Origin of the sequence: Kitasatospora sp. NPDC008050 (assembly GCF_042957465.1) — a bacterium.
GTDB lineage: Bacteria > Actinomycetota > Actinomycetes > Streptomycetales > Streptomycetaceae > Kitasatospora.
Genome location: NZ_JBIBIJ010000003.1, coordinates 203,236 through 259,351 on the forward strand (window position 1 = coordinate 203,236; position 56,116 = coordinate 259,351).

Below are 56,116 nucleotides of genomic sequence, written 5' to 3' on the forward strand. Positions count from 1 at the left end.
CCTGCTGCGCGCCCTGGACGAGGCGCTGGCGGCCTGCCGCACCCCCGACCCCGAGGGTGCCCGCCTGCTCCTGCTGGCCGCCATCCGCGGCGGCCTCACCCTCGCCGCCGAGGACCCGGCCTTCCCGCTGCGCGCCCTTGAGGCAGCCCTGCTCGACCACGTCCTCCCGAACTGACCGACCGACCGCCTCCTTGCCCCACAGAGCGACGAAAGGCCCCGTCTTGACGACCGCAGCCACTGTCCGGCCCTACCGCGTCGCGATCCCGCAGCACCAGCTCGACGACCTGCGCGACCGCCTCGCCCGCACCCGCTGGCCCGACTCGCCGCCCGGCACCGACTGGGACTACGGCGTCCCGCTCGACTACCTCCAGGAGCTGGCCGAGTACTGGCGCACCGGCTACGACTGGCGCGAACACGAGGCCAGGCTCAACACCTTCGCACAGTTCACCACGTCCATAGACGGCACCAACGTGCACTTCCTGCACGTGCGTTCACCCGAACCCGAGGCCACCCCGCTGATCATCACGCACGGCTGGCCCGGTTCGGTGGTGGAGTTCCTGGACATCCTGGGCCCGCTGACGGACCCCCGCGCGCACGGCGGCGACCCGCGCGACGCGTTCCACGTGGTCGCACCCTCCATCCCGGGCTACGGCTTCTCCGGGCCGACCAGCCAACTCCACTGGGACTACCGGCGGGTGGCACGCGCCTGGGCCGAGCTGATGGACCGCCTCGGCTACCCGCGCTACGGCGCGCAGGGCGGCGACTGGGGCTCGGGCATCTCCCGCGAACTCGGCCTGGCCGCCCCCGCACGGGTGATCGGCGTCCACGTCAACACCTCCCCCACCTTCCCCATCGGCGACCCGGCCACTCTCGGCCCCCTCGACCGCGAACGGCTGGACAGCTGGGCCCGTCACCAGGCCGAGACCTCCGGCTACACCGCCGTCCAGGCGACCCGCCCGCAGACCCTCGGCTACGCCCTGACCGACTCGCCGGTTGGCCAACTCGCCTGGATCGTCGAGAAGTTCCGCGAGTGGACGGACTGCGACGGCACCCCCGAAAGCGCGGTGCGCCGGGATCACATCCTCAGCAACGTGATGCTGTACTGGCTCACCGCCACCGCCGGCTCCTCGGCGCGGCTGTACAAGGAGTCGGCCCGCAACGGCTGGGGCGAGGTCACACCCTCCACCGTCCCCACCGGCATGGCCGTCTTCCCCCACGACATCACCCTGCCGGTCCGCGCGTTCGCCGAACGCCTCGACAACATCGTGCACTGGTCGGAGTTCGACCGCGGCGGCCATTTCGCCGCCCTGGAACAACCGGATCTGCTGGTAGCCGATATCCGCGCCTTCTTCCGCTCGCTGAAAGAACGTCACTGACCGGCCCGTTCTTCCGAGGGCTCGGCGGGACGAGCCGGCTAACGCACCACGCGGTGGCGGAGGTAGACGACTCTCGAACTGAAGGTGCGGGTCTCGACGAGTTCGAGGTCCACCCGGCGCTCGCGCCGGGGAAAGAACGGAATGCCACCGCCAACCAGCACCGGGTGGACCATGGCCCGGTACTCGTCGATCAGATCCGACGCGGCCGCCTCGGCGGCGAGAGTCGCGCCGCCGATCGCGATGTCGCCCTCCCCCGGCTCGGCTCGCAACCGCTCGATCTCCTCCGCCAGGCCGCCGGAGGCCAGGCGGGCATGGCCCTGCACCGCCGACAGCGTGGTCGAGAACACCACCTTCGGGAGCGGCTTCCAGAGCGAGGCCCACTCGCGCATGGAGTCGTCGAGCGACGGATCCTGGTCGGCGGTCTCCCAGTACAGCATCGTCTCGTACAGCCGTCGTCCCAACAGGTGGACGCCGACCTCGCGAATCTCGTCGATCCAGAAGCGAAAGACCTCCTCGGGCGCCGTCCAGTCGAAGTCGCCGTCCGGCCCGACGATGTAGCCGTCAAGTGAGACGTTCATCGAATAGGTCACGCTGCGCATCACAAGTCCTCCTCGGTAGCGGGTTCGACTGTACGACCGCCGGACGCCGCAGACTCGTCGCGGCTCGCGGGGCCTCCCTGGACCGAGTCACCTCACGAGATCATTTCGTTGAGAAAACCTCACTGCCCTCCGCGGCAACTCGGGCCGATTTCAGGTTCGATGGTCAGTATTCGTACATACCTTTCAGTGGCGGGCGAGCGCGCGCCGACTCCACGCGACATCACCCGTTCGTGAAAGCCCTCGGCCGAGATGGTTCCCCTACGATTGAGGCCACATCAGCCCGAGGGGCAGGAGTTTGGTTCCGTGACCGATCGCACCACAGAGGATGATCAGTCGAAGCCGAGTATCGCCCGCGTGTACGACTATCTGCTCGGCGGTCAGGACAATTACGCCGTCGACCGCGAGATCGGTGACATCTTCATCAAGGATCTGCCCGGTTCGCCGGCGATCGCGCGGGCCAATCGTCAGGCCTTGATCCGCGCCGTGGGCGCCATGGCCAGTGACGGCATCTCCCAGTTCCTCGACATGGGCAGTGGCCTGCCCACCGCCGACAACGTGCATCAGGTCGCCCGGCGGCACACTGCCGAAGCGCGCGTCGTCTACGTCGACCACGATCCGAGCGCGGTTGCCCGCAGCCGTGCCCTGTTGGCCGACGACGAACGCACCACGGTGGTCCAGGCGGACCTGCGCGAGCCGGAAGGGATCCACAACGACCCCCGCGTGCAGAAGTTGATCGACTTCGACGAACCGGTGGGCGTCATCTTCAGCGGCGTCCTGCACCATCTCAACGATGCCGAGCGGCCCGCCGATCCCGTTCGCTGGTGGGCGGACCGGGTGCCCTCGGGCAGTCGGTTCTACATCTCCCACTTCCGGTCCGGCGAGAACGGCGAGACCCGGGTCGTGGAACAGAAACTGCAGAGCAGTCTCGGCCGCGGCCGCTGGCGCACCGACGAGGAGATCATCGCCCTCTTCGGTGACCTCGAACTGCTCGAACCGGGGCTGGTCCACTGCTCGTTGTGGCGGCCGGACCCCGCGCCGGGCGACCGCGGCAGCGGCAGCGGCAGCGGCAGCGGGGTGGACAGTGGCGTGGACAGGCGTGAGCTGACGGTGTGGGAGCAGCTGATTTCCTGCGCACTGGCCCGCAAGCCGTAACCCGGCCGTCACCTCGTACGCCGATCCCACGCCATCCCGCGCCGCGCGGCGGCGGCCGCCGCGTGATGCGGTCGAACAGCTCCGGCGGGGTCCGCCGGGTCGTCCTGCTCTCCTCACAGGGCTATGCCTGCCGCACACCGACCTTGCGGCCCATGATCCGGGTGACGGTCAGGCACATCCAGCTCTCCCCCGCCCCCGATTCCACCGCCATGCGGGTCCGCAGGTCAGGGGTCAGGTCCGCCTCGGCGAGGTCGGTGGTGGGGCCCGCCGCCAGGACGTTCCAGCAGTGCCGCAGGTCGGGGCTGGTCCCCTCGCTCTCCAGCACCGCCGAGGCACCCGCCGCCGCGGCGAGCGGGCCGGCCGGGGAGGCGCGGTAGACCAGGCGCCGCCCGTCGACCAGGTAGTCCATCGGCACCGCCCACGCGTCGAGGCGGTCCAGGTACCCGAGGTAGCCGACGTTGCGCGCCCCGAGGACCTCCCAGCACTCCTGCTCGGTCAAGCGGGTGATCATCAGCCGCGCGTCCGCGGGCGCTGCCTCCTCCACGCACCCGGGCTCCCCGCGCACGGACTCACCGCGCCCTGAATCCGCATGCCCTGACTCCGCGTGCCCTGAATCCGCGCGCCCGCTCATGAGTTGCTCGTAACTCATGTCGAGTACCGCCGCGATGCGACGCAACGCGGCCGGGTGGAAGTCGAGATCCAGTCGCTGGAGCAGGTGGGTGTACTCCAGCGACATGCCGGCACGGTGCGCGACCTCCTCGCGGCTCATTCCCAGTTCCTCGCGGCGACGTCTGATCCGCTCGACCACCTGATCGTGAGCGGACTCACCCGTGCTGGAACCTGCCGCTGCGTCGGCGTCGGTCACGTACCCCCCGTTCTGGGTCGACATGGGCTTTCGGGCAGGTCACACACGGTAGTTGACGCCGTGTTGCCGCGGGATCAGCGCCGGGAGGCGCCACGCGATCGGGCACCGTACTTCATCCGGCTGGCGCAGTCGGCCGTTCCGCAAGGGCCTCGCGCCGGGTCCGGGCGCGCGACCGCTGCCGCCCGCGGCCCGACCGTCCGGCCCCTGACCAGCGCCGCAGTGGTGAACCGGCTTCGGGTGCTGTCCCGTCATTCGGATTTGACTCCGTTGGTGATCATCACACATAGTGCCCGCATGGCTGGATATCTGGTGTCGCGCAGGCACATCGACCTGCGCCGCGTGACGGCAATGAGCTGTCACGGCGGCTGCTGACCCCATGTCCCGCGCCGTCCGCCGGCCCCGTTCCCGTTTCCGTCAGCTGACGGGCGTTCCCGTCAGCTGACGCCGGACGCCGGGCGCGGTCCGTTTCCCACCGTGGCCTGCCGCTGCTGAGCGGTTCCCCGTGGTTCTGCGGCTGTGCGCCGTTCCCCGCACGACCCGATCCGTTTCTCCGGTCCGTACCCGGCTGTCCGCCGCCGTCCGGCCCGTGGTCCGACGACCGCGGGCAGCCTCGGCGCGCGTCCGTCGGCCGGAACCCACCTCCCCAGGAGTCCCCATGCGTCCGCGCCTCGTCCTTGCCGCCACCGTCAGCACCGTCGCCGCCCTGCTCTCGCTCACCGCCTGCGGCAGCGGCTCCGGCAAGAGCTCCGCCGCCGACAACCCGTACCAGCTGGCCGTGCCCGGCACGATCCGGGTCGGCACGCTCTCCGACGCCCCGCCGAACGTGTTCCTCAAGGACGGCAAGTTCACGGGCTTCGACAACGACCTGTTCACCGCCGTCGCGGCCAAGGCCGGCCTCAAGGTGCAGTTCGCCGCGACCGACTTCTCCGCCCTGCTCGCCGAGGTGGCCAACCACAAGTTCGACGCGGGCAGTTCGTCCATCACGATCACCGACGCCCGCAAGAAGACGGTGGACTTCACCAACGGCTACGACTTCGGCTACTTCGGGCTCGACGTGCCGGCCGGCTCGTCGGTCACCAGCTTCGACCAGCTGTCCGGCAAGCGTGTCGTGGTGGTGCAAGGGACGGTCCAGGACGACTACGCGACCAAGAACGGGCTGAACCCGGTCCGCGTCCCCGACTACAACAGCGCGCTCAACCAGCTCAAGGCCGGGACCGTGCAGGGCTGGATCTCGCCCGCGGAGATCGGCGAGCAGAGCGCCAAGGACAGCGGCGGCAAGGTGGTGCTCGCCCAGACCAAGCTGAGCTCGGCGCCCACCGCCTTCGCCGTCGCACACGACCGGCCCAAGCTGCTCGCCGCGCTCAACAAGGGCCTCGACGAGGTGATCGCGGACGGCACCTGGACCCGGTTCGAGGAGCAGTACTACCCGGGCCGGTCCGTGCCGGGCGACTTCAAGCCCGGCAGCGGCACCGTCGACTACCCGAAGGTGACGGCGACGAGCACCTCGCCGTCGCCCGGTGCCTCGCCGTCGCCCGGTGCCTCGCCGTCGCCCAGCGCCTCGGCGACCTCCTGATCGCGCCGAACCGTCTTTCGCGACCGACCGAATGAGGAGAGTGCTGTGGACCAACTCGGCACACTGGCAGATACGTTCTTCGACTGGGGATCGATGCGTTCGGCGATCTCCGACCTGCTCACCACCGGCGTGCCCAACACGCTGATCCTCTCGGTGTCCTCGGCCGCCATCGGCACCCTGGTCGGGCTGCCGCTGGCGGTGGCGGGCACCGCCAGGACACGGTGGCTGCGCTGGCCGGCCCGGGTCTACACCGACCTGTTCCGCGGGCTGCCGTCCGCGGTCACCATCCTGCTGATCGGTGTGGGCCTGGCTCCCGAGGGACTCCAGATCTGGGGACCGAACCCCTACCCGCTCGGGATCCTCGCGCTCTCGCTGATCGCGGCCGCCTACTTCGGCGAGATCTTCCGTTCCGGCATCCAGAGTGTCGAGACCGGCCAGCTCGAAGCCGCGCGCGCACTCGGTTTCTCGCACGCGTCGGCGATGCGGCTGGTGATCATCCCGTTGGGGATCAGGCGGGTGCTGCCGGCCTGGGTCAACCAGCTCATCGGGCTGATCAAGGACTCCAGCCTGATCTACTTCCTCGGGCTGACCGCCGATCAGCGCGACCTGTTCCGGATCGGCCAGGACGCCGCGGCCACCTCCGGCAACGAGTCGGCGCTGGTCGTCGCCGGCCTCTTCTACCTGCTGCTGACCGTGCCACTGACCCACCTGGTCAACGTGATCGACCGGCGACTGCGGGACGGACGCCGCACCACCGGGCCAACGGACGCCGACGGCCCTGCCGACAGCGGCACCACCAGTGTCACCAACGGCCTCACCAACGGCGGCACCGACGGCGGCACCGACACCGCCGCCCGACCGGAACCCGTGTCCGACACCGCGCCCGAGGGAGCGTCGCATGCCTGACGAACCGATCGCCACCGGCTCCGGCGACTCGCGGTTCGCCGCCGTCAGCCTGGCCACCCGCGGTCTGCGGCTCTCCCTGGGCGGCACACCGGTCCTGCGCGGCGTGGACATCGACGTCCCACGCGGCCGGACGCTGTGCGTCATCGGCCCCTCCGGCTCGGGGAAGTCCACGCTGCTGCGGGCGATCAACCGGCTGGTGGAGCCCGAGGAGGGCGACGTGCTGCTCGACGGCGAGAGCGTCCGGCACCGCCACCCGGACCAGCTGCGCCGCCAAGTCGGCATGGTGTTCCAGCAGTTCAACCTCTTCCCGCACATGACCGTGCGGCAGAACCTGACCCTGCCGCTGCGCAGGCTGCGCGGTCTGTCCCGCGAGGAGGCGCACGCGACGGCCCTTCGCCAGCTCGACCTGGTCGGTCTGCGTCACAAGGCCGACGCCCGACCGGGCCGGCTCTCCGGGGGCCAGCAGCAGCGGGTGGCGATCGCCCGGGCGCTGGTGATGGAACCCAAGGTGATGCTCTTCGACGAGGCGACCTCTGCCCTGGACCCCGAGCTGGTCAAGGAGGTGCTGGCGCTGATGGCCGACCTGGGCCGCGCCGGGATGACGATGGTCGTCGTCACCCACGAGATGGGGTTCGCGCGCGAGGCCGCCGACGGTGTCGCCTTCATGGACGCCGGAACGGTGGTCGAGTCCGGACCGCCCGAGGCGCTCTTCGAGGCGCCCAGCAGTCCCCGGCTGCGAAAGTTCCTGTCCAACCTCCTCTGACCGGCTCGATCCGGCCCGGGGTCCGGCCCGGGGTCCGACTCGGGTCCAGCCCGCGGGTCCAGCCCGGGGCTGCCGGAGGCGGCGGCCCCGGGGGCGGTTGTTCAGCGGGCGTCGGACTCGTCGATCAGGTAGTGGAGTTCGTCGAACACCTGGAGCAGCACGATCAGGAGGAGCTGGTCGGCCACCACGAACTCCACGACGACGCCGGGCGCCGCGTAGGCCTTGCGCGCGTGCTGCTCGACGCCGAGCGGCGCGGTCGCGGTCTTGTGGTAGGGGTCGCGGGCCAGAACGGTGAGGGCGCGTTCCAGTAGGGCCCGCCGCTCCGGCGGCAGGGCGTCGATCGTTGCCCTGGCCTCTACCGTGTACTGCACCCTGTAACTCATGCCGACCACGATAGGCGACCGGCCACGCCAGACGGTAGCGCCGGCGTTGCCCGCCCGAGGTCAGGCCGCCGATGACCCTACCGAACTGGGCCGCGCAAGCGCGGGGTTGAGGCCGAGCCGCCCGCGTCCGGTCCACGTCCGCGGGCTGGCCAACACCCAGGCCCAGGTCCTGCTCGGCCAGGCCGACGGGCTTCGCCAGGCGCTGCACCACTGGGCCCAGCCGATCAGTGGGTCGTCGCGGTCACGCCGACGGCCGCCCCTCACCGACGGTGCCGGCCGCCCCTTCGGCCGACCGCCGGGGTCACCCGCGGCACCGGAAGGAACAGGCGGGCCACCTCCCGGCCCAGGCTCACGCCGATGGCCAGGGCCATCGCCATCGCGGCGGCGTGCCCGACCCGGCTCAGCCCGGCCTCCGACTCGCCCCGGACGAAGGCGAGCATCCCGAAGTAGAGCGCCGAGCCGGGCAGCAAGGGCCCCAGGGCGGCGGTGATGTGCGGCACCGCGGAGTTGCCCCGGTACCGGGCCATGAGCTGCCCGAAGAGTCCCACGAGTCCTGCGGCCACCCCGGTGGCCACGATCGACTCCCCGCCGGCGTTGACCAGCACGCCGTACGTCGTCCATCCGACCGCGCTGTTGAGCAGCACCAGCGGCAGCGTGCCCGGCTCGGTGTTCAGCAGCACCGCGAAGGCCAGGGTGAGCACCATCGCCGCCGCCAGTTGCAGGGGCGGGTCCATCTCCCCCGCCGGGGCCTCCCGGGCCGCCAGCGCGGCACCGTTGCTGACACCCACGTAGAGCACGGTCATCACGCCGATCACCACGCCCGCCATGAGGAACATCGCCTCCAGCAGACGGGCGGCAGCGGTGAGGTAGAAGCCCGCCAGGCCGTCCTGGACCGCCGCCACCATGGGCCACCCCGGCAGCAGCGCATACAGCCCGCCGGTGATGACCACCGATCCGCGCAGCTGCAGCCCGTTGAACGACAACAGGATCCCGATCGCCGCGGCCGGCGTCGCGGCGAGGACGAACTGGTAGAACTCCGGCAGGTCGTGGCGCGCCACCAGCGCCGCCAGCCGGCCACCCGCCAGGGCCGTCACGAAGGCGCTGGCGAACACCAGCCAGGCCCGGGCGTCGGCCCGGCCGCCGACCAGGAGCGTCGCGGAGCCGGCCAGCAGCCCGGAGGCGAGCACCAGGAGCCAGCCGGGGAACCGGTGGTGACGGCCGCTCACGGCCGCGAGCCGCCGGTGGGCCTCCACGACATCGACCGTGCCCGCCGTGACCTCCGTCACCAACCGGAAGACGGCGGCCAGCCGCGCGTAGTCGCCGGCGGGGCGGCGCACGGAGCCCTCGGCCGTCAGCGGCGGGTCCGAGGGGCCCGGCTGATAGGAGATCGTCACCCGGGTGAAGGTCACCTGGGGATCACACGGGCGCAGCCGGTAGGAGCGTGCGACGGCGAGCATCGCGGCCTCGACGTCCTCTGCGGCCTCGCCGCTGGCGAGCAGCAGTTCGCCGACCGACAGTGCGAGGTCCAGGACGGCAGCCGCCTCGGCCGGGTCGGGTCTGTCCCCCTCGGCGAGGTCCGGCGCGAGCGGCCGGTCGCTCGTCGGGGTGCGCAGCAGCGGCAGCATCCGGTCCGGCCAGGGCGCGGCGCCCGCGCTGTGGCGGGCTCGGGGGTCGGCGTCTGCATCCGCGGCCACGCCCGGGGCGGCGGTGGTCTCCTCCGGGGCTCGCCGGATCACGGCGGCGGGCCGCGGGCCGGGTGCCTGCGGCGGCACCCTTCCGGGCGGCACCGGCTGCCCGTTCGACTCGGCGTGCGCGCCGAGCTGGCCTTGTTCCGACACCGCCGCTCCTCGTCGTCCGCCGGGCGCGGGCGAGATCCCTCTGATTACTCTTTGCATTTGATGGGCTACCCATTGTCATGGCGAGTGAACGTTCCCTCGCCGTCACACCCCACCCGGAGCGATGCGGGGCACATCGAAAGCGCCCGACAGCTCCGCGCGCGCCGGGGCGGATGGCGATGACTAGATGAAAACGAAAACCATTACGGTATAGTGGGGTCCACACCGGAACGACAAGCACCGGGAAGGACCCCGATGGCCCGCAACGAACTGCGCCCGATCATCAAGCTCCGCTCCACCGCCGGCACCGGCTACACGTACGTGACCCGCAAAAACCGCCGCAACGACCCCGACCGCCTGGTGCTGCGCAAGTACGACCCCGTCGCCCGACAGCACGTCGACTTCCGCGAAGAGCGCTGACCGCCCGCCCCACTGCCACCCGGAGAACCTCATGCAGCCCGACATCCACCCCACGTACCGCCCCGTCGTCTTCCGCGACAAGGTCGGCGGCCTCAGCTTCCTGACCCGCTCCACCGCCACCAGCCCCAAGACGATCGAGTGGGAGGACGGCAACAGCTACCCCGTCATCGACGTCGAGATCTCCTCCGCCAGCCACCCCTTCTACACCGGCAACGCCCGCGTCATGGACACCGCCGGCCGCGTCGAGCGCTTCCAGCGTCGCTACGGCCTCACCGGCTCGACGCCCGGCTCCGCGGGCTGACAGTGCGTCAACTCACCTGATCCACCGGGGAGGAATGAGCTGACCCCCGCAGGGCGAGCCCCACCTGCGGCTACCTGCTCGCCGCTGGTGCAGCAGGCGTCACCTGCGGCGACGGCGCCCTTGCCGCAGGCGGTTCTCCCCGATCCGATCCTCCCCGCTGGGCCGCCGGACGGCCGTCGAGTTCGTCGGGACCGGCGCGCTGCTCACCGTCGTGGTCGGCTCCGCCATCCAGGCCTCCGAGCTCTCCTCCGACGTCGGCGTGCAATTGCTGGCCAACTCCTCGGCCTGGCCGCCGGACTGGCGCTGGTCACGGTGCTGTTCGGCCGACCGGCACCCACCACCGAGGACATCGTCGTGCCGCGTGACGACCAGCATGCCGCCGCCGGCCACTGAACCACCGACGAGCTGCGCGACAACCTCGTCCGCAACGCCCACCTGCCGACCTGGCCGGCCGACCACGTGACGGAGATCCAGCAACTCGCCATCACCCGACCCGAAACCCCCACGCCCACCGTCCTCGACATCCTCGGCCGCCCACCCCGCACCCTCGACGCCTTCCTGCACGAACACCAGGCCTGCTTCCGCCGATAGGACACCGCCTCAGGCCGCTCATGAAAGAAGGGCGCGCAGCCGGTGCGTGATCCGCACCGGCTGCGCGCCCGGTTCCCGTCGGCGGTCTCAGACCATCAGGTGCTCGTAGCCCTGGACGAGGAACTCCCCGTACTCGAACCGACGCCCGAGTTCGACATACCGCTCGTACTGCTTCCGGGTGATCTGCGGGCCGTAGGTGAGCGCGCGCAGGAGGTAGCGGAAGGCCAGGTCGGGGCAGACGTGGCGGGCGGTGTGGTCGAGCGCGGGCAGCACACCGGGGACGGTCTTCCAGGACGAGTCCTGCGCCAGCTCCAGGAGACCGGGAGTGACGATCATGATCTCGTCCAGGACAGCCCCCGTCAGGTGTCCGTACGGGCTGGGCGGGACCTCCTCATGACGATCGAGGCCCTCCCCCGCCAGCCGCTCCCGGCACAGCCGGATGATCCTCAGGAGCCAGTCGCGCGGGTCGATCCCCTCGGTCCGAAGCTCCAGACGGCGCTCGGTTCCCAGCGACCAGAGGGTTTCGAACACCCAGGTCGGTACGGCCGGGTCGGCCATCCGGAGCGCGTCGACGAGGACCGCCTCGATCAGGTACGGCGCCGTGCCGTCGACGTAGCGCGCCAGCGCCGCGTCCTCGGTGGACCACTCGTCCCGCCAGCTGTGGTGGAACACCTGCCCGAAGTGGGGCAGCCCGAACTCGTCTCCGCCATACCGATCAGTCATCACATATCACCGGCCGGCCAGGGGGTAGATGGAACTGACGGTCCAGTTCTTGCCGTTGTGCTTGTCCAGTGCCTTCACCAGCCGGACCTTGACCTTGGTGCCGGAATCGATGGCGTTGAGACTGCCACCCGGAGGGTACACCTTGCCCAGCGTGGTCAGGCGTTGGCCGTCCCTGATGACATCGACGTCGACGGTGATCTCCTTGAAGTCCGAGCCACCCTGCCCGAGCCAGGTGGAGATGACCGAGAGCTTCTGGTTGATCGCCGAACGCAGCGCGTCGTTGGCGATGCTGAGGTCGCCGAACACCCCGTTCGCGTCGGTGGCCGTGGTCAGCGCGGCCGCCTGGGCCGGGGTGACCCCGGCGGTCTGACCGTTCGGGCCGTAGGCGCCCTGTGCCACGTGCTTCTGGATGGTGTGGGCGCGGGGGTCCTGGTTCTTGCCCAGTTCGTCGCCCCACAGGTCGAAGCAGTTGTGGACGAGGATGCCGGCGCCCGCGCTCTGCGACCCGCGCACGTAGAAGGTGTGCGAGCCGTCGACGGTGAGGTCGTACACCGCCTGGGTGGCACCGGTCTGTTCGTGCAGGCCCGCCACCGGGTTGCGCACCCCGTCGCTGCCGACCAGGACGTCGCCGACGTGCAGGTCGGAGACCTCGCGCCAGCCGGCCCCGTCGACGTAGAAGCGGTGTCCGACGGTGCTGGTGATCCGGCCCGCCCGCTCGGTGTCGATGTCGACCAGGCGGGTGGTGGAGTGTCCGAAGGTGTCGGTCACCGGCTGGGGACCGGTGGCACCCGTGGCGGGGTCGGTGGCCAGCACGCGATCGCCGACCCGCAGGGTCTCGATGGCCCGGTCGCTGCCGTCGGCCATGATCACGTTCGTGCCCGCCGGGAAACTGTTGACCGGGCAGGCCGTGCGGGCACCCTGCGCGAGGTCGGCCTCGTTCTGGAGTTCGTTGATCAGGGCCCGGTCGACCGTGGGGTCGTTGCGCAGGGCCGCGAGCGCCGCGTCGGAGCCGGCGCCGTCCTTCAGGGTCAGCCGGAACTTGGCGACGTTGTCGGCCACAACGCCGAAGCTGTTGATCACGGCCTGGTTGTAGCCGTTGAGCGTCGCCTGGACGGCGCGCTTGGCGTCCTCGATGCCGATGCCGGTCTCCAGGGCGAAGCGCAGCGCGACGACGCCCTTGGCGGCCTCGGCCAGCTTGCCGACCGGGATGAGGGTCGACGCCGCCCACGCGCAGGAGGAGTTCAGACCCGGGTTGTTGAAGCACTTGATGAAGTCGCCGGCGACCATCTGCCACAGCATCCGGCCCGCGACCACGTTCGGGTCGTACTTGGTCTTGTAGTCCTGGTAGCTCAGGTCGACCGTGTTCTCGTACGGGGCGCCGTCCAGGTGCTGGGTGCTCAGGATGACGGTGTCCCAGGTCTGGTACTTGCCCTTGCACGCGTCAAGGGCGAGTCCCGCCTCCGGGCAGGTGTGCATCACGTAGTCGACGGTGCCGGAGACCTTCGCCGTGACCTTGACGCTGCAGACCAGGGTCCCGGCGCCGTTCTTGTGCCAGGTCTGGGAGCCGAACATCGCCGACCACATCCCGCTCATGCTTCCCGGGTCGTCGGAGATGCACTCGGACATGTCCTCCTGGACGTTGTCCGGCTTCATGTCGTCGTGGGGGACCACCTCGACGTAGTAGGCCCGGCCACCGTCGCCGCCGCTGCCGTCGACGCCCTCGGTGCCGGAGGTTCCGGCCGCGGTCTGGGCGGCGGCGGCCTCGGCCTGCTGCTTCTGCCAGACCGCGGTCTGGGCGTCGGCCGCGGCCTTGGCGGCTTCGTCGGCGCTCTGCTTGGCGGCCACGGCGGAGGCCTGGGCCTGGTCGGCGGCGGCCTTCGCGGTGGCCGCGTACTGGTGGGCCTGCTGGGCGTAGTCGGTGGCCATCGCCGCCGAGAAACTGGCATTGCGCGCCGCCGTGTTGGCGGAGGCGGCGGAGGCCTGGGCCTGCTTGGCGTAGGCGGCGGCCTGGTCGGCGGACGCCTTGGCCTGCTGGGCGGACTGGGCGGCCTGCGCGGCGAAGCCGGAGGCCTGGTTGGCGGACTGGCCGGCCTGGTTGGCGTAGCCGGCCGCCTCGTTGGCGGCGCCGCGGGCGGTGGCGTAGGACTGGGAGGCCTGGGCCGCGTACTGCCGGGCCTGGGCGACCGAGCCGTCGATGGTGGCGAGGTAGGACTGGATGGTGGCCACGTGGGCGGCGGTGACGGCGTCGCGCTGCTGGGCCTTGAGCAGACCGGTCTGCAGGAACGGCACCAGGCCGTCGGCGGGGCCGGACATGACGGCCTGAGCCGCGGCCTTGACCTCAGGTCCACCGGTCGCCATGGCCTGGCTGACCAGGACGCGGTTGTCGTCGTCGCGGGCCTTGAACTGACCCGTCGTCAGGAACGCGCGGACGTCGTCGATGGTGCCGTCCAGCGCCTTGCCGGCCGCCGCCTTCACGCCTGGGCCGCCGGCGGACATGATCTGGGAGAGCTGGACGCGGTCGTCGTCGTCCTTGCCCGGGTACTGCCCGGTGGCGAGGAACGCGCGGACCTGGTCGGGGGTGCCGACGGAGGCGGTCTCGGCGGCGAGGCGCTTCTCCAGCTTGCCGGGGGCCTGGGCGATCGCCATGACGCTGGTGCGGTCGTCGCGGTCGCGGGCCACCGTCAGGTTGGTGGTCAGGAAGGCCTGGACGGCGCTGTCGTCACCTTCGAGGGCGCTCTGGGCGGCGGCCCTGGTCCACGGTCCGCCGGAGTCCAGCAGGCGCAGCGCGACCTGACGGCCCTTCAGCACGGCGGTCCTGGGGTCCACCCCCACGGCCGTCGCGTCCTTGAGCAGTTGATCGGTGTCGGCGGAGAGCTGGGTGGCCTTGCCGGACTCCCAGGCGGAGGTCTTCGCCTTCAGGTCGGCCTCGCGGGAGGCCTCGTCGGCGGTGGCCATCTCGTTGGCCTGCTGGGCGTCGAGGCGCTCCTGGTCGCAGGCGCGGGCGATGTCGGCGACCTTGTGGGCCTGCTGGGCCGAACTCGCCGCGGAGTCGGCGGCGTTGCCGGCCGCCGTGGCGGCGGCCTGCGCGGTGTTGGCCCAGCTCGAGGAGTCACCGGCGTGCTTGGCGGCCTCCTCGGCCGCTGCCGCTGCGGCGTCCGCGTGCGCGGCGGCGTCGTTGGCGGCGCGTTGGGCGTCACCGGCCGCCGCGGCGGCGTCGTTGGCGATCTTGATGGTGGCGTTCGCGGCCCGGGTGGCCTCCGCGGCCGCGGTCCTGGCGCGGGCGGCGGCCTGGCGGGCCCGGTACGCGGCCGCGTCGGCGACGCCGGTGTAGCCGGCCGCGTCGGCCGCGGCCTGGGCGGCGGCTGCGGCGTTGGCCCCGGCCGAGGCGGCGGACTGGGCGGCGGCGCCGGCCTGGGTCGCGGCTTCCCCGGCCCAGGCACTGGCCTCGGCGGCGGTGCGGGCGTTGACAGCGGCATCGCGGGCGATGGCCGCGGCCTTGTTGGCGGCGTCGGCCTTGCCCGCGTCGCTGCCGGCCGCGGCTGCGGCACTGAGCGCTGCGGCTGCGGCGTTGCCTGCCTTGGTGGCGGCCGAGGCGGCGTTGGCCGCGGCGTTCGCGGCCTGCCGGGCGGCGTCGTTCGCGGCCTTCGCCGCCGAGGAGGCGGTCTGGGCGGCGTCCGCGGCACGGCCGGCGGCATCAGCCGCGCGTCCGGCGGCATTGGAGGCGTCCCCGGCCGAGTTCTGCGCGGCCTTGGTCTCGGCCGCGGCCCGCTCGGAGGCCTCCTTGGCCAGCCGGGTGGCGTCCACGGCCTGGCCGGCGGCGTCCTTGGCGGTCTGGGCCTGCGCCCCGGCCTGGGCGGAGGCGGTCTTGGTCAGGTCGGCCAACTGGGCGACCGTCAGCGTCTCCTGGTCGTGGGCGGCGGCGGTCTGGTAGCCGTACTGGAGGAACTGCTGGACATCGTCCATCGAACCGTCCAGCGCGGTGCCGGCGGCCTTCTTCACCTCCGGTCCGCCCGAGGACATCAGCTGGGAGAGGTGGACCCGGTCGTCGTCGTCACGCGCCTTGAACTGGCCGGCGTTGAGGAACTCGTTGACATCGTCGAGCGTGCCGTCCATGGCCTTGGCGGCGGCGGCCTTCACCCCGGGGCCGCCCGCGGACATGATCTGCGACAGCCGCACGCGCTGGTCGTCCTCGTAGGCCTTCTTGAGGCCCTTGTCGAGGAAGGCCTGCAGGTCGGCGGCGGATCCGGCGAGGGCGGCGATGCCGGCCTCGCGCACTCCGGGGCCCGAGCCGGCGACCAGTTCCTCGATCTTGGCCCGCAGGTCCTGGTCGGCGGCCGTGGCCTGCCCCTTGGCCAGGAAGGCCTTCAGGTCGTCGTCGGAGCCCGTCAGCGCGGTCTCCGCCGCGCGGCGCACGGTCGGGCCGCCGGCCTGCCACGCCGCCACCGCCTTCACCCGGTCCGCGTTCGGCCCCGTTGCCGGCGTCACGTCCGCTGCCGCCGCCGGGATCGCGAGCAGCCCTGTCAACAGGCTGCCTGCCACGAGCCCGGCCGCGAACCGCGGTCGTAGTGATCGTGATGCCAGAGACATCCTCATCGAAATCTGCAATCCGTTCTGTTCAGGCACCTGGATGCCGTTCAGCCGCCGGCATCTGCGCCGGCGGCCGTGGAAACGCGTGAGTCTTCCGGCGTGGCTCGAAGGCGCCACGCCATACCGTCTGCCGCACCGCCTGCCGCACCGTCTGCCGCACCGTCTGCCGCACCGCCGGAGCGGGCGGGGCGTCGGACGGTGCCTGCGTCAAGTGCCGTGCGCCGACCGGGGCCTGCCCTGCTGCCCAGTGGGAGCGGGCCGGTCTCGGGTCGGGACGGTCTCGGGACGGGACGGTGTGCGGTGGGGCCGTGGCGATCCGGCCTCGGCCCCACCGCGAGTTGTCCGGTGCTGCTGCGGTCAGAGGGTGCCGGCGATGACGCTGCCGGTGTGGCTGCCGCTGATGCCCTGCAGGTTGAGGGAGGTGGGCGCGCTCCAGTTGCCGTCGGCGAGGCGTCCGGCGGTGATGACGCGGTTGTCACTGGTGGTGACGGCGAACTGCACGGTCCCGTCGACGGCGGCGGCACTGATACCGGTGGCGGTGACCTGGCCGAGCAGGCCGTTCAGCGGGCGGAACGGCTGCCAGCTGAGGTTGGGGAACCAGATGGTGTGGTACTGGTTGGCGCCGTTGTCGGTGACGACGGCCAGGTTGACGGTGTCGCCCTGGGGGGCCATCGCGACCGAGGTCACGGGCCCGGTGCTGCCTGCGGCGGCGGCAACCGATCCCCACTTGCTCCACGTCCCGTCGGCCATGCGCCGGGTGTGGAAGACGTTCCCGCCCGAGACCACGGCGACGTGGAGGGCGCCGTTCGCGCCGGCGGTGGCGACGGAGGTGATGCCGCTCAGCGGGCCACCGGTGGCGTCGAAGACGTTGCCGAAGCCGCTCCAAGTGCCGTCCGCGTGGCGGATGGTGTGGTAGAGCTTGCCGTCGGCGACGACCACGACCTGGAGCTCGCCACCGGTGGAGGCGGCGGAGACCTGGGTGATGTTGCGAAGGTCACCGACATAGGTGTTGAGGTCGCCGAAGCTGCTCCAGGCGCCGCTCAGCGAGCGGATGGCGTGGTGCAGGTGGCCGTCGCCGCCGAGTACGACCACGTGGGTGTCACCGTTGATGCCGGCGGCGGTGAGGAGCTTGACGCCCCCGATGTTCCCGGCCTTGGCCTGGACGTCCTCGAACGGCGTCCAGGTCCCGTCGTAGAGGCGGGACGCCTGGTACAGACCGGCGTCGCCCTTGACCAGCGCCTGGGTCTTCCAGCCGATCGCGGTCGCCCGCACCTGCTGCACCCAGGTGGTCACGTCGTCGACGCGGGTGGCAGAGGCACCGGTGCGGGTCTCGGCGGCGGGGACGCCGAGGCACCCGCCCTGCCAGGAACGGGAGGCGACGGCGGCGATTTCGACGGTGCCGTTCTTCTCCCGCAGCAGCGGGGCCCCGGCATCACCGGCGCAGATCGCGGCCGCCCCGGCGGCGGGAGCGGTGTCGATACCGGTGGCACCGACGGCACCGACGGTGTGGGTGGTGGTGTGCACCTTGAAGGGCGCCCACTCGGTGGCGGTGCGCCCGTAGCCGGGCACGCGCAGGCTCTCCCCGGCCGTCGGGGCGCCGGTGGCCAGGACCACCGGGGTGACACCGTCGATCGGGGTCGCGAGGCGGGCCATCACCAGGTCGCGGTCACCGCGTGCCACGAGCTCGGCGATGGCGACACTGTGGCCGCCGACGGTGGCCGTGCTCGCGGCCTTGGGCGCGCCGGAGGGAGCGTCACCGAAGCAGCCGCCCGAGGTGAGGACCCATGAGCGGTCGACCAGGGTGGCGGTGCAGGACCGCGCGTCCGCACCGCGCCCCGGCTGGCCGACCGTGACGGTGCCGACCGCCGGGTAGTCGCCGCCGGGAGCCGGCGCGGCCGGGCCGTCGGTGGCGTTGAGTTCGACCAGGGCGGTGGCGCTGCCGGTGGTCCCCTCCCCGATCGGCGTCCAGCCGTTCTTGGCGACGTCGAAGCTGCTGACCGTGCCGGCGCTGTTCAGCGTGGCCTTGATCGTGTGGTCGTCGCCCTTGATGTTGTAGATCTGCGGGATCTCCAGCGCCAGGTAGCCGGTGGGCCCGGTGATCCGGAAGCACACCTGGCTGGGGTTCGCGGCCCGGCTGAACAGCTCCACCAGCCCCGGGCCCGAGGCACAGTCCGCGAGCACGATGTGCCCGTCCCCCGACTTGAGGGTGATGTGCCGGTCCGCCAGGACCTTCGCGGCGTCGGGGTAGGAGAAGTCCTCCACCGCCGCCGGCGGCGCCACCGGCTCCGCAGCCGTCGCCGTGGCCGGCCAGCTGGCCATCACCGGTATCGCCAAGGCCGTGACCAACGGCCAGACCACATTTCGACCCACACGCACGACGAACTCCACAGATGACATGCCCGGGAAACGTCACCGCCCCCGGGACCTGCACGATAAGAAACCTCGCGGACGGTAGTGGCTGAAATTCGTACACGTCAACAGAAGGAGGCTCACCCCGGCACCGGGTCACCGACGAATGGTCAGCCCGCGTATGCGTGAAGGACATCGGCACCCGGAAAACCATCCCCGCAATGCGGATGATTCAGGACAATCCACGACCGCGGGCATCACCCGCCGGGCCCTGACCTGTGACGAGCATCACCGATGCATGACCTGCTCAAAACAGCTTCTTTACCTGATGAAGGCAGTTCGGTGACGCCTGATGAGGCGGCCGACGTCGAACCCCTCCGACCGGAAGGGCTCGACTGCGTACGATGCACCATGGGCAGGCGCGCGGGTCCCGGGTCGGCTGAGCGAGGTTTTCAGGACACGTCCTGCGGGCCCTGGCGGCCGCCGTGCTGGAACGCGGATGGCGGGCCGTGGTCACCGCCCGAGACCCCCGCACGGTCGCCGACGTGATCCGCGGGCACGACGAACGCGCCATGCGCCAGTCCGCCACCACCATCGACGACTACGCCCCCACCGCGGGCACCCGGCCCGACGCTCAGCCTGAGGACTCCGAGAAACCGTCAGCCCGCGGTCCGCTCCCAGCAGAACCAGTGAGGTCGGCCACCACCAGCTCGGCCGCCCGCACCGGGTCCCCGTCGGCGCGGGTGAGCAGTGCGGCCGCGTCGTAGCTTGCGTCGACCGTCTCCCGGTGGGTCACCTGCATCCGGTACACCGACTCGTAGCGCGGTGAGCTGAGCGCCGCGCCGATGTCGGGGCGCAGCCGCTCCAGCTCCACGACGACCGTCCAGGCGTCGTCCTCCATCCGGGCCCGCCGCACCGGGTCGCAGGCCGCGATGGCCCGGTCGGTGTCGGATCCCTGGAACTCATAGGCGGCCAGGGCCGGCAGGAGTTCGGGAACGCCCAGGATCTCCGCCGCGTCCAGGGTGAAGATCTGGGACCCGTCATCGGAGTCCAGCAGGTGCGCGATCAGTGGGACGGCCCGTGGGTCGTGCCGTCTGGCCAGCCCTCGCGCGCCCTCTTCCCGGACCGTGCTGTCCTCATCGGTGGTGCACTTCCACAGCGCGTCCCTGATGGCGGTCGTGTCCTGCTCCAGTTGGAATCCCAACGCGAAGGCCGCCCAGTTGCGGACCTCGGGGTCCTGGTCCTGGGTGAGCCGGATCAGCGCACGGACGTCGGGCCCGTCGGGCAGTCCGCTGACGACGGTGCCGAACGCCAAGGCGACCGTCCACCGCATCTCGGCGTCCTCGTGTCCGGAAAGCCTCACCAGCACGGGAACGCCGCGCGGGTCCTGCGCCGCGCCCAGGCCGACAACGAGGGAACGCAGCACGCAGACCTCTGTCTCCACCTCGGCCAGCGCCACCAGGACGGTTGCCACCTCGCCACGTAGGGACTCGTGCCCGCTGGCCACGCTGCGCACCAGATCGCCGCCCACCTTCCGCTCCAGGACCTCGGCCGACGCCAGCAACCTCAACCCCCAGCGCAACGCGGTCTCCCCGCTCCCCCCCTTCGCCGCCGCCCAGACCAGGTTCCAGTAAGCGTGCCCGTCGTCGTCCGCCTCCGAGACCTGCGCCACTCGCGCCGCAGTCATCAAGCGCCCCGCAAGCCCCACCGCGTTGTTCATGCGCGCATTCTTACCCGGACGGCCTGCTGCCGGGTACTGGATTCCTACGCCGGACCCGCAGCGGCACTCCAACCGACTGCCTCAGCAGTAGGCCTCGACCTTCGAGGTGCTGCTCAGCGCTTGAGGAGGCCACGCGGCAGCCAGCCGCCCTACCTCCGAGCCCGGTCGTTTACGGCCGCGTCAAGTTGACAGATCCCCATCTCCTGCCCGCTCACCGTCTCTCCTGCTGCCGGATCCTGCGGCCGGCCCCGGGTGATGTCCGCGCCCTCTGATAGCGTGCCGCGTCCGGTGGGGACGATCATGAGAGGGCGACAGCCGTGCAGGAAGTGGAACGCCATGAGGTGGATGGGCGGCACACGGCCCAGGCACTCGACGGCATCAGCGGACGGACCGTGGAGCGGTGGCACTGGATGCGCTACGTCGACCCGGCCCCGGAGAGGCTGCAGGAGTTGCGTGACGAGCTCCTCGACCACGTCGCCGCCCGCACCCTGGCGGACCCCACGCTCGACGAGTCATCACGCTCCGCCCTGCGGACCGCGGCGGAGTGCTCCCTGGGAGTGCTGAGCGTCGGCTGCTTTCCCAACGGCGATCAGGAGATCGTCTTCCCGCTCATCGGCGAGAGCCTCAGCAGCGAGGACATCGCGTTCGGCGCCGTCATCGAGCACGCCCCCACGGCCAGGACGTGGGTCGACACGTTCGAGGTGTGCGTGATCAGCGGCTCGGTCTGGGAGTGGCGGCGGGTGATCGGGCTACTGCTGCGTTACGACTACGCACCCGCGATTCGTGACGGGGTGCCGTACTCGAAGCTGAGCTCGACATCCGATCCAGCGGACCTTGCCGCGATGGACGCGCTCTGCGGCTACCTGGCGCAGGAGCGCGGGCACCTGCCCCGCGGCTGGCCCACCGTCACCCTCTGCAAGCCGGACGCCGACGAGCGGGCCGAGGCCGCCCGGCACCTGGACGCGGCCGGTCCGTTGACACCTGACCAGCTCCTCCTTCGCGTACTCCTCGACGACGACCAGCCCGCCTTCGAGCGGGCTCTCGTGGCCCGGCTCATCGAGCACCGGGAGAACCTGGACTCCGATCCCGCCCCCAGGACCCTGCTGCCACTCGGCGCCCTGGCCCTGGCCGCCCTTGCGGTCCAGGTGCACGGATGGGAGTTGGACATCCGGTCCGGCTATCTGCCGCAGGACCTGCTGGGTTCGCCGGATGCGCTGCAGCGGGCGGCGGACGCCGGCGGGAACGACCTGGGCAACTGGGCTGCCATGTAGTCAGTTCGGAGACCGTGAACGCCTCAGGCGCCCATCGGGTGCCGAGCGGCTCGGGACGTTGCCGCTTCGATCGCATCCTGCGCTGCACGAAGGCTCCGTCTACAAGACCGGAGTGCTCCCCGGCCCGCCCCAGCCGCGCACCCTGGGCGTCCAGCGGCGTCCTGCCCGTTCGATCGAGATCGGCGACCGAGGGCGTCTGCCGGATCTTCGACGCCTGGGAGCAGTGCTGACCAACCGTCAAGTCCGGTGGTGAGTAGGGCCTACCGTCGGCGGACCGGACCGGTCGGCGCCTACTCCTCAGTGAGGGGGGCAGCGGGTGACGGCGTCGGAGCCGTGGCCGAGCATCTTCGCGCTTGTCGCATCGTCATGAAATTGCTATCTGGTGCAGCACCTGGGCGAGGGGCGCCGCGCCTGGGCCGCCACCATCGCCGCCGGGCCTGACGCCACGGCCAAGTCCGCACCGCAGGGCGACACTGCCGCGCCTCAGGAGCGCGAGGCCCTGCTGGCCTGGCCGCACGAGCCCGCTGCCGTCGACTACCACGTCACCGAGGGCCGCTCCTGGCGCAACTGGCTCTCCGACGACGGCGCACGGGCCGCCCGCCTGCCCGCACCCGCCACCGCCGAGGGCTCGGACGCGGCCGACGCCTCCGCCCGAGGCACGGCCAGTGAGCTGGTCCTCGCCTTCTACGGCCGCATTCCGTTGGACTCCCTGAAGCTCGACGGCAATCGACTTCTCTTCGACCAGCTCGTGGACTGGGACCCGGAGCGGTAGGGCCGGGCAGGGCGGGTGGCCCAAGCCGGGAGCGGTCACAGTTCCACGAGCAAACCGGCGAGCACCAAGTCGAGTTCGGCCCCTTCGGCGGGCCCGGAGGACCACGCGGCGATCGCCCGGTAGTGTCCGGAACCGGGCCCGCCGTCGGCCTCGCGGGCCACCACGGGGGAAGCGTTCACCGCCCCCGCTCAGCCAACCCCGAGCGAACGGAACAACCGTGAAGCACATCAAGCTGCGTGACCTGGACGTTTCCCGGATCGGCCTGGGCGCCATGGGCATGTCCCACGGCTACACCGGCGCCGGAACCGACGACGCGGAGTCCGTCCGCACCATCCACCGCGCCCTGGAACTGGGCGTCACCTTCATCGACACCGCCGAGGTCTACGGCCCCTTCGTCAACGAGGAGCTCGTCGGCCGCGCCCTGCAGGGCCGCCGGGACCAGGTCGTGCTCGCCACGAAGTTCGGCCTGGTCTCCCACACCGGCCGCCAGGGAGCCCCCGACAGCAGCCCCGCCAACATCCGCGCCGCCGTCGAGGGTTCCCTCAAGCGACTGGGCACCGACCACATCGACCTGTACTACCAGCACCGCGTCGACCCCGGCACCCCGATCGAGGAGACGGTCGGGGCGCTGTCCGAGCTGGTCGCCGAGGGCAAGATCGGGCACATCGGGCTCTCCGAGGCCGGACCCGACACCATCCGCCGTGCCCACGCCGTCCACCCGGTCACCGCCGTGCAGTCCGAGTACTCGCTGTTCACCCGCGACCCCGAGGCCCGCGTGCTGCCGGTGCTGCGCGAGCTGAACATCGGCTTCGTGCCCTTCTCGCCCCTGGGCCGCGGTTTCCTGACCGGCGCGATCCGGTCCACCGACCAGTTCGACCCCACCGACTTCCGTGCCGACAACCCCCGGTTCACCGAGGAGAACTTCCAGCACAACCTCCGCCTGGCCGACCAGGTCGCGGCCGTCGCCGCCCGGATCGGCGCCACCCCGGCCCAGGTCGCACTCGCCTGGCTGCTGGCCCAGGGCGAGGACATCGCGCCCATCCCCGGCACCCGGCGCGTGGCCCGGGTCGAGGAGAACACCGCCGCCGACGCCGTCCGCCTCACGGACGAGCAGCTCACCCAGCTCACCAACCTCCCGCCGGCGGCAGGGGACACGCACAACGAAGCCGGTATGCGCATGATGGAACGCTGACCCTCCCGCGCTCCGCCGGCGCCCTGCACCAGCTCCCCGTGGCACCACCGCCTCGACGGCGGCCCACCCGGCAGAACGGCACCCTCCCGATCGGATGCCTGGTCACCGGACGGGATGATGTCGGGTGGGAAGGCCGTGCCGACCGGCAGGAGGCCGAACTGCAGAGGGAGCGAAGAGTGCCCGCGACGACGGGGAGCGTGTTCCGGGGTGAGGGCGTGTCCGAGAAGGAGCGATTCGACTGCTGGCGGGAGCTGATCGGGCGGACCCGGGCCAGCGAGGTGACCAGTGCGCACGCCGACGACTTCAAGGCGGAGATGCGGCGGCTCGAACTGGGGCCCGTGACCCTGCTCAGGACGTCGTTCCCGCCGGCGCGGTTCTGGCGGACCGAGCGCATGGTGCGGCAGTCGGATCCGGAGGTGTACCACCTGACGCTGCTGCTCGACGGAGGCCTGACGCTGATGCACGGCGCCGATCGGACAGCGACGTTCGGGCCGGGCGACCTGCACATGGTCCACAGCTCGCAGCCCTTCGACCTGCGGTCCTTCGGCGCCCGCACCGCCGGCCGGGAAGACCTCCGGGTCGAGGCGGTGGGCATCGACTTCCCCGCGTCGCTGCTGCCGCTGCCGCCGCACCGGTTGCGCGACCTGCTGGGCCGGGGGTTCTCGGGGCGGGAGGGCACGTGTGCGCTGCTCTCGGACTTCCTCGTCGGCCTGGACCGGCAGGCCGCCACCCTGGGGTCCGCCGAGGCACCCCGTCTGGGATCGGTCGTGGTCGACCTGGTGGCCGCCTGGCTGACCCGGGAGCTGGACGCCGAGGCCGCCATGCCCGACGATGCCCGGCGGCGGGCCATGATGCAGAGCATCCGGGCGTTCATCCGACGCAACCTGCACGATCCCGAGCTGTCGCTGCCCACGATCGCCGCCGCGCACCACATCTCCGTCAGCTATCTGCACCGCGTCTTCACCCAGCAGTCGCGCGGCGAGACGGTCGCTGCCTGGATGCGCCGCGAGCGGCTGGAGAAGGCGCGCCACGACCTGACGAACCCCGCACTGTGCGGCATGTCGATCCACGCCGTCGGCGCCCGCTGGGGAATCCCCCGCGCCTCCGACTTCAGCCGGGCCTTCCGGGCCGCCTACGGCCTCTCGCCCAGCGAGCACCGGCACCAGGCGCTATCCGAGCAGGCGGGCGGGTAGACCCGGAACCAACGAACTGTCGACGCGGTGCCAAGGAGCTGTCGACGCAGTGCCAACACGGCCGGTCGGCGTCCTGACATGCTCATCGAGCAGCACCGCGGCGGCAGGCCGCCCTCCCTTTTCTCACCGGATCACCCGGCCGAGCGCGGAGGGTCGGCACGGGCCGACCGGTCCGGTACGCCACAGGGGAGCGCGCCGGGCCGGTCGGCCGCCGTCCTCCAGTGGCGCTGTCCCCGAACACTTCGCAACGGAGGACAAGTGAGCATCGCCCGCGAGCCCGCGACCCGACGAGTTGGCCAGGCTCCTGGCCGCGGCAGTGGGGCCCCGGCAGCCCCGGGACACTCCGAGCCGGGCTGCGTGCGGTCGGACACCTCCTGGTGCTGACTGCGGACCTCGCCAGGAGGCGGATCCGCGCCCGGACAGCCGACGGCACCGGGGAGGCGGAGTTGGGCCCGCTGTCCTGGGAGAGGACGCCGGGCCCAACTGCGTGCGGTGGGACGGGACCGGCGGCGGCCGAACCCGTTCGCGTCGCACCCATTTTTGAAGCTGCCGTGATGATACAGATGCCACCAGGAGGACTACTCGTGGAGGTTTGATGAAGATCAAGAAGTTGGTCGCCGCGTCGGCAGCCGCCGCCCTCGTCGCCGTCGTGACCGGCATGAGCCCCGCCGCCGCGCTGGACCGCCGACCCGGGGCCGGAGCCCAGCAGGCCAGGATCATCGGCGGCAGCGAGGTCGAGGAGGGGGACTTCCCCGGTACGGCCGCGATCAGCGCCGGTGTCGGACCGTCGACGGAGTTCTGCACGGGGACCCTGATCGCCCCGCGCTGGGTCGTGACGGCCGCTCACTGCGTCTTCCCGACCGATGACGGCCATGCGACCGTTCACGTCGGATCGACCGACCGCACCAGTGGTGAGGTCGCGCACGCAGTGGCCATGTACCGGCATCCCGACTACGAGGGCCCCGGTCCCTTCGACGTCGGGCTGATCGAGCTCGACCACGCCGTCGACGTCGAGCCGGCCAAGTTCGGCTCGCTGCCTACGGCGTTCCCCCACTCCTACCCCGTCATCGTCACCGGCTGGGGGCGTGTCTGCAACGGCGACGAGCCCGAGTGCACGGCTGATCCGATCTATCTCAAGTACCTGAAAACGGGCGTCGAGACGCCGGCGAACTGTCGTCCCGCCGAGGGTGACTACCAGTCCTCCGTGGATCTCTGCATCGCCAGCAAGCCCAGGGCGACACCCTGCTTCGGGGATTCGGGCGGACCGGTGTGGCTCTTCCAGCAGGAGAGATGGGTACTCATCGGCAGCATCAGCCGCGGCAGCGTGCCGGACTGCGGCGACAGTGACACGCTCGCGACCAATCTCACCGACCCCGACATCAGCGGCTGGATCGAGTACCACCTCCACGGCGACAGCTGAGCAGGCCGGCGCCGGTCGGCCTCATTCGGCGGGTGACGCCTGTGTGCGCGGGGTGGCCACGGCCTCCACGGCTCTTCGGGGACGTGCGCGGCAAGTCGGTCCTCGACCTGGCCTCCGGCGCCGGCTTCTACAGCAGGGAGTTCAGGCGGCGCGGCGCCACGGAGGTGCTCGGAATCGACATCTCCGGTGCCATGGTCGCCGCGGCACAGGCGTTGGAGGAGCAGGATCCGCTGGGTGTGCGCTACGAGGTGGGCGACGTGTCCGAACTTCCGCCCCTCGGGCGGCGCTTCGACGTCGCCACGGCGGTCCAGCTGCTCAACTACGCGCAGGACGTCGCCGCCATGGAGCGGATGTGCCGCAACGTGCACCGGAACCTGGCGCCCGGCGCCGAGTTCTTCCTGCTCAACCAGACACCCGACTACCGCTTCGACGGGCCGCCCCTGGACAAGTACGGCTTTCGCGCCGAGCTGACCGGCGAGGAGGCCGAGACCGGACCACACGTCCGGATCACGGCACTGCTCGACCCGCCGATCGAGTTCGTCTCCACCTGCCCGCGCCGCGAGGTCTACGAATCCTGTCTGCGGGCGGCCGGATTCAGCGAGGTGACCTGGGTCCCGCTGGAGGTGTCCGAGGCGGGCGGGCAGGCGCTCGGTGCGGACTTCTGGGCGGACGCCAACCCCCCGCTGGAGATGCTGCGCTGCCGCGCCTGACGACAGCCGTCACCTCAGGTACGCTGGGCGCGATTTTGGCCCTTCTGAGGAACGGACCGGCTCCTTGGACCTCGTCTTCGCCGCTCACGTGATCGAATGGCGTGGGCCCTCCCCGTTCTACTTCGTACCTGTGCCGCAGGAGCAGTCCGCCGCCATCCGTGAGGTGGCCTCGATGGCCACCTACGGTTGGGGTGTTGTTCCCGTCGAGGCCCGGATCGGTGGGATCGCCTTCGCGACCTCGCTCTTCCCGAAGGACGGCGGCTATCTGCTCCCGCTCAAGAGTGCCGTGCGCAAGCCACAGGGCCTCGCGCCAGGGGCCGAGGTGACCGTCGCGATGACCGTTCGCCTGTAGCGCCGGGCGCGGCTCGCAGCGGCCACCGGCGGCCGGCCGCCGACGTTGACGATGACGATGACGGCGCTACTCGCCGCCGTCCGCCACCGGCACGGTGACCGGTCCCGCCGCCGCGCCGCGCCGGGCGGTGACGGCGCGGGTGAGCGCGGAGACGGCGAACAGCACGACCAGGTTGACCGCCAACGCGATGACGCCGACGTTGAGGTCCTTCACCGGCTGCGGCAGGCCGGGCAGCAGCTTGCCGACGGTGGAGCTGGTGAGCGTGACCGCGGCCACCGTGGCGACGCCCGCGAGGATGCCGGCGGCCGCGCCCTGCTTGGTGATCAGCCGCCGGGTGGGCAGGCTGAACAGCAGGGCCGGGAACAGCTGGGTGACCAGGGCGTAGCCCATCAGCAGCAGGTTCACCAGGGTGCTGCCGCCGTTGAAGGCGAAGAGCAGGGCCACCGCCGCGACCACCAGGACCAGCGCCTTGGCGAGTCGGCCGACCGTCTCGTCGCTGGTCTGCGGCCGGGCCAGGCGGAAGACGCTGTCGGCCAGGCTGGTGCCCGAGGCCATCAGCAGCAACGAGCCGGGGACCAGCGCGGTGAGCAGTCCGGCGGCGCCGACCACACCCACGAACCAGGGGTCGAAGGTCTTGACCGTGATCCGCAGCAGCGAGAGGTCCGCGTCGGAGCCCTTCAGGCCCGGGACGGCGATGATGGCGGCGAATCCGGCGAAGAAGACGAAGAGCAGGATCAGCTGGTAGAGCGGCAGGACGATGGCGTTGCGGCGGAACACCTTCGGGTTCCTGGCGCTGTAGGAAGCGCTGAAGGTGTGCGGCCACAGGTAGAAGCCGAGCGCGGAGAGCAGGACGGTCGAGGCGAACCAGGCCGGGCTCTGCCCGCGGTGGGGCAGCGTCAGGAAGCCGGGCTTCGCGGTGTCGATCTGGTGGAACATCGCGCCGATGCCACCGGAGTAGTGCACGGGCAGGTAGATGCCGAGGAAGACGACAATGCCCAGGATCATCGTGTCCTTCACCACCGAGGTCCACGCGGAGCCGTGGATGCCGGAGACGGTGACGTACCCGGTGAGCGCGACGGTGCCGATGACCAGCGCGGTGTGCGGGGACAGGTGGCCGTAGGAGGCGCTGGAGACGATGATGCTCATCCCGGTGAGCTGCAGCACCAGGTACGGGACCATCGCCACCACGCCGACCAGCGCGACCAGGGCGCCGAGCGCGGGGCTGTCGAACTTCCTGGCGTAGAAGTCGGCCTGCGAGATGAGCCGGTGTTCCTTGGCGTAGCGCCAGATCGCCGGCAGCAGCCAGTAGGAGAGCACGTACGCCAGCGAGGCGTAGGCGAGGATGTAGAAGGCCGGACCGCCCTGCCCGTACGCCCAGCCCGAGGCGCCCAGGAAGGTGAACGTGGTGTAGATGTCGCCGGCCAGCAGCACGAAGACGAAGACGCTCCCGAACTCCCGGCCACCGACCGACCACTGTTCGAGCGTCATCACCTTGCCGCGCCGCGCGCGCAGTCCCAGGAAGACCGCCAGGACCAGGAAGGCGGCGATCACCATCAGCGCGGTCACGGCGTACCCTCCGCGAGGTCGGCGGCGTCGGCCGGGTCGGTGTCGGCAGGGTTGGCCGGGTCGGCGGACTGCCGGTTGCCCGGGTCCAGCCGGTAGACCAGCGCCATGGTCACGGAGCTGAGGACCACCCACAGGACGATCCAGAAGAGGATGAACGGCATCCCGAGGACGTAGGGCGTCATGCGGTTGGCGAAGAAGATGCCGCCGAGGATCCCGAGGAAGGGAAGAGCGCCGAGCAAGGCAAGCAACAGCCCCATCGGCCGCGTGGGACCGCGCTCGGTGTCCGGACTCCTGGTGGGTCCTGGGTTCATGGTGGGTCCGGGCTCATGGTGGATCCCGTCGGGAGTGGTCGGGACTGGCGTGAGATGCAGGCAACAAGCGAGCTTGGCCGCGGCCTGCGACCACTGTCAAGACCATGTCACCCGTCGGGGCGACATCAGCGGTTCCCCCTGGCGTGACCCACGAGTTGCGGCTACCGGAGCGCCCTCACGCCACCCGCGCGCCCCACCCGGCTGCCCCAGCTGCCCGGGTCCCGGCCGTGCCGTCCCGGCGCATCCGGCGTTGAGCACCATGTGAGTCATCCACCTCTCCCCCGCACCACCGACCCCCGCATCGCCTGGTCCGTCAAGGCTGCGGCCCCGCCGGCCACCGCGAGTTCACCGGTCACCCACTGGGCACTGGCCGGTGCCGACGACACCCTGCAGATCGACGCCTGCGCCGCCAACTGGGCCGAACTCGCGACCGCGCTCTCCGATGCCGACGTACCCCTGCAGGTCGGCGACACTGCCGTGCTGCGCATCCTGGCCAAGCTCGACGAGCCCACGGTGATGGTGCTGGCCCGCTGGATCCGCACCACCGGCCGCCCATCGCCGATCTGATCGGGTTCCGGAAGGCCGGTGGGGGTGGCAGCCACGGCTGCCACCCCCACCCTCGTTCACTCCCCCGGTGCCTACCCGGTGATCAACCGGCAACCTGGTAGGTGCCGCGGCCCACGCGCTGGACGCGGGAGGACTTCACGAGGCGCTCGAGCGAGGTCCGGACGGTGTTCATGCCCGCGGCGGTGTCGGCCCGACCCAGCGCGCCGGCAACCTCGCGGACCTTGACCGGGCCGGCGGCCGCGGTCAGGTGCGCCACGATGGCCTCGGACACCCCGGGCACACGCGACGCCGACGCCACGGGCGCAGGCGCGGCCGCGGCCGCGGTCTTGCGGGTGGCGCGAGCCGGCGCCTTGGCCTTCACCGGTGCGGGCTTCTGCGCACGGGGCTTCTTCGCTGCCTTCTCCGTCGCCCGGGCCGCCTTGACGACCTCGGCCTTCGGCGCAGCGGCCGGCTTCGGCGCGGTGGCCGCCTTCGACGCACCGGTGCGGGTGCGCGCAGCCTTCGGTGCGGGCTGCTTGTCGGCGTCCGCCACAACGGCGGACTTCTTGGCGGCAGGTGCCTGCTGGACAAAGGCGGCGTCGGCCAGCGAGCGCAGGCTCTCCAGGGCGGTGCGCGCCGCGTCCAGCCGCTCGGAGGCCGAGTTCAACTCCGCCTCCAGCCGACGCCGCTCCTTCTCAAGGAGCGGCACCTCGCGGTTCAGCAGGGTGATGGTCGCCTCGACACCATCGTGGATCTGGGGCTTGGTTGCCAAGGGATGGCCTCACTTCATCGTGCCGTCGCCGCCACAGGTGTGATGGACAGCAACGACTGTACGGGGCAAATACCGCGCAAGTGTACAGATCCTCCACCAATGTGATGACATCGGGAGCAAGTCGTCCCATCTGGGCCGGAGCGGCACGGTGCCTTGCGCACTGCGCCGACAGCTCCAACACCCGCCCCTCCTACGCGTCCCAGGCCGCGCCGAGGGCCAGCAGACGCTCGCGATACTCGATGACCTCCACCCAGTCCGACGGCCACGCCACCATCCCGTGGCAGGCCCCGGCGAACGCCCCGGCCAGCGCGGCGATCGAGTCCGAGTCGCCGGAGGAGCAGGCGGCGCGGCGCACCGCGGTCACCGGGTCGTCGGGGTGTTGGAGGAAGCAGAACAACGCGGTGGCGAACGCCTCTTCCGCGATCCATCCCGCGCCGGTGGCCAGACAGGGGTCGGCGTCCGGATCGGCGACGGGCAGCACGTTCTCGACCCGGTCGAGAACGGCCAGGCACTCCGCTCGCTGGCCTGCTGCCAGGCCCCGCCCCGGTCCAGTGCCTCGCAGGCCCGCAGACAGGTCCCACCGGGAGCCCGGTTGTTGTCCGGCGAGTGGTACCAGGTCAGGAAGTGCTCCCGCACCGCCGGCTCCAACCGCTGGGCGGTGAGCGGGCCGGTCGAGAGCACCGATCGCAGTGCCTCGCCGAGCGCGAGCGTCATCTGGGTGTCGTCGGTGACGTAGGTGCTCGCTGCAGCCACTCCGCAGGCCGGCCTCCACAACGTCGCGCCAGTCCTCGAACGCACCGGCCCGGGTCTCGCGAGAACCGGTAATCCTGTCCGCGATCTCATCGGTACAGCGTGCGAAGCCGTACAGCGCCCAGGTGAAAGGGCGCTTCCGGGTGGGAAGAAGAGCAGACGCGGCATAGAACTCCAGGCCCTCCGCGTCGATCAGCATCCGCCGGCAGTACGCGAATGACGCTCGTGTCATTGCCGCACCGGTCCTGGTGATGCCGCATGCCCATGCGGACAAGGGCTTCGATTCGAGTCGGCCCAGTGCGACGCCGGCGAGGTCCACGAGAGTGCGCTTGGCATGGCACTCCGGATACCTGGGTGCGCAGGCAGGCGGGACGAGCACCGGCAATCAGTCGCGCGCGCTGACCAAGTCACACATGACACAGAAGACATGGCTGATGAGCCGGTCCGCAACGATGACGGTGACGTGATGTGGTCCACGACAGATGTACCCGATCAGCACAGCAGGACGGCACTGGGCGCACCGCCACCACCAGCGTCCTCGCAGCAGCGCGCAGCTTGTCGCCCGAGGGGCGGGAGGCAAGGACCACGCCCGCAACGGCCAGACGCAGCGCCTGCGAAAATCGCTGTCCCCTGACCGGAGCACGGTGATAGACATCCGGCGTGCAAAAGACTCTTGAGTTCCCTGACCTGCTGCGACTGATCGATGAACGGTCGACCGCCTTCCGCGCCGCGGTCGCCGCCGCACCGAGTCTCGACGTTCAGGTGCCGGCCTGCCCCGAGTGGACGCTGTTCGATCTGGTGGAGCACCTGGGAGGGGGAGACCGTTTCTGGGCCGCCGTCGTCAGTGCCGGGCCTGGCGACGCTCCCCCGGCCGAGGCCACCGCCGCGCGTGCCGCCCTGGAGGTGCCGCGGGAGCGTGAGGCCCTGCTGGCCTGGCTGGCCGCGTCGACGCAGCTGCTGCTGAGCGCCCTGCGCGAGGCAGGGCCGCGGAGCGGTTGCTGGACGTGGTGGCCCGTGTCGCAGTCGCCGCGGAACTCCGGTGCGGTCGCCCGGCACCGGGTCCAGGAGACTGCGGTGCACACCTACGACGCCCAGGTCACCGTGGGCGCCCCGCAGCCGCTGCCGGCCGAGGTGGCACTCGACGGTGTCGAGGAGTTCCTGTTCACCTGCTGCGCAACGCCGAGTGCCTGGCCGCACAAGCCCACGGCCTTCGACTTCCACGCCACCGAGGGCCGCTCCTGGCGCCTGACGGTCGACGGCGACGGCGCACGCTCCACTCGCATCCCCGCGCCCGGTGCCACGACCGGCGAAGGCCTGGACGCAGCCGGCGCCTCCATCCATGGCACGGCCGGTGAGTTGGTCCTCTTCTGCTACAACCGTATCCCGGCCGGCTCCATGCACGTTGACGGAGACGCAGGGCTGCTCGACCTGCTCCGCGCCTGGGAGCCGGAGGAGTAGGACGTAGCGGCGGAGACGGCCGGCCGCGCCTCGCACCCGCCAGGACACGACTTCCCGCCAGGTCCGTCGGACGACAACGGCCGCTGAACCACTCCGCGACCGCTGTGCCACCCCGACCGCCACCGTCACCGAGCCGTGTGAGCAGCCGGGTCCCACCACCACCGCGCCGCAGCCCTGCCCGCGCGACAGCCCCCACCGGGAACCGCTCGCGGGCAGGACCGCCGGCCGCCGGGCCGTTGTGCGGTCATCGGCCTGCCGGCCACCGCTCACCGTGGCCCGGCAACCGTCATGGCCCCACCGGGCCAGGCTGTCAGACCGTCATGGCCCCACCAGGCCAGGTCGTCAGACCGTCAGGATGACCGCCTCCATCCGCAACGACTGGCCGGTGGTGCCCACGAAGGCGTTCTGGCCGGCCGCCGCGCAGACGGTCGGCTGCCAGCCGATGTTCTGCACATGGGCCTGGGCACACACACTGCCGCTGCTGACGCCGATGCCCAGCGCCTCCATCCGCAGGGACTGGCCCGTGGTGCCGACGCCGACGGCCGTACCGTCACCCGCGCAGACCCAGTTCTGCCAGCCGATGTTCTGCACGTGGGCCTGGGCACACACGCCGCCGACACCGGAGACGGCGATGGTCAGCGCCTCCATCCGCAGGGACTGGCCCGTGGTGCCCGCCATCTGCCCGTCGCAGACCGCTGCCTGCCAGCCGATGTTCTGCACGTGAGCGGCGTAACAGATGTGCCGGCCGGTGTCGTTGGGGTGCGTGACCGCCTGCTGCCGGACGGCCGTCAGCACCTCGGCGCGGGCCGCCGCGTCGGAGGTGATCGCGCTCGCGCGCGGCGCGGCCGGGCTCGCGGTCGCCGCCTGGGCGGGGGCCGCCAGCGAGGTCAGGCCCGCCACCAAGAGCGCGGCGCCGAGCAGGCCGGCAGCGGAGCGTCGGGTTCGCTTCATGTGTGGTGTCTCCACTCTTGTCGGGTCGATGTGAAGTGGACACGCCAGATGCTATCCGCGGCGGCGCCGAAGACAACCACGATTGCACATAATTCCCTTACAAAACAAGGCACTTCAGCACCACTGGTGAAGGACTGACACAGTGGCGCCACGGATGCCGATCCCACCACTCCCCGGCAGGTGATCCCGACCGCGCCCGGGGTCCGTGCGGAGCTCGGTGAGGCTCCACCGGACCTTCAAGCCCGCGAAGCCCTGTCCGACGGGCGCGTCCAGCGGCCAGTACGCGGCAGGCCTGCCCATGCACCGAGCTGAGCCTGCGGGCACGCGTGGCCTTGAAGCCGGCGACCACGAGCAGGCCATCAGGGCCGTCAGAGGCGACCTCATCAAGGCAGATCCACCAGCCGCGCGACACACCCACCACATCAACAGGGCCATCGTCGCCCCGTGCGTCACCGCATAGGACGGCCGGGCGTCGAGCACCCCCCGGCAGACCCCTGGCCCCACCGGGACGGCGCCACGCTCGACTGCCTGGCCCTGCGCTGGCCCGGCGCGCCCGGCTGACGGAACCTCGGTCGCCTTCCCGGCGCCACCACAGCCCCGGCAGCGGTCGCGCCGCGCAGCCGCGTCCGGTCAGCCGCTGCTCGTCACCGCGACCCCGCGGCCACCAGCGTCGCGGTGATGGGTTCGAGCTCGGCGACCAGCTCGCCGAGCTCAGCGGGAGAGAGGGCGTCGTACGGCGGGGCGGCGAGTTCGTCGGTATGGGCTTCAATGCGCTCTTTGAGCTCGCGGCCGGCATCGGTGAACCGGCCGTCGGCGTCGACGAGCCCGCGCTCGCGCAAGCCGCCCATGACCGCGGCCAGCCGCTCCTTCGGCAGGTGGTGGAGGCGCCCGAACGAGTCCGGCGGGTGGATGCCCCGCGCCAGCGCATCGAGCACGTGGGCCTGCGTGCCGCCGATGCGCGCGCCGACGAGAGCAGCGACGTGCCCGTCACCGCGGTGCTCGCGCAACATGGTCGCGGAGTGCCACAGCCGGGCGACCGGGTCGCTCGGCACCGCGAGGGTGCGCATCCCGGCGTACATCACCCGACCTTCTGTGGGCGCGTTCGTCGCGGCTTTGGTGGTCAGGTCGGCGGCGCGGACCAGGCCCGGGGAGCCGGCCAGCTCGTCGCCGAGGATCCGCCGTACGGAGGCCACGCTGCCCCGCTCCCGCGCGGCCACCGACGCCTCGGGCGGGATCGTCTCCCACGCGCTCGGGATATGCCGCGCGGCCTCCCCGTCGGCGAAGCTGTAGAAGGCCGCGTGCACGACCTGCGCCGGCACCCGCCCCAGCGGCGCGGCGCGGCTGGCGAAGTAGCCGTCCCAGTAGGTGCGGTGGCCGAGCGCGGCCAGCTCCTCGTTGCACTCGTCGGCGAAATAGGTGACCAGGCAGATCGGCTCCAGGAGCTCGAACATGCGGCGGGCGGTGTGGGTCATGGCCTCCATCATGCCTGCGCTCACGCCCCGTGGAGCAGTACGGGCGGCACCAGATCAGCCGGACCGCTGCCAGGGCCGGCCTGGTCGGTCGAGGGTGGGCGCAGCCCATCGCGTCAGCGACACCGAAGGCGCACCTGACGGGGCAAGCCGGGCCGCGAGGAGGATCATCGGGGCGACCAGAAGCGGCGCAGGCAGCAGGTGCGGCTCGGGGCTCCCGGGTACGGCTCAGAGAATCGCGTGGAAGGCCCGGCTGAGTCGCTCCGCCTCCCCGAACATCTCCATCCGTTCGGCGGTGGGCAGTTCCACCCGACAGTAGCCCTTCACCTCGGCCCGCAGTCCCTCCGGCATGTCAACGGCATCGCTGAGATAGAACAGCTCGGTCCGCGCACCTTCGATCTCCGGGGCCGACGGCCACTCCGCCGCCGCGACAAAGGCGATGCCCTGCAGGAGCTTGCCCACCAGGAACCAGCGGAACTCGGCGCGCGAGGTCCGCTCCTCCACCAGGCCGATCACCTCGTCCAGCATGCCCGAGTACGCGGTCAGGACGACCAGGCCGGCCTCGTCCGCCTGCTCCAGCCGGGTCCTGATCTCACACAGCGGCGCGGTTTCGGCCTCCTCCAGGCCGATCAGCCGAAGCGCGTCCAAGAACTCCGCGAACGGGCCGGACCCGCTCAGCTGGAGCGCGACAGCACTGCCGATGGCACAACCGGCCCGGAAGAGGGCCAGCAGCCGGTTCTCGGCGGGCCCGAGCACCCCGGGGCCCGCCGGAGCCGGGGCTTCCCCAACCGCGATGCGCCGCAGATTGAGCAGGACGCCTGTGTCCAAGCCCAACGCTCGGGCCAGTGCCGTGACCGTTTCCGCTCTCGGCACCGGCCCTGCGAAGACGTTATGGATGGTGCCACGGCTCACCTCCGCCCTCCGGGCGAGCTGGGTCTTGTCCAGGCCCATGCCGGCCCGCTTGTCGTCCAGCTGCCTACGCAGCTCGACGAGCGCCTCCTCAGGCCCAAGGTTCTTCGTGCTCACACGCCCCCCAGCATCGGATGTCCACCGGTGTTCAGGTGTACAGCTTTGTCCAGATCAACCTTGTTCAACACCGATTCCAGGAAAGTCGGTCACGTCAACGCCCCGACCTCTGCTGGGAGATCGCTGTGAATCACGTCGCCGTCGTCCTGCTCACCGCCGCCCTGGTCATCGTGCTCGCCCTCCTGGTCGGCGCCACCGCGGGCGTGCTCGCCCGCCTCGACGGCACCACCTACCCCGCCGCGTTCGCCCGCGCCGGCGCGGCCTTCGCCGCGGTCCTCGCCCTCGCCGCCGCCATCACCGGCGTGCTCGCCCAGGTCCTCACTTGAGAAAGCATCCGCCGCAATCCGCTTGCGGTGTATGCTTTTTCGCTCTTCAGGCATGGTGTGCGGGGTCGGGTGGCAGGGTTTCGGCGTCGGGTTGTCGAGGCTGGAACGGGGTGTGCGATGCCGCCGTCACCGCTGGGGCTGCTGGGGCTGCTGGGGCTGCTGGGGCTGCTGGGGCTGCTGGGGCTGCTGGAGGAGCGTCGGGAGGCCGCCCGAGCCGCTCATCCATGCCGGCCCCGGCAGCAGGTCCCGCACTGCCGCCCACTCGGAGTCGGCCTCGACAACCTCCAAGCTGCACGATCCGAACACCCTGAACAGCTCCTAGAACGGGCGGGCGTACGGCTGAGCCTTCACGCGGTCGTAGATCCCGCGCAGCCACGGCTGACGGACCGCAGGCAGCCGTGCCAGCGTGTGGAGGAACACCCCCGAGTCGGGCCGGAACAGTCGCCATGGATGCATCGGCAGCGGATCGTCGCGGAGGACACCCTCGGGCGTTCCGCCCGTCACGGGGACCAGCGAGCGTTCGTTGTGGAAGGCCAGATACATCCACACGTCGGCGGCCAACGGCACGGCAACTGCGGTGCCGGACGGCTGCCATGCCCTCCCCGTCTGCGGATGCCGTGGCACCAGAACGATGTCGGGGGCGAGGTCGGGTGCAGGCAGAGCCGGTCCGGCCAGGGCCACTCTCTTCGCCGGCGGCCCCGGCGGGAACAGCGCATCGAGCGCGCGGCCGAACGTGTTCGCGGCGAGGCCGTCAGGGACGGCCACGGGGGTACCGGCCGAGGCCGCCAACAGGTGGGCCAGCGCCGCCCCGGCGGCCGCCTCCCACCGTGGGCTCCATACCCCGGGCGGCTCGATCGGCGGCGTCTCCTGTCGTTCCTCCACCAGCGTCTCCCAGGCGACTGTCCGGCGGGCAGGAGCATCGGTGGGCAGGCGGCGCACAGCGTCCGGGGCGAGCCGCACCGTCTGCCAGTACGAACAGTCGTCGATGCGGGTCGCCACTGCCTGCCCGCACTGCGCGCACGCCAGGTTCGGGCCGTCCCTCCCGTCCAGCCCCATGCAGTAGCCGTCGCATCGCTCCGGGATCAGGACGGTGCCGCGGGTGTCACCCGGCGCGAGGACGATCGCTCCCGGCGCCCCGAAGGACAGGGCGGAAACCGGCGCGAACACGCTGCGGGCCTCGGCTTCGTCCGCCCCGATCTCGCTCCACAGTCGCCATGGGGGCCCGGAGGGCTCCGGGTCGACGGCGTACGTTCCCGGTTCCATCAGGGCCGGGAGCAGTTCATGTCCGTACGTCTGGCGGGCATGGACGGGAAGCGCAATCCGCGACACGGCGGCGGTCAGTACGGCGCCGCACCGCGCACACGCAAAAACGACCATCGGTCCTCCCCCACCCCTGGAGACCGGAAGTATCCCGGCTCGGTGATCGACCGCCAACACCTTTTCAGGACCGCAGCGTGACCGAACCGCCGGGCCGGCGAACTGTCACTCGTGAGAGGCTGGATGGCATGGGCGGAGCATCGGACGATCAGGATTCGCGGGACTTTCTGGCGGCACTCAACGTCGGTGACCTCTGCCACGGGACCGCAACAGATGTCACTCGCGGGGTGGCCGTGACCCTGGACGGTTTCCCCGCGCGCCCGCTGGGGGCGGTCGACCCCTTGGACGTCGCGGCATGCGGTCGTTCAACGTCCACCCTCGGCACGACCGCAGTGCCACATCGGTGTCTCCTGAGTCGGCGTACGCGCAAACCGTCGGGCCGCACGGACACGTGCCGATACGTACCGATACGCTGACGCCATGTCAGCCAAGCCGAACCAGAGCCACGCCTCTGACGGGGAGCCGCTCGACCTGGTCGACGAGGGTTCCTCGGACAGCGTCGGTGTCATCCCCAACATGACCGCCGAGACCGACGACCACTCCTTCGACTGTCTGCCCACCGTTCCCGATGAGAGAGACCTCGGCCCCATCGGCGCCCTGCCCGTCGGTATGGCGGAGATCGCGACTGGGCTGGGCGCGGCTGCTACTGCCGTGAGCGTGGTCGCGAAGGCGAAGATCGAGGCCCGTGCCGAGGTACGCAAGGCCGAGATCGAGGCTGAGGTGCGGCGCTTGGAGATCACCGAGGAGACGCGACGCGAGCAGATGCGCCTCGACGCTGAGCGTCCAGCCCCTACGGCGATCGGGCATCAGAGCCGCGAACAGGGGTGACGGCCAGACCGACTCAAGGATCCACCTGACAGCGGATTCAGGACGGCCGGCCTGCCGTCCAGGAGACCTGATGATGTGCCCTCTGCTTGCGGACGGCCGACCTCACTCCGCTCTTGGTCGCGATGAGGTGCATGATTCTCCGATCACAAGGTGCGCGGCCATCATTGCGTACACCGACTGTGGGTGGGGGCGGTTGCCGTGCAGGCCGTACCGACTCGGTTCAGGCTTTCGGATGAGTAGTGCTTCGCGGTCCTGTGGGCACGCGTCACGACCTTGACCGCTTCGGCGTCGGCAGTGTCCCCGGAGACCGGGCGGAACTGGTGAGAGTCGGTGCGCACCATGTCGGCGAGCGTGTGCGCATCGGCCGCGTCGCTCGTGGCCCCCGGGGCCGCCAGGCGTTCCCGGGGACGTCGTGACGGGGTGTGCTGCGCAGGCAGTTCGCCGCGTCAGTTGGGTGACGCTGGTGCGCTCCCGCCACCCCGACCGGAGCCGCCGCAGCCAAGGCCCGGCCGCGGGGCACCTTCGCCATCCAGTTCTTCGGCCAGCCCAGCAGGCGTCGGGGCACGAGCGGATGGCCCAGCCCGCCCGAGTGCCCCTACTTCTCCAGCGCCGCCGCGAACGACTCCAGCACCCCCAGCCAGCTCGACTCGATCACGTGCGACGGAGTGCCTTGGTCCGCGTAGACGATCTGCCCGTGGACGCCGGCCCGGCCCGGGTCGAGGTCCAGCATGATCAGCGAGCCGTCGGGCTCCGCGGCGAGCGGCAGCCAGCCCGGGCGCCAGCCCCAGTCCCGGCGGATCTCGTCGTCGGGCTCCTCACTGGTCCAGCTCGCCCCCAACTCATCATAGGCGGACAGCAGTTCGTCCAAGCTCCAGTGCTCGGCGCAGCCGATCACCTCGACGCCGGTCAGCAGCACGCTGCTGTGGATCGCCAGCGAGGCAGCGAAGTCGACCGGCAGCGTCACGCCCAACTCCCGTTCCACCTCGCCGATCCGCTCCGGGGTGACGGGAGCGCCGAGTTCCACTGCGAAGCCCTGCAGCCCGGCTTCGATCCGACTCCAGGCCGCCGCCACCCGCGCCCGGATCCGCGCGTTCTCCGCCTCGTCCGGCACCACCCTGGCCGGCGGGGCCTCGGGGTCGGCCACCCCGGCCCGGCGCAGCCACTTCTCGGCGGCGGTCTGCTCGTCCTCACCCAACAACCGCAGCCGGGCGGCCGCCCGCCAGCGCAGCACTGCCGCACGCTGCTCGTCCTCGATCAGGGTGAGCAGCGTGCGCCGCAGCGCAGCGTGGTGCTCCGGGCCGGCCTCGAACACCAGGCTCGGCACGTCCTGCGGCTCTACCAGGCCGCGTCGGGCCAGCAGTTCCTGCGGCGCGAGCGCCAGCGAGGCCAGCGCGATCGCCACGGCGTCCGGCACGAACCCCGGGTCCAGCCCGGTCAGCGGCCGGGCCAGCTCGCCCAGGACCAGCCCGCGGGCGAGTGCCTGGTCGGCCGCCTCGCGCGCCGCACGGTGCGTGTCGGGTCCGAGGGTCAGCAGCGCCCGGATCGCGCCGATCGCCTTCCAGCGGTCGCCCGCGGCGGCGATCGCCTGCTGTGTCTCGATCGCCTCGGCCCGCTGCGCCGGTCCGAGCAGCGCATAGCTCCGCGCGTAGCCGCTCTGGTAGACGGGGCTGCACTCGCGATAGCGGGCCGCCGCGGCCGGGATCTCCGCCGGGTCCAGCACGGCCAGCGCGATCAGGGTGCGCACCGGCTCATAGCCCTCGGGCCACTCCCGGAGCATCGGGTTGTTGCGGACCACCGGGTCGCTCTGCGGGTCGGCGAGGTAGCCGCGCAGCCGGCCGGCGGCCGGCTCGCGCCGTTCCGGAGCCAGCTCCAGCAGGGCGCGGCAGACCTCGGCCCGGGCGTCGTCGCCGTGGTCCAGCAGGTGCTCCAGCAACCGGCCGACGGCGAGCCGACGCGGGTCCCAGGTATGCAGGCCACGGGCCGCAGCGAGTACGGCGGCGGTGTCCGCGACCGGTCCCTCGGGCAGCAGCAGAGCCGCCGGGCAGTTCCGCTCCACCTGGGTCATGCGCACCACATTCCTTACATCTCGCCGGTGTTGACCGATACCGGGAAGAACGTAGAGCCCGGGACTGACGGTTCGCCCTGACGGACCGCCACACCCCGGTTGATCACCGGCACACCAGAGCGCCGCACCGGACGAGGTCGAGGTGGTGGTTGACCCTGCGCGGCTCGGCGCTGCGGGCCCGGCGCCGCCCGGCCGCCGGAGGCGATCGCACACCTCTACTCCACGGCTATTGCGTGGATAGAGGTGTCGTCGACGCCAGAGGGCTTGCCCATACGGTCCGAACTGCACAGGCTCCGGCGCCCTCATCTGGGGGACTGCAACTTCTCCTGCAATTTCTCCTGCAACGGCGCTGCAACTGCCGGTGCAACCATCCGACCACCGGTTCACGCACCTGCCGGAGCAACCCCTCACGTCGCGAGCACCCGCCCGCCCGTGTCCGGCGCGGCCCTGGCCTCGGGGCGGTCAGCGGCTCCTCTGGCGCTGAGCGGCCGGGCCGACTCGCATGACGCCGCCCGGTTCGGCCACTGCGGATGCCGGGAGCCCGCCCAGGAGTCCGGAGCCTGCCCGGCGTGGCTTGCCCAGGCCCTCTCGGCCGGGTGCGGGCTTGCCCAGGAGGGCTTGCCCTGGCCCCGCGCAGATGGGCAAGGCAGATGGGCAGGCCGGTGACCTGGTCCGTTGGTGGTACGGGCAAGCCTTTGGGCAAGCCGGTAAGGACCGTGGCAGGCACGGGATTCCGAGAGGAGCGTGCCGTGCTCGACCTGTCCCTTCGTCCCGTCGCCGCCGAGGAGCCCTTGCGGTGCGGGGCCTGGTGGCGGTTCTGCCCGGCGGGTTCGCCGGGCAGAACCGCCACCGGGCCCACGCCAGGCGGAGAAGGCAGGATTCGAACCTGCGTGGGCTTGCGCCCGACCGGAGCCAGGCGCCCCGGTCCCCGATCAACCACTCCGGGCACCTCTCCCCGGGACCGACCCGCTTCGCTCTCGCTCCCTGCGGTCCGTCCCTGTGCCACCAACCATGGCCCACCCCGCTGACCCGACGCTGACCCCGGCCTGACGCAGTCGTCGTCCTTCCGCCGTGTCGGCCACCATGCGATTTCCCGGTACCGGACCGTTGCTACGCTTCCACGATGATCCTTCCGACCGTCGAAGAGGTGCGTGCGCTGCACGAGAAGCACGCACCGACGCGCGAGGCACTGGACCTGGTGCTCACCCACTGCGAGATCGTCTGCGGCATTGCCGAGCAGCTGCTGGCCCGTACCGGCCTGCTGCTCGACGCCGAACTGGTGCGGGTCGGAGCGCTGCTCCACGACATCGGGGTCTACCGGCTCTACGACGGCGACGGCCGGCTCGACCACCGCGGCTACATCCGCCACGGGGTGCTCGGCCACGAGATCCTGCGCGAGGAGGGGTACCCGGAACGCCTGCGCCGGTTCTGCAGCTGCCACACCGGCGTCGGCCTCAGCCGGCACGACATCCGCGAACAGCAGCTGCCGATACCCGAGGCCGACTACCTCGCCGAGAGCGCCGAAGAACAACTCGTCATGTACGCCGACAAGTTCCACAGCAAGACCACACCCCCGACCTTCCTCACCGCCGACACCTACGCCGCACACGTGGCACGGTTCGGGCCTGCCAAGGTCGAGGCCTTCGACCTGCTGCGCACCCGGTTCGGAGAACCCGACCTGACCTCCGCGCGCGAACGGTACGGCCACCCGCAGTCCTGAGCGCTGGTGGCGGTCAGGACTGCGGCGCCGACTCCCTCAACCTGTCAGGCCCGGTCGGTGCGGGCCGTGGTGACGTTGGCGGTCAGGCGTCGCAGGAGGCTCCTGGCGTCGCTGAACTCCTGCGGGGACAGGCCCATGGCGTCGCCGATGGCGGTCGGTACGGTGCGGGCGCGTTCACGCAGGTCGGTGCCCTGTTCGGTGAGGATGACCCGGACGGTGCGCTCGTCGTCGGGGCGACGCTCGCGGCGCACCAGTCCGGCCGTCTCCAGGCGCTTGATCAGGGGCGTGAGGGTCCCGTAGTCGAGCTGCAGCGCGGCGCCGATGTCCTTGATGGGGACGGCGCCGTGCTCCCACAGCACGAGCAGGACCAGATACTGCGGGTAGGTCAGCCCCAGGTCCTCCAGGAGCGGGCGGTAGCTGTTGGTGACCGCGCGCGAGGCCGCGTAGAGGGCGAAGCAGAGCTGGTCGTCCAGCAGGAGCGAGAACTCCGGCCGGCCGGCTGGGAGGTCGTCGCCGTCCATCGCGGACTCCTTCGGGGCTGGGGCTACCTGAACAGCTGATCATATCCAGAGCGATGACGCGATTCCAGCGCGCCCACTTTACTTGTGCACAAGTTAATCGTGTCATAGCCTTCTGGCGGCGGAGACACAGGGCTCTCCGGTAGACCGGTTCACCCGCACCCACGACGAGGAGACCACCATGGAGGAGACCACCGTGTCCGAGTACACCCCCACCGCCCCGGTGCTGGAGGCCGCGGCCGCCGCGTTCGCGGCCGACACCGCCAACCCGCCCCACCTCAACGACATCGGGCCGATCGAGGGCCGCAAGGCGGTGGACGAGGTGCAGTCGGGCGAGACCGTCCTGCCGGAGGTCGACGAGGACTGGGTCACCGTGGTCGGCGGGCCGACCGGCGAGGTCAAGGTCCGGCTGGTGAAGCCCAAGGGCGCGAGCGGGACACTGCCGGTGATCCTCTACATCCACGGCGCGGGCTGGGTGTTCGGCAACGCGCACACCCACGACCGTCTGGTGCGCGAACTGGCCGTCGGCGCGGGGGCCGCGGTGGCCTTCCCCGAGTACAGCCTGTCCCCCGAGGCACGCTATCCGGTGGCCATCGAGCAGAACTACGCCGCCGCCCGCTGGATCGTCGACCACGGCGCCGGCAAGGGCCTGGACGGCAGCCGGATCGCGGTGGCCGGCGACTCGGTCGGCGGCAACATGGCCGCCGCCCTCACGCTGATGGCCAAGGAGCGCGGCGACGTTCCGCTGAAGCAGCAGGTCCTCTTCTACCCCGTCACCGACGCGTCCTTCGACACCGCGTCCTACCACCAGTTCGCCGAGGGCTACTTCCTGCGCCGTGACGGCATGCAGTGGTTCTGGGACCAGTACACGACCGACCCCGCCCAGCGCGCCGAGATCACCGCCTCCCCGCTGCGCGCCACCACCGACCAGCTCACCGGCCTCCCGCCGGCCCTGGTGATCACCGGCGAGGCCGACGTGCTGCGCGACGAGGGCGAGGCCTACGCCAACAAGCTCCGCCAGGCCGGCGTCCCCGTCACCGCCGTCCGGTACCAGGGCATCATCCACGACTTCGTGATGCTCAACGCCCTGCGCGGCACCCACGCCGCCCAGGCCGCCATCACCCTGGCCGTCCGGACCCTGCGCGAGGCCCTGCACACCGCCTGACCGCACCTCGTTTCGACATCACGGCCGGCGCCGACCTCCTGATCGGCGTCAGCCTGTGGGCGTGCCGATCTGGTCGCGTTCCAGGACGGAACGCAGTTCCGACAGGACCCGCGCGGCGGCCGTGACGGGGGACGCCTTGAGTGCGCCTGCGATCAGCTCGGCCAGCCGCTCGGTGAAGGTCTCTTCTGCCGCGTCGACCAACTGCAGTCCGTCGTCGGTCAGTTCCAGTAGTGACGACCGGCGGTCCGACGGGTTCGGCAGGCGGGCAACCCATCCCTGCCGCTCCAGGCGGTCGACGCCCTTGCTGGTGGCCCCGATGCCGACGGCGAACTCGGCGGCCAGGTCCGCCACCCGGGCTCCGGGGTGGTCACGGAGGTGGCGCAGGAACTCGAACTGCGACGTGACGATCCCGTGCCGCTCGCGAAGACGGTCGTTGAGGGCGTTGTACAGACGTGTCTCGCATCGGACGAGGTCGGCGAAGAAGCTCGGGAGGTCGATCGTCTCACCGCTCACTTTGGATGCCATGGCATATAGTCTACGTTAGATGCCAAGGCATATAGTGCTGAGGAAGTTACTTGCGACAGGAGCGGACATCATGAGCAAGGAACAACGCGCGCAGGTCGACGCGATGCTGCGACAGCCCCGGCCCGACAGCCCCCGGTCGGTCGAGGCGATGCGCGCCGGATTCAAGGCGATGATGGCCCAGATGGCCGTCCCGGGCGGCCTCCGCACCACGAGGACGACGCTCGGCGACCGACCCGCGCTGTCCGTCGAGTCCCTCGAATCCGTCAACTCTGTCGAGGCCGTCGAGGCCGTCGAGGCCGTCAACTCGGTCGAGCCGGGCAGCGGGACGCACCCTGGGACGATCCTGTACTTCCACGGCGGCGGCTGGGTGTTCGGCTCCCCCGAGACCGCGCTGTCGCTGACGGGGAACCTCGTGGCCAGGACCGGGTTCAGGGCGTACTCGCTGGACTACCGGCTCGCCCCCGAGCACCCGTTCCCAGCCGCGATCGAGGACGCACTGAGTGCCTACCGCGCCCTCCTCGACCGCGGCGAGTCCCCTTCGGCCATCGCGTTCGCCGGGGACTCCGCCGGCGGCGGCCTCAGCGTCACCGCCTGCCTCGCCGCCCGCGACGCCGGTCTCCCGATGCCCGCCGCGATCGTGGCCTTCTCCCCCGGCCTCGACGCCACCCGGACGGGCGAGAGCATGGACAGCAAGGCGGGCGTCGACCCGTTCTTCACCCGCGAGAGCCTGGGACACACGGGGGCCATGTACCTGGCGGGAGCCGACCCGCACCAGCCCATGCTCAGCCCCGCCGTCCTCGCCGACCTGACCGGCTTCCCGCCGATGCTGCTCCAGGCGGGTACCAACGAAGTGCTCCTGGACGACTCCACCCGCCTGGCCGCCCGCGCCCGCGCAGCCGGAGTGGACGTGATCCTCGACATCACCGCGGACGTGCCCCACGTGTTCCAGTCCTTCGCCGGCGTTCTCGACGAGGCCGACCAGGCACTGGACCGCGCGGCCCTCTTCCTCACGCAGCACCTCCACGCGCCCGACACCGCGGCCGGGTCGGCCCGGTGAAGGCGGGTGCCCGGGAGCCGATGAGTTCGACGCCCGGGCACCCAGCCGGTCGGGGGGCCGGTCAGACGGTCAGCCGAACAGGGCGATCACCGGCGTCGACAGGACGTGCCGAGGTCAGCGGGCGCCCGGTGCTCCGGCGGTGGCCGGCGTGAAGATCCCCTCGGGGTAGGCGCCGTTGGCCGCCGAGGTCGCGCTCAACTGCGCGGCGATCTCGGTGAGTCGGGCGACCGCGTCCTCCCCCAGGCGGCGGTAGGGGGCGTCGGCCAGCCGGTCGGTGCGGTCCTCGACGTCCTGGCGCAGCTGTCGGCCCGCCTCGGTGAGGGCGCCGTCCGCGTCCAGCAGGCCGCGCTCGCGCAGCCGCTCCTCGGCGGCGCTCCACTCCTCCTCACTCCAGCCGCGGGTGCGTCGGGCCATCTCCGGGAGGAATCCCTGGCCGGTCGCGGCGTAGCTCACCAGGGCTTCGAGGCCGTCGAGTTCGGCGTCGAGCAGGGCGGCGAGGTGGCCGTCGCCGCGGTGCTCGCGCAGCAGGGTGATGGCATGCCAGAGCGCGAGATGCGGCTCCTGCGGCACCGGCAGGGCCGCGTGCGCCGCGTAGAGCGGGCGGCCCGAGGGAGTGCAGGCCTCGGCGGCGCGCAGCGCCAGCTCGGCGGCCTCACGGACCTCGGGACCGGCCATGGTCTGCGCCCCGAGCGTGCGCTGCTGTGCGGCGTCGACGGCGCGCAGACGCGCGGCCAGTACGGCTGCCGGGGTGGTGATGTCCCAGGCGCGCGGCAGGTTGCGGGCGATCAGGGCCGGGTTGAAGTTGTAGAAGGCGGCGGTCACCGTGGCCGCGCCTACCGCTCCCATGGCCGCCGACCGGCTGGCGAAGTAGCCCATGGCGGCGTCCGAGAGGCCGAGGGTCTGGAACTCCGCCTCGGCCTCCGGCGCGAAGTAGAGCATCGAGTGCAGCGGTTCGAGCTTGCGGTAACAGGGTCTACTGCGGACTAAGGTCATGGCGGCACCGTACGCGATCATGCGTAGGGTGACCAGGTTCCCTGGGCCTGGCCTCCTCGCGGGCGTCGGTGCCCGCGTCGGTGCCCGCATCGGTGCCCGCGTCCGCGGCCTGCCGGGGCCGGGACCGGTACCTAGACTGACCGTATGGCCCGTCTCAACGACGAGGTCGAGGCACTGCTCCAGGAGTACTCCGACCTCATCCTGCTGACCGGCGGTGACGCCTACCGGGCGCGGTCCTACCAGAAGGCCGCCCGGGCGGTCGGCGGCCACCACGAGGATCTCGCCCGCCTGGACGCCAAGGGGCTGCTGGAGATCCCGAGCGTCGGCAGGTCGATCGCCGAGAAGATCACCGAGCAGCTCACGACCGGGCGGATCGGGGCGCTGGAGCAGCTGCGCGCCAAGGTGCCCGGCGGTCTGCGCGAGATCATGGCGATCCCGACGGTCGGCCCGAAGAAGGCCGCGCTGATCCATCGGGCGCTGGGCATCTCGACCGTCGACGAGTTGGTGGAGGCGGCGCGGGGCGAGCGGCTGAACGATGTGCACGGGCTCGGCGAGCGCAGCGCCGAGAACATCCTGCACGGCATCGAGCAACTGCGGCAGGGCGGCGGGCGTACCCTGCTGAACCTGGCGACCGAGCTCGCCGAGGCGCTGGTGGGCGAGCTGTCCGGGGTGCGGGGCTGCGTGCGGTGCGGCTGGGCGGGCTCGCTGCGCCGGTTCCGGGAGACCGTCGGTGACCTCGACATCCTCGCCGCCGCCAAGGACTCCGCCGCGCTGATGGCCGCCGTCATCGAACTCCCGGACACCGCCGAGGTGCTGGTCAACGGCCCCACCAAGACCTCGATCCGCACCACCGGCGGCCTCCAGGTGGACCTGCGCGTGGTGCCGCCGGGGGACTGGGGTGCGGCGCTGGTCTACTTCACCGGGTCGAAGGCACACAACATCAAGCTGCGCGCCCGGGCGATCAAGGCCGGGCTCAAGCTCTCCGAATACGGGCTGTTCGAGGTGGAGAGCGGCGCGAAGCTGGTCTCGCGCACCGAGGAGGAGGTGTACGAGGCACTGGGCCTGCCGTGGATCCCGCCCACCCTGCGCGAGGACCGCGGCGAGATCGAGGCCGCGCTGAACGGCGAGTTGCCGCAGCTGGTGACCGAGCGGGACATCCGCGGCGACCTGCACACGCACACCGACCTGACCGACGGCCTGGCCCCGCTGGAGGAGATGCTGACGGCCGCGGCCGAGCACGGCCACGCCTACTACGCGGTGACCGACCACGCCCCGAACCTCGCCATGCAGCGGATGACCGAGGAGAAGATGCTCGCCCAGCGCGAGCAACTGCGCGCGCTGGGCGACCGATTCGGCCGGATGCGGCTGCTGCACGGCACCGAACTCAACATCGACCTGGACGGCGCGGTGGACTGGCCGGCCGAGTTCCTGGCCGGCTTCGACTTCTGCGTGGCGTCCATCCACTCGCACTTCACGGCCGACCGCGAACAGCAGACCCGCCGCCTGATCCGGGCCTGCGAGAACCCGCATGTGCAGATCATCGGCCATCCCACCACCCGGCAGCTGGGGCGCCGGCCCGCCATCGACGTCGACCTCGACGCGGTCTACGCCGCCTGTGCGCGCACCGGCACCGCGTTGGAGATCAACGCCTCGCCCTCGCGCCTCGACCTGGGCGACGAGCAGATCCTGGCCGCCCGGCGGCACGGCGTCCGGTTCGCGGTGAACACCGACGCCCACGCGATCCCGCACCTGGCCAATCTGCGCTACGGAGTCGGCACCGCCCAGCGCGGCTGGCTCACCAAGGACGAGATCGTCAACGCCTGGCCGCTCACCCGCCTGCGGCGCTTCCTGAAGCACTGACGAACGCCCGCCTGACCGGCGGGACAGGTCGACCGCGGGACAGGTCGACCGGCGGGGCGGGTCATCGGTCGGTGGCAGCCCGGACCGGCGGGGCATCGCTCGGTGTGTCGGCCCCGCGTGAGCGGGCAGAAGCGTCGATGTGAACCCGTTCGAACGAGCTGTGCGCTTCCTGGACCGCCTCCAGCAGCGCCACCGTGCGCCGGGCCTGGCGGTCGGGGTCGTCAAGAAGTACGGCGACGACCGCGGCGGGCTGCTCGCCGCGCTGATCACGTACTACGGCTTCGTCGCCCTGATTCCGCTGCTGCTCCTGCTCAGCACCGCGCTGGGCTTCGTGCTGCACGGCCACCCCGGGGCCCAGCGGGCGGTGCTGGACTCCGCACTCGCCGACTTCCCGATCATCGGAGACCAGCTGCGCCAGAACGTCCACTCGCTCCAGGGCAACGGGCTGGCGCTGGCCATCGGCGCGCTCGGGCTGCTGTACGGCGCGCTCGGCATCGCGCAGGTGCTCCAGCACGCGATGGCCGAGGTCTGGAGCGTCCCCGGGGTTCAGCGGCCGGGTTACTGGCCCCGGCTGGTCCGCAGCCTGCTGCTGTTCGTGGTCCTTGCCGTCGGGCTGCTGCTGACCACCGCGGCGGGCGCGCTGATCGGCACCGACCTGGCCGGAACGCCCGCGCGCGTCGGCGGTCTGGTCGTCTCCGCCCTGCTGAACGTCGCCCTGTTCCTGGCGTGCTTCCGCGTGCTGACACCCAAGGAGGTGCCCACCCGGGCGCTGTGGCCCGGCTGCGTGCTCGCCGGCCCGCTGTTCACCGTCCTGCAGGCCTTCGGATCGCTGCTGGTCACCCACGAGCTGCGACACGCCGATCAGGTCTACGGCTTCTTCGCGACCGTGATCGGCCTGCTCTCCTGGCTCTACCTGGCCGCGGTGGTCACCGTGTACGCGGCCGAGGCAAACGTCGTGCTCTTCCGCCGGCTGTGGCCGCGCAGCATCCTGCAGCCTCCGCTCACCGACGCCGACGAGCGGGTCCTGGCCTCGGTCGTGCGCAAGGAGAGGCGCCGCCCCGAGCAGCGCGTGGCCGTCACGTTCCGCGACGGACAGGGCCCGCCGGCCGACGGTGCGGAGGAGGAGGACGGTGGGGCGGAGGAGGACGGTGGGGCGGAGGAGGAGGACGGTCGAGCCGGACCTGCGGGTCGTCCAGGCCGGAGGTGCTGAACCACGGGCACGGCAGCTGAATCACGGGCACGGCAGGCGGACTGAAGGCTATGCCGTGGTCAGCCCGGCAAGAAGGTCGTGGACCATGTCGAAGGCGATCGCGCCGTCGAACGGGTTCGAGTAGGTGCGCGACCAGATGATCAGCCCCTCGCGGACCCGGGCGATCATGACGATGTCGAAGGTGAACCGCCTTCCGGTGGCCACGACCCGGCCGTTGAGCCGGTACTCGCTGACGACAACCTCAGGGTCGGCCGTCTCGTGGATGTGGACGTTGTCCACGGAGTCGAACTCCTGCAGCCCGACGGCCTCCCGCAGATGGGCCCGGAACGCTTCGCGCCCCGCCTCCTGTTGCGGTGCCCCCGGGGGCAGGAACGGCATCTCGAAGACGGCGTCCTCAAGGAGGCACTCTTCGAGGCGGTCGTGGTCGAGCACCTCGAACAGCTCACTCACGACGCGCGCGCCGCTCTGCAGGCCGACGAGGCAGGATCGGCGTTCTTCGCCTTCCTGATCCGGATGACCAGCGAAGCCGACGCCAAGCAGGACCTCGCCGATGCGATCGCCGGCGCAGGGGCGAACCTGGGGAGTGCGACCGTGCAGCTGGCTGCTGACCTACGGGAGATCTTCGCGGCGATGCTGGAACGGGCCCAGCGGGCCAACGTGGTGAGGGCCGACGTGGACGCCGCAGATGTGCAGGCGATCGTCCTGGCCGCGCTCACCGCTCGCCGCCGGCGTGCCGACACGGACCGACCCGACCGTCTCGCGGCCCTCGTCTTCGACTGCCTGCGCCCCAACGATCCAGTCGCACACCCGCAGAGATAACCCGTCAGGTCACCGGGCAGCGGCGAACCCGGACCTCCTCCGCGGCTTCAGGCAGCTGACCGTCACAGGATCCACCGCGCCGTCCACCCCCGAAAGGAGTGACGAACCAGACCACTTGGCTGTCGGGTACCGCCAGATGCCTGGCAGGTACCCGCCAGGACTCCCCCAACTTTCTCATGACGCTCTCCCGGTCGGCTCAGCGGCAGCGGCGAGAGTGGACCGGCGTTCCGGCAGCGGGATACCCGCGTACGCCTCGCCGGCTCGTCTTCCCGACCCGTGAAGGACGTCATGACGCACAGCGCCGAGGCCACCCAAGTGGCCGCCTCCGGTTCCCGCTCCCAGCCGCTCGCCTCCGTGACGCGCGGCGGCGGCCGTGCCCGCTGGGAGTTCTGGAGATCGCCCGCGGAGCAGCCCCGGTGGGCGCGGCCGATCCTGCTGGCCATCGCCGCCTTCGCCACCGCGCTGTACTCCTGGAACATCACCACCGCCGGCTACGCGCTCTTCTACAGCAACAGCGTGCGCAGCATGTCGGTGAGCTGGAAGGCCTGGCTCTTCGGGGCGATGGACCCGGGCGCCACGATCACGCTGGACAAGATCCCCGGTTCGTTCGCGGTCCAGGCCCTGTTCGCGCGGGTCTTCGGGTTCCACCAGTGGTCGGTGACGCTGCCCCAGGTGATCGAGGGCGTCATCGCGGTGCTCGTGCTCTATCGCGTCGTGCGCCGCTGGGCCGGGCCGGCCGCGGGCCTGATCGCATCGGCCCTGTTCGCCCTCACTCCGGTGGTCGCCTCGATGTTCGGGCACTCCATGGAGGACGGCGCGCTCACCTGCTGCCTGGTGCTGGCGGCCGACCGGTTCCAGGTCGCCGTGACGCGGGGACGGCTGCGCTCGCTGGTGTGGGCCGGGGTGTGGGTCGGCGTCGGCTTCCAGATGAAGATGATGCAGGCGTGGATGGTGCTGCCGGCCTTCGGGCTGGCGTACCTGGTGCTGGCACCGGGGCGGGCGCGCCGGCGCCTGTGGCACACGGTGGTCGCGGGCGCGGCCTGCCTGGCGGTGTCGGTGACCTGGGTGGCCATGATGGAGCTGGTGCCCGCCAAGGACCGGCCGTACGTGGACGGTTCCACCAACAACAGCGCTATCGCCATGGTCTTCGGCTACAACGGGCTGGACCGTTTCGGGATCCACCTCCCGGGCGCGGTGGAGAGCATGTTCACGGGCAACTCCCCCAGGGGGCGCGTGCCGGGCGGCGGCGGTGGGCAGGGCAGCGGCAGCGGTGGGCAGGGCGGCGCCGGTGAGCAGGGCGGCAGTGGGCAGGGCGACGGCGGGCAGGGCTCCGGCCCCTCGGCGCCCTTCGCGGGCGGCTCCTCGACCGGTGGCGCGGGGGCGCCCGGTTTCGGCGGCGGCTCGGCGCCTGCGCTCGGCGACGGTTCCGGGATGCCCGGTGGAGCGCCGGGCGGCAGCGGGAGCACCCAGGAGGCCGGCGGCCGGGGTCTGCCGGGTGGTAGCGGCGGCGGGATGCCGGGCGGTCCCGGGGGCAGCGGCTCGCACTGGCTGAAGCTGTTCGAGGGCCGGTTCGCTCCGCAGATCGGCTGGCTGCTGCCGTTCGCCGCCCTCATGATCGCCCTGGGGCTCTCCCAGCGGCGCCGGGCGGAGCGCACGGACGTGCTGCGCGGCGGTTTCGTCACCTGGGGCGCCTGGCTGCTGGTGGTCGGTCTGATCTTCAGCGACATGAGTACCATCCCGCACACCGCCTACATGGCCACCCTGGCACCCCCGATCGCGGCGCTGTGCGGCGCGGGGACGGTGCTGCTGTGGCGCACCTACCGCGAGGGCGGGCGCGCGGCCTGGCTGCTGCCCGCGGTCGTGGCCGGGCAGGCGGCCTGGACCTGGCACCTGTGGTCCGGCTTCGCGGACTTCGCGCCGTGGCTGCGTTGGCTGGGACCGGTCGGTGCGGCGGCGGGCGTCCTGCTCCTGGTCCTCGGCCGGATCAGCGGACGCACCCGGACCCGGGTGGCCACGGTCGGCGCGGTGGTCGGCCTGGCCACGGTGGCCGTCGGTTCGGCGGCCTGGGCCGGCTCGGCGTTCGACGCCACGTACGACGGCAGCGCCTTCGACGCCGGCGCCGGCCCGCAGAGCACGGGGATGGGCATGGGCATGGGGACGGGTCCGGGCACGGGTCCGGGCCAGGGGAGCACCATCGCGAAGGAGTTCAAGGACGCCTACGGCTCGGGCCGCGGGGGCGCAGGCGCCACCCGGACCAGCGGTGACAGTGCCGGTGGCGGTGCCGGTGGCGGTGGCGGTGGCGGTGGCGGTAGCTTCGGCGGTCCCGGTGGCCCCGGTGGCATGGACCCGAGCGACAAGCTCACCGGCGACCAGCTCAAGCTGTGGAACTACGTCAAGGCGCACCAGGACGGCGCCGAGTACCCGCTGGCCACCATCGGCTGGTCAGCCGCCCAGCCCTACATCCTGGCCACCGGTGAGAAGGTCCTGCCGATGGGCGGCTTCTCCGGCCAGATTCCGCAGCCCACCCTGAGCGCCTTCACGGCGCTCGTGCGGCAGGGCAAGCTCCACTTCGTGCTGAGCGGAGGGGGCGGCATGGGAGCGATGGGAGCGCTGGGAGGCACGGGCGACGGCTCGGCGGCGGACAGCAGCAGTACCCGGATCAGCGCCTGGGCGACGGCGAACTGCACCGAGGTCCCCGCCCAGGACTACGGGGCCACCGCCACCGACGGGGGCACCCTCTACCGTTGCGACACCGGCGCCTGAGCCGTAACGGCGGGCGCCGACCCACCGTGGGCCGGGCGGCGCCGAGCAGGCCGTGGCCGTCTCAGATCGTCCGGTTACAGTGTTGGCTCGCCGCGGCCCGGCCAGGCCCTGCCCGGTCCACCACCGCCCGGCTCGCTCCTGCCCGCCGGGCGGTCCCCCGGTCCATCCGTCCCCCGGTCGATCCCTCGCCCGGTTCCCCGGTTCCCCGGTTCCCCGGTTCTCCGGCAGGGGCCTCGGGCCGGTGCGGTCCCACCGGATCAGCGGTCCCACCGGATCAGCAGCACCCGACAGCCCCCGGGCACGAGGAGGTCATCGCCAGGCATGGCGGAACATCACGCACACAAGGACGGGTACCGCCTGCTGGTGGTCGAGGACGAGCCCGCGATCCGGGCGCTGCTGGAGTCCGCGCTACGTCTGGCCGGCCACACCGTCAGCAGCACGGACACCGGACGCTCGGCCCTGGTGGAGATCGAACGCCAGGCCCCGTCCCTGGTCCTGATGGACGTGATGCTGCCGGATCTGGACGGCTTCGAGGTGACCCGGCAACTGCGCGCCGCCGGTGACGACACTCCGGTCCTCTTCCTGACCGCCCGCACCGACCTCGGCGACCGCATCGCCGGGCTGCGGGTCGGCGGGGACGACTACGTGAGTAAGCCGTTCAGCATCGAGGAGGTGCTGCTGCGCATCGACGCGATCCTGCGCCGCGTCTCAGGCACCGACAGCGCCGCCGCTCCGGCACCGGAGATCCTGCGCTACGCCGACCTCGACCTGAACACCGAGGCCCACGAGGTCCACCGGGCAGGGCAGTACATCCCCCTCTCCCCCACCGAGTTCAAGCTGCTCGCGTATCTGATGACCAACGCCGGACGGGTGGTGAGCAAGGCCCAGATCCTGGACCACGTGTGGTCCTACGACTTCAGCGGGGACGACCGCATCGTCCTCACCTACGTCAAGTACCTGCGCCGCAAGGTCGACTGCTTCGATCCGCCGCTGATCCAGACCGTGTGGGGCGTCGGCTACTGCCTGCGGCTGCCCCGGGAGCAGGCGGGAACGGAGCCCTCGTGAGCATCTCCGTCAGCCGCTCGCTGCGCGGCCGCCTGATCATGGGCGTGACCGTGCTGGCCACCATCGCCGTGCTCGTCTCCCAGTTCATCGGCTACCAGGTGCTGGGCTCCTGGCTGACCGGCCGGGTGGACCAGCAACTGCGCGGCCTCCAGCCGCCGCCCACCATGTTCCACGACCCGCCCGTCATGGCGGTCCCCCGGCCGCAGCCGCCGGGCGCGGGCGCGGGCGACCCGCTGCCGTCGGACTTCCGGATCTACTTCTACGACGCCTCCGGGCAGTTGCTCGGCCAGAAGATCGGCGACCCGGGCAAGCCCGGCCCCCGGCTGCCCGGGCGGCGCACGGACCTGGACCTGAGCGTGGGCAGGCCGACCACCCTGGCGGCGGTGTCCGGCTCCGGCCACTGGCGGGTCCTGCTGCAGAACGGCCCCGACGGCTCCGGCAGACTGGCCGCCCTCCCGCTCGACACCGTGGAGGGCGCGATGTCCAAGTTGCTGTGGCTGGACGTCGCCGTGCTCGCCGTCACCGCCCTGCTCCTGATCGCGGCGGGCGGCTGGGTGGTGCGCCTGGGCCTGCTGCCGCTCACCCGGATGGAGAGGACCGCCCAGGCCATCACGGAAGGCGAGTTGGACCTGCGGCTGCCGGACACCCACCCGCGTACCGAGGTCGGCCGGCTCGGCCACGCCCTCAACACCATGCTCGACCGCCTCCAACAGGCCCTGCGCGCCCACGAGGCCTCCGAGGCGCGACTGCGCCGCTTCGTCGCCGACGCCGGCCACGAGCTGCGCACCCCGCTCACCGCCATCAAGGGCTTCGCCGAACTCGCGCTGCGCCACCCCCAGCCACCCGACCAACAGCGTCAGGCGCACCGCCTGGTCGCCCAGAACGCGGAACGCATGAGTCTGATCGTGGACGACCTCCAGTTGCTGGCCACCCTGGACCGCGAGCCCTGCTACGAACGCGAACCGGTCGACCTGCTCTCCGTCGGCGCCGACGCCGTCAGCACCGCCGCACTCCACCACCCCTCCCATCCGATCGGCCTCGGGCCCCTGCACACGCCCGGCGATCCGACCGGCTCGCGCGAGCTGGAGGTGGTCGAGACCGTGGGCGACAGCCACCGGCTGCGGCAGGTGGTCGCCGCGCTGCTCGCCAATGCCCACACCCACACCCCGCCCGGCACCCGCATCCACATCCGGGTCGGCAGCACCCGGGCCGGCGCGCGCACCGGCGGCACCGACCGGCCCGGCCGCACCAGCGCCTCGCCCGGCCTGCCACCGGACACCCCCGTCGACGTCATCGAGGTCGCCGACGAGGGCCCGGGCATGGACCGCGGCCACGCGGAGAAGGTCTTCGAGCGCTTCTACCGCGCCGACCCCTCCCGCTCCCGCCTGCACGGCGGCAGCGGCCTGGGCCTGTCCATCGCCGCCGCCATCGCCGAGGGGCACGGCGGGCGCCTCGAACTCGACACCCGCCCCGGCCAGGGCTGCACCTTCCGCCTCGTGCTGCCACACACCTGAGCCGCACCTCTGGGCCGCACGCCCTGGGCCGGACACCTGAGCCGCACCTCTGGGCCGCACGCCTGGGCCGGACACCTGAGCCACCCGCCTGGGCCGGGCGCCTGAGCCACCCGCCTGACAGGTCGGCAGGGAAGAATCGCGCCATGCGGATTCTGATCGTCACTGCCGGCTCACGAGGCGACGTCGCGCCGTTCACGGGCCTCGGCCGGCGCCTGCTGGAGGCGGGGCACCAGGTTGCCGTGGCCGCTCACCCGCCCTTCGCGCCGCTGGTCGAGGCGTGCGGACTGGAGCACCGGCCGCTGCCGGGAGATCCACAGGAGCTGATCCGCGCCAGGAGCCGGGCCGCGTCCCCCGAGGAGGCCCGGGCGCTGATGGCGGGGTCCCTGGACGCACTCGCCGGGGGCGTGGT

The 56,116-nt window shown here is 71.6% G+C and carries 53 protein-coding genes, 1 tRNA gene and 2 pseudogenes (2 of these 56 running past the window's edge); 29 read left to right on the plus strand and 27 right to left on the minus strand.

Annotated features, from left to right (window positions below; genetic code table 11):
• Nucleotides 1–175 carry the 3' portion of a TetR/AcrR family transcriptional regulator gene (locus tag ACFZB9_RS07800; protein ID WP_391444653.1) on the plus strand. Its footprint begins 410 nt before the window's first position, so 175 of the gene's 585 nt are visible here — the last part of the coding sequence; its start codon lies beyond the left edge, outside the window; the stop codon is at nt 173–175.
• Nucleotides 176–221: 46 nt separating this feature from the next.
• Entirely contained in the window at nt 222–1,376 is a 1,155-nt protein-coding gene (locus ACFZB9_RS07805) for an epoxide hydrolase family protein (RefSeq protein WP_391444655.1), read from the plus strand.
• A gap of 38 nt (nt 1,377–1,414) precedes the next feature.
• Here ACFZB9_RS07805 and ACFZB9_RS07810 read toward each other — a convergent pair whose 3' ends face one another.
• Nucleotides 1,415–1,975 carry a dihydrofolate reductase family protein gene (locus ACFZB9_RS07810; RefSeq protein WP_391444657.1) on the minus strand — a complete coding sequence of 187 codons (561 nt, stop codon included), beginning with the start codon at nt 1,973–1,975 and terminating at the stop codon, nt 1,415–1,417.
• Between the two features lie 303 nt (nt 1,976–2,278).
• On the opposite strand from ACFZB9_RS07810, the gene ACFZB9_RS07815 reads away from it, so the two are divergent.
• Nucleotides 2,279–3,127: an SAM-dependent methyltransferase gene (locus tag ACFZB9_RS07815; protein WP_391444659.1), complete on the plus strand. Its 849-nt coding sequence runs from the start codon at nt 2,279–2,281 to the stop codon at nt 3,125–3,127.
• Nucleotides 3,128–3,248: 121 nt separating this feature from the next.
• On the opposite strand, the gene ACFZB9_RS07820 is transcribed toward ACFZB9_RS07815, so the two are convergent.
• On the minus strand, nt 3,249–3,896 hold the full coding sequence (locus ACFZB9_RS07820) for a pyridoxamine 5'-phosphate oxidase family protein (RefSeq protein WP_391444661.1): 648 nt from the start codon (nt 3,894–3,896) through the stop codon (nt 3,249–3,251).
• Nucleotides 3,897–4,647: 751 nt separating this feature from the next.
• On the opposite strand from ACFZB9_RS07820, the gene ACFZB9_RS07825 reads away from it, so the two are divergent.
• From ACFZB9_RS07825 to ACFZB9_RS07835, 3 genes are read left to right on the plus strand one after another with little or no spacing between them, the layout of a single operon-like run.
• Complete coding sequence (locus tag ACFZB9_RS07825) at nt 4,648–5,565, plus strand: ABC transporter substrate-binding protein (protein ID WP_391444663.1); 918 nt, start codon at nt 4,648–4,650, stop codon at nt 5,563–5,565.
• A 45-nt stretch (nt 5,566–5,610) separates the two neighbouring features.
• Nucleotides 5,611–6,471: an amino acid ABC transporter permease gene (locus ACFZB9_RS07830; protein WP_391444665.1), complete on the plus strand. Its 861-nt coding sequence runs from the start codon at nt 5,611–5,613 to the stop codon at nt 6,469–6,471.
• Nucleotides 6,464–7,234 (plus strand): amino acid ABC transporter ATP-binding protein, encoded by a 771-nt coding sequence (locus ACFZB9_RS07835; RefSeq protein WP_391444666.1) that lies wholly within the window; start codon nt 6,464–6,466, stop codon nt 7,232–7,234. Before ACFZB9_RS07830 ends, ACFZB9_RS07835 begins: the two co-directional genes overlap by 8 nt.
• A gap of 101 nt (nt 7,235–7,335) precedes the next feature.
• On the opposite strand, the gene ACFZB9_RS07840 is transcribed toward ACFZB9_RS07835, so the two are convergent.
• Nucleotides 7,336–7,617 carry a hypothetical protein gene (locus ACFZB9_RS07840; protein ID WP_391444668.1) on the minus strand — a complete coding sequence of 94 codons (282 nt, stop codon included), beginning with the start codon at nt 7,615–7,617 and terminating at the stop codon, nt 7,336–7,338.
• Nucleotides 7,618–7,877: 260 nt separating this feature from the next.
• A complete protein-coding gene (locus ACFZB9_RS07845; RefSeq protein ID WP_391444670.1) occupies nt 7,878–9,455 on the minus strand; it encodes a threonine/serine exporter ThrE family protein in 1,578 nt (525 codons plus the stop codon).
• Nucleotides 9,456–9,707: 252 nt separating this feature from the next.
• Here ACFZB9_RS07845 and rpmG point away from each other — a divergent pair, with 252 nt between their 5' ends.
• Both rpmG and ACFZB9_RS07855 read left to right on the plus strand, forming a co-directional pair.
• Nucleotides 9,708–9,872, plus strand: a complete 165-nt coding sequence (gene rpmG, locus ACFZB9_RS07850) for a 50S ribosomal protein L33 (RefSeq protein WP_207813749.1) — start codon at nt 9,708–9,710, stop codon at nt 9,870–9,872.
• Between the two features lie 31 nt (nt 9,873–9,903).
• A complete protein-coding gene (locus ACFZB9_RS07855; RefSeq protein WP_391444672.1) occupies nt 9,904–10,173 on the plus strand; it encodes a type B 50S ribosomal protein L31 in 270 nt (89 codons plus the stop codon).
• A gap of 99 nt (nt 10,174–10,272) precedes the next feature.
• On the opposite strand, the gene ACFZB9_RS07860 is transcribed toward ACFZB9_RS07855, so the two are convergent.
• From ACFZB9_RS07860 to ACFZB9_RS07880, 5 genes are all read right to left on the minus strand, one after another.
• The gene (locus tag ACFZB9_RS07860) at nt 10,273–10,743 is read right to left on the minus strand and encodes a hypothetical protein (protein WP_391444674.1); all 471 of its coding nucleotides are present in this window, start codon (nt 10,741–10,743) and stop codon (nt 10,273–10,275) included.
• A gap of 108 nt (nt 10,744–10,851) precedes the next feature.
• The gene (locus ACFZB9_RS07865) at nt 10,852–11,487 is read right to left on the minus strand and encodes a hypothetical protein (protein ID WP_391444676.1); all 636 of its coding nucleotides are present in this window, start codon (nt 11,485–11,487) and stop codon (nt 10,852–10,854) included.
• Nucleotides 11,488–11,493: 6 nt separating this feature from the next.
• Nucleotides 11,494–16,011: a polymorphic toxin-type HINT domain-containing protein gene (locus ACFZB9_RS07870; RefSeq protein ID WP_391444678.1), complete on the minus strand. Its 4,518-nt coding sequence runs from the start codon at nt 16,009–16,011 to the stop codon at nt 11,494–11,496.
• A 420-nt stretch (nt 16,012–16,431) separates the two neighbouring features.
• Nucleotides 16,432–18,450 (minus strand): trypsin-like serine protease, encoded by a 2,019-nt coding sequence (locus ACFZB9_RS07875; RefSeq protein ID WP_391444680.1) that lies wholly within the window; start codon nt 18,448–18,450, stop codon nt 16,432–16,434.
• A gap of 607 nt (nt 18,451–19,057) precedes the next feature.
• A complete protein-coding gene (locus tag ACFZB9_RS07880) occupies nt 19,058–20,110 on the minus strand; it encodes a HEAT repeat domain-containing protein (RefSeq protein ID WP_391444682.1) in 1,053 nt (350 codons plus the stop codon).
• Between the two features lie 350 nt (nt 20,111–20,460).
• On the opposite strand from ACFZB9_RS07880, the gene ACFZB9_RS07885 reads away from it, so the two are divergent.
• Both ACFZB9_RS07885 and ACFZB9_RS07890 read left to right on the plus strand, forming a co-directional pair.
• Entirely contained in the window at nt 20,461–21,414 is a 954-nt protein-coding gene (locus ACFZB9_RS07885; RefSeq protein ID WP_391444683.1) for an Imm49 family immunity protein, read from the plus strand.
• 382 nt (nt 21,415–21,796) lie between these two features.
• Entirely contained in the window at nt 21,797–22,186 is a 390-nt protein-coding gene (locus ACFZB9_RS07890) for a hypothetical protein (protein WP_391444684.1), read from the plus strand.
• 35 nt (nt 22,187–22,221) lie between these two features.
• Here the strand turns inward: ACFZB9_RS07890 and ACFZB9_RS07895 are convergent, their stop codons facing one another.
• Nucleotides 22,222–22,365: a hypothetical protein gene (locus ACFZB9_RS07895; RefSeq protein ID WP_391444686.1), complete on the minus strand. Its 144-nt coding sequence runs from the start codon at nt 22,363–22,365 to the stop codon at nt 22,222–22,224.
• Nucleotides 22,366–22,403: 38 nt separating this feature from the next.
• Here ACFZB9_RS07895 and ACFZB9_RS07900 point away from each other — a divergent pair, with 38 nt between their 5' ends.
• From ACFZB9_RS07900 to ACFZB9_RS07920, 5 genes are all read left to right on the plus strand, one after another.
• Complete coding sequence (locus ACFZB9_RS07900; protein ID WP_391444688.1) at nt 22,404–23,378, plus strand: aldo/keto reductase; 975 nt, start codon at nt 22,404–22,406, stop codon at nt 23,376–23,378.
• Nucleotides 23,379–23,593: 215 nt separating this feature from the next.
• Nucleotides 23,594–24,571, plus strand: coding sequence for an AraC family transcriptional regulator (locus ACFZB9_RS07905; RefSeq protein ID WP_391444689.1), 978 nt, complete (start codon nt 23,594–23,596; stop codon nt 24,569–24,571).
• A gap of 595 nt (nt 24,572–25,166) precedes the next feature.
• Nucleotides 25,167–25,991 (plus strand): S1 family peptidase, encoded by an 825-nt coding sequence (locus ACFZB9_RS07910; protein ID WP_391444691.1) that lies wholly within the window; start codon nt 25,167–25,169, stop codon nt 25,989–25,991.
• A gap of 41 nt (nt 25,992–26,032) precedes the next feature.
• Nucleotides 26,033–26,701, plus strand: coding sequence for a class I SAM-dependent methyltransferase (locus tag ACFZB9_RS07915; protein ID WP_391445179.1), 669 nt, complete (start codon nt 26,033–26,035; stop codon nt 26,699–26,701).
• Between the two features lie 64 nt (nt 26,702–26,765).
• Nucleotides 26,766–27,053, plus strand: a complete 288-nt coding sequence (locus ACFZB9_RS07920; RefSeq protein WP_391444693.1) for a DUF1905 domain-containing protein — start codon at nt 26,766–26,768, stop codon at nt 27,051–27,053.
• A 66-nt stretch (nt 27,054–27,119) separates the two neighbouring features.
• On the opposite strand, the gene ACFZB9_RS07925 is transcribed toward ACFZB9_RS07920, so the two are convergent.
• Together ACFZB9_RS07925 and ACFZB9_RS07930 are read right to left on the minus strand one after the other, a co-directional pair.
• Complete coding sequence (locus tag ACFZB9_RS07925; RefSeq protein ID WP_391444695.1) at nt 27,120–28,619, minus strand: sodium:solute symporter; 1,500 nt, start codon at nt 28,617–28,619, stop codon at nt 27,120–27,122.
• Nucleotides 28,616–28,876, minus strand: coding sequence for a DUF3311 domain-containing protein (locus ACFZB9_RS07930; protein ID WP_391444697.1), 261 nt, complete (start codon nt 28,874–28,876; stop codon nt 28,616–28,618). Before ACFZB9_RS07930 ends, ACFZB9_RS07925 begins: the two co-directional genes overlap by 4 nt.
• A gap of 315 nt (nt 28,877–29,191) precedes the next feature.
• Between ACFZB9_RS07930 and ACFZB9_RS07935 the strand changes: the two genes are divergently transcribed.
• Entirely contained in the window at nt 29,192–29,497 is a 306-nt protein-coding gene (locus ACFZB9_RS07935; RefSeq protein ID WP_391444699.1) for a hypothetical protein, read from the plus strand.
• Between the two features lie 82 nt (nt 29,498–29,579).
• Here the strand turns inward: ACFZB9_RS07935 and ACFZB9_RS07940 are convergent, their stop codons facing one another.
• From ACFZB9_RS07940 to ACFZB9_RS07950, 3 genes and pseudogenes are all read right to left on the minus strand, one after another.
• Nucleotides 29,580–30,248: a hypothetical protein gene (locus ACFZB9_RS07940; protein WP_391444701.1), complete on the minus strand. Its 669-nt coding sequence runs from the start codon at nt 30,246–30,248 to the stop codon at nt 29,580–29,582.
• 190 nt (nt 30,249–30,438) lie between these two features.
• A pseudogene (locus tag ACFZB9_RS07945) lies at nt 30,439–31,091 on the minus strand (ADP-ribosylglycohydrolase family protein).
• Nucleotides 31,024–31,230, minus strand: a pseudogene (locus tag ACFZB9_RS07950) (squalene/phytoene synthase family protein); the annotation flags it as partial. The pseudogenes ACFZB9_RS07950 and ACFZB9_RS07945, both read right to left, overlap by 68 nt.
• A 428-nt stretch (nt 31,231–31,658) precedes the next feature.
• Between ACFZB9_RS07950 and ACFZB9_RS07955 the strand changes: the two are divergent.
• A complete protein-coding gene (locus ACFZB9_RS07955; RefSeq protein ID WP_391444702.1) occupies nt 31,659–32,456 on the plus strand; it encodes a maleylpyruvate isomerase family mycothiol-dependent enzyme in 798 nt (265 codons plus the stop codon).
• Between the two features lie 342 nt (nt 32,457–32,798).
• On the opposite strand, the gene ACFZB9_RS07960 is transcribed toward ACFZB9_RS07955, so the two are convergent.
• From ACFZB9_RS07960 to ACFZB9_RS07970, 3 genes are all read right to left on the minus strand, one after another.
• Complete coding sequence (locus tag ACFZB9_RS07960; protein ID WP_391444704.1) at nt 32,799–33,407, minus strand: hypothetical protein; 609 nt, start codon at nt 33,405–33,407, stop codon at nt 32,799–32,801.
• Nucleotides 33,408–34,051: 644 nt separating this feature from the next.
• Nucleotides 34,052–34,879 (minus strand): MarR family transcriptional regulator, encoded by an 828-nt coding sequence (locus ACFZB9_RS07965; protein ID WP_391444706.1) that lies wholly within the window; start codon nt 34,877–34,879, stop codon nt 34,052–34,054.
• Between the two features lie 225 nt (nt 34,880–35,104).
• Complete coding sequence (locus ACFZB9_RS07970; RefSeq protein ID WP_391444707.1) at nt 35,105–35,902, minus strand: helix-turn-helix domain-containing protein; 798 nt, start codon at nt 35,900–35,902, stop codon at nt 35,105–35,107.
• A gap of 125 nt (nt 35,903–36,027) precedes the next feature.
• On the opposite strand from ACFZB9_RS07970, the gene ACFZB9_RS07975 reads away from it, so the two are divergent.
• Nucleotides 36,028–36,228, plus strand: a complete 201-nt coding sequence (locus tag ACFZB9_RS07975) for a hypothetical protein (RefSeq protein ID WP_391444709.1) — start codon at nt 36,028–36,030, stop codon at nt 36,226–36,228.
• A 126-nt stretch (nt 36,229–36,354) separates the two neighbouring features.
• Here ACFZB9_RS07975 and ACFZB9_RS07980 read toward each other — a convergent pair whose 3' ends face one another.
• A complete protein-coding gene (locus ACFZB9_RS07980) occupies nt 36,355–36,516 on the minus strand; it encodes a hypothetical protein (protein WP_391444711.1) in 162 nt (53 codons plus the stop codon).
• A gap of 30 nt (nt 36,517–36,546) precedes the next feature.
• Nucleotides 36,547–37,605, minus strand: coding sequence for a hypothetical protein (locus ACFZB9_RS07985; protein WP_391445181.1), 1,059 nt, complete (start codon nt 37,603–37,605; stop codon nt 36,547–36,549).
• 420 nt (nt 37,606–38,025) lie between these two features.
• On the opposite strand from ACFZB9_RS07985, the gene ACFZB9_RS07990 reads away from it, so the two are divergent.
• Complete coding sequence (locus ACFZB9_RS07990) at nt 38,026–38,433, plus strand: hypothetical protein (RefSeq protein ID WP_391444713.1); 408 nt, start codon at nt 38,026–38,028, stop codon at nt 38,431–38,433.
• A 161-nt stretch (nt 38,434–38,594) separates the two neighbouring features.
• Here the strand turns inward: ACFZB9_RS07990 and ACFZB9_RS07995 are convergent, their stop codons facing one another.
• From ACFZB9_RS07995 to ACFZB9_RS08005, 3 genes are all read right to left on the minus strand, one after another.
• Nucleotides 38,595–38,870: a transposase gene (locus ACFZB9_RS07995; protein ID WP_391445183.1), complete on the minus strand. Its 276-nt coding sequence runs from the start codon at nt 38,868–38,870 to the stop codon at nt 38,595–38,597.
• Between the two features lie 158 nt (nt 38,871–39,028).
• A complete protein-coding gene (locus ACFZB9_RS08000) occupies nt 39,029–40,498 on the minus strand; it encodes an SMI1/KNR4 family protein (RefSeq protein WP_391444715.1) in 1,470 nt (489 codons plus the stop codon).
• A gap of 865 nt (nt 40,499–41,363) precedes the next feature.
• Nucleotides 41,364–41,453: transfer RNA gene (locus ACFZB9_RS08005), tRNA-Arg, on the minus strand.
• 168 nt (nt 41,454–41,621) lie between these two features.
• On the opposite strand from ACFZB9_RS08005, the gene ACFZB9_RS08010 reads away from it, so the two are divergent.
• Entirely contained in the window at nt 41,622–42,218 is a 597-nt protein-coding gene (locus ACFZB9_RS08010) for an HD domain-containing protein (protein WP_391444717.1), read from the plus strand.
• A gap of 44 nt (nt 42,219–42,262) precedes the next feature.
• On the opposite strand, the gene ACFZB9_RS08015 is transcribed toward ACFZB9_RS08010, so the two are convergent.
• The gene (locus ACFZB9_RS08015; RefSeq protein ID WP_391444719.1) at nt 42,263–42,739 is read right to left on the minus strand and encodes a MarR family winged helix-turn-helix transcriptional regulator; all 477 of its coding nucleotides are present in this window, start codon (nt 42,737–42,739) and stop codon (nt 42,263–42,265) included.
• A 178-nt stretch (nt 42,740–42,917) separates the two neighbouring features.
• Between ACFZB9_RS08015 and ACFZB9_RS08020 the strand changes: the two genes are divergently transcribed.
• Nucleotides 42,918–43,901 carry an alpha/beta hydrolase gene (locus ACFZB9_RS08020; RefSeq protein WP_391444720.1) on the plus strand — a complete coding sequence of 328 codons (984 nt, stop codon included), beginning with the start codon at nt 42,918–42,920 and terminating at the stop codon, nt 43,899–43,901.
• A 48-nt stretch (nt 43,902–43,949) separates the two neighbouring features.
• Here the strand turns inward: ACFZB9_RS08020 and ACFZB9_RS08025 are convergent, their stop codons facing one another.
• On the minus strand, nt 43,950–44,426 hold the full coding sequence (locus tag ACFZB9_RS08025) for a MarR family winged helix-turn-helix transcriptional regulator (RefSeq protein ID WP_391444722.1): 477 nt from the start codon (nt 44,424–44,426) through the stop codon (nt 43,950–43,952).
• A 70-nt stretch (nt 44,427–44,496) separates the two neighbouring features.
• On the opposite strand from ACFZB9_RS08025, the gene ACFZB9_RS08030 reads away from it, so the two are divergent.
• Nucleotides 44,497–45,483: an alpha/beta hydrolase gene (locus ACFZB9_RS08030; RefSeq protein WP_391444723.1), complete on the plus strand. Its 987-nt coding sequence runs from the start codon at nt 44,497–44,499 to the stop codon at nt 45,481–45,483.
• Between the two features lie 114 nt (nt 45,484–45,597).
• Here ACFZB9_RS08030 and ACFZB9_RS08035 read toward each other — a convergent pair whose 3' ends face one another.
• On the minus strand, nt 45,598–46,476 hold the full coding sequence (locus ACFZB9_RS08035; protein WP_391444725.1) for a hypothetical protein: 879 nt from the start codon (nt 46,474–46,476) through the stop codon (nt 45,598–45,600).
• Between the two features lie 144 nt (nt 46,477–46,620).
• Here ACFZB9_RS08035 and polX point away from each other — a divergent pair, with 144 nt between their 5' ends.
• Together polX and ACFZB9_RS08045 are read left to right on the plus strand one after the other, a co-directional pair.
• Complete coding sequence (gene polX / locus ACFZB9_RS08040; RefSeq protein ID WP_391444727.1) at nt 46,621–48,336, plus strand: DNA polymerase/3'-5' exonuclease PolX; 1,716 nt, start codon at nt 46,621–46,623, stop codon at nt 48,334–48,336.
• Between the two features lie 139 nt (nt 48,337–48,475).
• Complete coding sequence (locus tag ACFZB9_RS08045) at nt 48,476–49,546, plus strand: YihY/virulence factor BrkB family protein (protein ID WP_391444729.1); 1,071 nt, start codon at nt 48,476–48,478, stop codon at nt 49,544–49,546.
• Between the two features lie 48 nt (nt 49,547–49,594).
• Here ACFZB9_RS08045 and ACFZB9_RS08050 read toward each other — a convergent pair whose 3' ends face one another.
• The gene (locus tag ACFZB9_RS08050) at nt 49,595–49,996 is read right to left on the minus strand and encodes a nuclear transport factor 2 family protein (RefSeq protein ID WP_391444731.1); all 402 of its coding nucleotides are present in this window, start codon (nt 49,994–49,996) and stop codon (nt 49,595–49,597) included.
• Here ACFZB9_RS08050 and ACFZB9_RS08055 point away from each other — a divergent pair.
• The 5 genes from ACFZB9_RS08055 to ACFZB9_RS08075 form a co-directional block, all read left to right on the plus strand.
• Nucleotides 49,967–50,365, plus strand: coding sequence for a hypothetical protein (locus ACFZB9_RS08055; protein ID WP_391444733.1), 399 nt, complete (start codon nt 49,967–49,969; stop codon nt 50,363–50,365). The two genes, ACFZB9_RS08050 and ACFZB9_RS08055, sit on opposite strands and share 30 nt — an antisense overlap.
• Nucleotides 50,366–50,653: 288 nt before the next feature.
• Nucleotides 50,654–53,128, plus strand: a complete 2,475-nt coding sequence (locus ACFZB9_RS08060; RefSeq protein WP_391444734.1) for an ArnT family glycosyltransferase — start codon at nt 50,654–50,656, stop codon at nt 53,126–53,128.
• Nucleotides 53,129–53,449: 321 nt separating this feature from the next.
• Nucleotides 53,450–54,193, plus strand: coding sequence for a response regulator transcription factor (locus ACFZB9_RS08065; RefSeq protein WP_391444736.1), 744 nt, complete (start codon nt 53,450–53,452; stop codon nt 54,191–54,193).
• A gap of 38 nt (nt 54,194–54,231) precedes the next feature.
• The gene (locus ACFZB9_RS08070; protein WP_391445185.1) at nt 54,232–55,707 is read left to right on the plus strand and encodes a sensor histidine kinase; all 1,476 of its coding nucleotides are present in this window, start codon (nt 54,232–54,234) and stop codon (nt 55,705–55,707) included.
• Between the two features lie 143 nt (nt 55,708–55,850).
• A protein-coding gene (locus ACFZB9_RS08075; RefSeq protein ID WP_391444738.1) for a glycosyltransferase crosses the window boundary here: on the plus strand, nt 55,851–56,116 show its 5' portion. It continues 949 nt past the right edge of the window; the window shows 266 of its 1,215 coding nt (coding positions 1–266); the start codon lies at nt 55,851–55,853; its stop codon lies beyond the right edge, outside the window.

Coding starts and splice junctions, on each gene's coding strand:
- ACFZB9_RS07810 (WP_391444657.1), bottom strand. CDS start 1,975: ATGCGCAGCGTGACCTATTCGATGAACGTCTCACTTGACGGCTACATC.
- ACFZB9_RS07820 (WP_391444661.1), bottom strand. CDS start 3,896: ATGAGCCGCGAGGAGGTCGCGCACCGTGCCGGCATGTCGCTGGAGTAC.
- ACFZB9_RS07825 (WP_391444663.1), top strand. CDS start 4,648: ATGCGTCCGCGCCTCGTCCTTGCCGCCACCGTCAGCACCGTCGCCGCC.
- ACFZB9_RS07835 (WP_391444666.1), top strand. CDS start 6,464: ATGCCTGACGAACCGATCGCCACCGGCTCCGGCGACTCGCGGTTCGCC.
- ACFZB9_RS07840 (WP_391444668.1), bottom strand. CDS start 7,617: ATGAGTTACAGGGTGCAGTACACGGTAGAGGCCAGGGCAACGATCGAC.
- rpmG (WP_207813749.1), top strand. CDS start 9,708: ATGGCCCGCAACGAACTGCGCCCGATCATCAAGCTCCGCTCCACCGCC.
- ACFZB9_RS07855 (WP_391444672.1), top strand. CDS start 9,904: ATGCAGCCCGACATCCACCCCACGTACCGCCCCGTCGTCTTCCGCGAC.
- ACFZB9_RS07865 (WP_391444676.1), bottom strand. CDS start 11,487: ATGACTGATCGGTATGGCGGAGACGAGTTCGGGCTGCCCCACTTCGGG.
- ACFZB9_RS07880 (WP_391444682.1), bottom strand. CDS start 20,110: ATGACTGCGGCGCGAGTGGCGCAGGTCTCGGAGGCGGACGACGACGGG.
- ACFZB9_RS07910 (WP_391444691.1), top strand. CDS start 25,167: ATGAAGATCAAGAAGTTGGTCGCCGCGTCGGCAGCCGCCGCCCTCGTC.
- ACFZB9_RS07930 (WP_391444697.1), bottom strand. CDS start 28,876: ATGGGGCTGTTGCTTGCCTTGCTCGGCGCTCTTCCCTTCCTCGGGATC.
- ACFZB9_RS07960 (WP_391444704.1), bottom strand. CDS start 33,407: ATGAAGCGAACCCGACGCTCCGCTGCCGGCCTGCTCGGCGCCGCGCTC.
- ACFZB9_RS07965 (WP_391444706.1), bottom strand. CDS start 34,879: ATGACCCACACCGCCCGCCGCATGTTCGAGCTCCTGGAGCCGATCTGC.
- ACFZB9_RS07985 (WP_391445181.1), bottom strand. CDS start 37,605: ATGGTCGTTTTTGCGTGTGCGCGGTGCGGCGCCGTACTGACCGCCGCC.
- ACFZB9_RS07990 (WP_391444713.1), top strand. CDS start 38,026: ATGTCAGCCAAGCCGAACCAGAGCCACGCCTCTGACGGGGAGCCGCTC.
- ACFZB9_RS08000 (WP_391444715.1), bottom strand. CDS start 40,498: ATGACCCAGGTGGAGCGGAACTGCCCGGCGGCTCTGCTGCTGCCCGAG.
- ACFZB9_RS08010 (WP_391444717.1), top strand. CDS start 41,622: ATGATCCTTCCGACCGTCGAAGAGGTGCGTGCGCTGCACGAGAAGCAC.
- ACFZB9_RS08015 (WP_391444719.1), bottom strand. CDS start 42,739: ATGGACGGCGACGACCTCCCAGCCGGCCGGCCGGAGTTCTCGCTCCTG.
- ACFZB9_RS08020 (WP_391444720.1), top strand. CDS start 42,918: ATGGAGGAGACCACCGTGTCCGAGTACACCCCCACCGCCCCGGTGCTG.
- ACFZB9_RS08025 (WP_391444722.1), bottom strand. CDS start 44,426: ATGGCATCCAAAGTGAGCGGTGAGACGATCGACCTCCCGAGCTTCTTC.
- ACFZB9_RS08030 (WP_391444723.1), top strand. CDS start 44,497: ATGAGCAAGGAACAACGCGCGCAGGTCGACGCGATGCTGCGACAGCCC.
- ACFZB9_RS08035 (WP_391444725.1), bottom strand. CDS start 46,476: ATGACCTTAGTCCGCAGTAGACCCTGTTACCGCAAGCTCGAACCGCTG.
- polX (WP_391444727.1), top strand. CDS start 46,621: ATGGCCCGTCTCAACGACGAGGTCGAGGCACTGCTCCAGGAGTACTCC.
- ACFZB9_RS08060 (WP_391444734.1), top strand. CDS start 50,654: ATGACGCACAGCGCCGAGGCCACCCAAGTGGCCGCCTCCGGTTCCCGC.
- ACFZB9_RS08065 (WP_391444736.1), top strand. CDS start 53,450: ATGGCGGAACATCACGCACACAAGGACGGGTACCGCCTGCTGGTGGTC.
- ACFZB9_RS08070 (WP_391445185.1), top strand. CDS start 54,232: ATGGGCGTGACCGTGCTGGCCACCATCGCCGTGCTCGTCTCCCAGTTC.